This window comes from Leifsonia sp. TF02-11, assembly GCF_017565305.1.
Classification (GTDB): Bacteria; Actinomycetota; Actinomycetes; order Actinomycetales; family Microbacteriaceae; genus Leifsonia.
Genome location: NZ_JAGEKP010000025.1, coordinates 1 through 49,959 on the forward strand (window position 1 = coordinate 1; position 49,959 = coordinate 49,959).

Below are 49,959 nucleotides of genomic sequence, written 5' to 3' on the forward strand. Positions count from 1 at the left end.
TCGTGCTTCCCCGCTCCAAACGTTCTCAGTCCGCTCGACTCCGCCGAGCGATGAGACCCAGCTCCTCTAGCCTTTTCATGCCCGTGGCTCTCCCTCGGACAAAAGGTCCAGCGCAGTCCGCACCGGCAACGACTATCAGCCGTACCGTGTGGGCCGAATCACGACGACATCGGTGGGCCAACTCAACTTGACAAAGCCAGCGCGGCCCCCAGATGTCAATGTGCATGTCCTCCCAGGAGCCGTAGAGCGGCTGCCCTGACGCGACAGTGCGCCCGATGGGAACACCGGGCGCGTCGGGCACGCCGAGGCGCTGAGCCTTCTCCAGAGCGCTCTTGCGGCTGAGGTCCGCGACGTCGCGGCCGCGGCCCAGGTACGCGGCCGATCGGTCGACGCGGGTCCGCCCCTTCCGGTAGCGGGCGATCGCCACAATGATCAGCACGGCGAGGACGAGCACGATCGCCGCGACCACGGCGATGATCCACGTGCCCGACGCCGGCCACGGCACCTTGCCCATGAGGACCTCGAACGTCAGCGTGAAGGGGTCACTACTGAGAGTGATCCCCGTGTGGTCGAGCTGGTGGCCGAGCCGAACCGCGAGGTTCACCCCGACCACACCGACCATGACGATCACGATGCCGGCGGCGAGCAGAATCGACTCCGCCGACAGGCCGCCCGGGTCGCGGCGGCGGTTGTTCGGCGTGCTCACGACACCGCCTCCTCCGGCTCGACGGCGTGCAGGCGCCGGCCGACACGGGATTGCGCGTGCCACCGCTTGTTCGTGTCGTTGGTCGAGCGCTCCGTCTCGGTCAGCTTGACCGTGATCGGGATGCCGGGGCGGCCACCCACCTTGATCAAGAACTTGCCGCGGCCGGGAGGCTCCGTTTCCTTGCCGGTCGTGGCGTCCCACGACGGCGGCGCAGACCAGCCGGTGAGGAGACTCTGCTCCGCCAGCGAGAACGGCACGGCGGTGGTCAGCAGCGGCATCTCCGAGTGCGGAAGGCCGCCGACCACGACCATGCCGGCACGCTCGACGAACCCGCGCGCCTTCATCCGGTCCTCCTCCGTGGGGAGAGCGTCGAGGTCGCGCATCGTGTGGGTGATCATCGCCTGCCCGACACCGAACTGGCGGTTCAGACGGGTGAGCGAGTCGACCCGATCCACCATGCCGCTACCGGAGCGGAGCGCCTGCCACAGCTCGTCCATGATCACGAAGTAGTGGCGCTGCGGCTCTAGGCCGGCCTCAGCTAGAGCGTTCGCCACGTTCACCGTGGCGAACCCGTTCGACCAGCAGGCAAGCAGGGTCGCGGCGCGCAGGTCGACGTCGGTCTCTTTTAGCCCGGAAATGTCGTAGACCACCGGACGGTCACGGCGCATCGGATTCGTGGTCGGCCGAGAGAACGTCTCCCCGAGGCGGCCGCCGCGGGCGAGGCTGATCAGCGATGCTTCCAGCCCGCGGGTCGTGCGCTGGTACTCGGCAAAGTCGCCACGGTCGACGGCGACCTCGCGCAGCTCGGCCGGGCCTTCCTGGACAATCGCTAGCAGGTCGGCGAGCACCGGCACCTGGTCGACGAAGCGACGATCCAGGATGCGGAGCGCCTGGTCGACGATCGACTCCTCGACGTCGGACGGCGGCTGCTTGCGCAGGATCGTCAGCAGGGCAGAGACGATCGTGAGGCGTCGGCCGTGGGCATCCGCCTCAACCTCCTCCGCCTCCTTCTCATACCCGGCCTCACGCAGCCGCAGCGCGGCTTCTGTCGACTCGCCAGGGTCTAGAACGTTCAGGTGCCCGCGGCCGCGGCCCAGGCGGATCACCTGTCCGCCGAGGGCCTCGATCAGGTCAACATAGTCCGGCTTCAAGTCTCCGAGGATGAACGGGATGGAGCCGAAGCCGGCCAAGCCGGCGGCCATCCGTCGAACCGTCGTCGACTTCCCCAGGCCCGGCAAGCCGAGCACGAACACGCTCGGGTTGCTGATCAGCTTCGCGCGCTGGAACCACGAAATCGGGTCCGCGCAGACCGTCGCACCCGTGTAGAGGTGCCGCCCCAGCGGCACGCCCACGAGCGGTGCGCCCGTACCCACCGAGAACGGCCACAGCCCGCACACCTGAACGGTGGTGCCGCGGTACTCGACGGGTGCCTGCACGTATCCGGCAGTACCGCGGCCGCGACCGATCCAGCCGCGCCCACTGGGGCGCAGCGGGCGCGGCTCGGTCGTCGTCTGCGCCTTCTGAGCGGGGCTCTTGGTGCTCTTGCGCTTCTTGTTCGTCGCCATCGTCATCACACCCGCTCCCGGAGCGTGGAGGGAACCTGAACGTGCTTGGTCGGGATCAGCCCCAACGGCAGCGCCATCGCGAAAGCCGAGTCCTGCGACCCGTACACACGGCGCACGCGCAGGCGCGCGCCGGCCGACAGGTTGTCGATCGCGGCGGCCGCCTCCGGCTCCCTGGCCGGGTCGAGCACCGTCGCGGTGACCAAGATGGCGAAGTTCACCAGTCCGGCGCCGGATGCCTCCTCCTGCGCGGTCGCGGCCGCGGCGCGCACCGCGAGGGTGTCACGCGCCTGCGGCTTTCGCGTCGCGCTGGCACGGAACTGCGCGGCCGTCAGGTCGGACTCCACGAGTCCGGCCGCACGGGCCGGATCGATCGGCTTGTAGAGGATCGTCACCCGCTTGCGAGCGATATCCCGATGCGGGGCCAGCAGCCGGGCGAGAACACCCGACTGCACCGTTCCCCGCGGAGCCTGAGTCATCGCCCAGGTGACCGACGTCGCAGAATCGTGGCGGTAGTCCGACCACGACGCCTGATGCGCGGTCGGCCCGACGTCCGGCCACGACAGCTCGGGCGTCTCACCTTGGGCGTGCGCTTCGTCGATGAGCTGTGCGGCCGCCGGGTCGTAGGCGATCCGGATCGTCTCGCACAACTCCTGCGCCGCGAGGGGGCGAGCGGCACCCGCCCCGGTGGCCTGCAAGTTGCCGGTCAGGCCAGGCAGGCGTGCCGCGAGCTCGCGCGCCATCTCGTCCGGCTTGCGAGGCTGTGCACCCTTCCGCGGGATCGCGTTGAAGGTCAGGGTCACGAACGCCTTCACCGTCGACGAGCCGGCGGGGTAGGTGTCGATGACTTCCCGCAGCATCGCCTGGGCGAACTCGGGAGCGTCCGGGTCGAGATTCAGCTCGACCTCGCGGCGCAGGCGGGTGCCGGACTCCGGGGCCGTCTCGATTACGACCGAAGCGCCCTCGATACCCGGCTCGTCGGCCAGGTGGGACAGCCAGTGACCCCAGTCGGCAACCCAGGTGTCGACCTGCAACGGATCGACCAGCGACGCGCCGTCAGGCTCGGTCCCGATCACCACGGCGTAGGTCTTGCTGACGGGCGTGTAGACGAGCGCGAACGGACGCCCGTAGGAGTCCGTGTGCTCGCTGAGCCGCGTCGCTGCCGCAACGCCGGGAAGCTGGTAGGTGCCCCACTCGGTGCGGCCCAGAGGGCCGGACCGGTAGAGGTGCGTCCCGCGCGAACGGGCGGAGGCCCATCCGATCCGGTTGGAGGCGCGGGAGAGGACGCTGCGCCCATCGGCGTTCTTGAGCACCAGGAGGAGCAGCAGACCGCCCGCGATCGCCGCGGTGATCAGCGCTGCCAGGATGCCGGCAGACATGAGCGCGATCAGGATCGCGAACAGGGCCACGAACAGCAGGCCCGTACCCACCGTGCCCAGACCCAGCAGGCCCGGCGACGTCGGACGCCGCCAGTTGCCGTAGGTCCGAGGGCCTTCCTGAGTTGAATCAACGGCCACCACTGGGGCCTCCCTCCGTAGATTGTTCGCCAACGCTCTGAACGGCCTGTGCGGCCTTCTTCGCGCCGTCAGCGACCACGCCGGCCGCTGCCCCCACGCCCATTCCGATCGGCCCGGCAGCCGCACCCGCGGCCGCACCACCCGCCGCGCCACCCGCAGCAGCACCGCCTCCAGCGGCCGCGCCACCGGCCGCAGCTCCGCCACCGGCCGCAGCTCCACCACCGGAGCCCGTGGCCGCACCAGTCGACTTCGCTGCACCCGTGGACGCACCACCGCCGCCGCCGGGCTGAGACGTAGGCGCACCGCCGCCGCCGCGGCTGCCCGAGGGCGATCCGGTCGAGCCGGTCGAACTCGTGCTCCCAGTGCCCCCATCGGAGCCGCTGCTACCGCTACCCGTCCCGAGACGTCCCAGCGCCGCAGCTCCGGTCGGAAGCGCGGCCATAGCGGCCACGCCCATCGCGCCACCCGCGCCACCAGCCATCGAGCCGACCAGCGGAGTGACGAACCTCATCAGTGCCGGCATCGCGAACAGCGCGATCACCATCAGCATGAGGCCCGTGAGCACGGCCAGCAGGCCCGTCCCGTCGTCCTTGAACACGTTCGTGCCGACGAGCTGGAACGCGGCCGCGTACACCAATGCCGCCGCCGGCTTGTAGAGGATGAACGCCAGCAGCCAGCCGACGTTCTTGCGGAACCACGCCTTGCCGGTTTCGAGATTCGTGAACGACGCCGACAGCGGCAGGATGCCCGTCAGGATAACGAGCATGCCCCCGCGGGCGACCATGAGCACGATCTGAAACGCCGTCGCGAGGATCGCGATCAGCCCCAAGATGATGATCAGCAGCGAGCCCAGGCCGCCCGCGGCCGGGTTCGTCGTCAGCGCCAGCAGGTTCAGCACGTTCGTGCCGAAGCACGTGGACCCGGTCGCGGCCACATCGCAGTCCAGCGACTTGTTGATGATCCACACCGAGAACGAGTCGGACGCCGCGACGAGGAGGCCGACGACGGTCACGCCGGCACCCGCGACGATGATCAGCGTCACGAGGCTTTTCAGCGTCTCCCGTCCCGGTTCGGCGCGCTGTTCCCACGCCATCCGGGCACCGCCGATGATCACCGACAGCACGGCCAGCGCGCCCATGTACCACCAGAGCCCCGCCTGCAGAAACGCGACCGCGCCTCCGGCGCCGCTTGGCCCCGAGGCGATGATCGTCGAGACGAGCGAACTCGCCCCGCTGATCAGGACCACCGCGCCCAAGATGATGCCGGCGCGGCCGACCGCCGCAATCCCCTGCCCCGATCGCAAGCGAGAAGCCACGATCATCCCGAGGATGATCATGGCGATACCGCAGATGGCCAAGGACACCCACGTCACATAGCTGAGCACCGTCGTGATGCCCTCCGAATTCGGAGCCGACGACCCCGCGGCGATCGACGAGCTGCCACCCGATCCCGTCAGGTTCGGAGTGCCGATGTTCACCCACACCGTTCCCAGCGAGGCCACCGCCTTACCGAAAGCCTCCTGGACCGCCTTCGCCATGTTGTCGATCGCATTACCGACCGCGCTGTTCACCCAGTCCTGCACGACGCAGCCGGTGCCGAGGAATCCGCAGTCTTGTCCAGCCATTGGTCATCCCACCGCCCAGGCCGTGTACCCGGCAAGATTCGGAAGCTGATCAACCTGCGCCGGGTTCTGCGCGGACGAGTCGAGCTTCCAGTCGCCGCCAGACCAAATGAGCTTCGCGACGAACGACCCAGTGACGATCTGGCCGGAAGTCGTGGCCTGGAAGGCGACGTCGACCTGCGCGTGCTCGCCGTCGTACGACAGCACGCGGAATCCCGCGATCGACGCTCGAATGCCGGATGGGTTCGCTGCATTGAGCCCGGAGCTGAGCAGGCTGTCCCTGTTCTGGCCGGGGGCCAGTACGTACGGGAGCCACGTGCTTCGGAGCGACTGATCGAACGACATAATCGCGAAGTTTGCTGAGGCAAACAACGCTCCTTCGGGGGTGTGCTGGAAGCAGTATCGGTATCCGGACGCGGCCGTGGCACCGGGGCCGGCGGTCTGCGACGTCGGGTAGGCGAGCACATCTTGGTACTTCCATGACGTCTCGGGAGCCGCGCTGACGGTACCGGAAAGCTGGACCCCACGGAGGCCGCAAACGCTCGAGTCGCCCGACACGGGGCCGGGCGACGAGATGACGCTGGGAGACGTGCTCGTACTGGACGTGGGAGCCGCGTTAGGGCTCCCCTTGCCCACGTTGACGGCCACGAGGATGATCCCGCACACGACGATCAGCGCGACGACGATTGCGGCGGCGATGAAGCCCGGACGTGTGAACGGGCTCTGGCTCTCGTTCTGGTTCTCGTCGCTCACGACTACCTCACCCTCCTGCGATGGTGCCGATCCACGCGGCACCCGCACCGATCACGATCGCGCCGGCCATCGGCCAGAGAATCTTCGGGAGGGCGTCGTGGCCCTCGCCGCGGCGGAAGCTGACCGCGATCAGGATGCCGCCAACGATGATCGAGCCGCCGACCACCGCGTACCCGATCCACTTCAACCACGCCATGATCGTGGTGATGCCGCCCGTGCCGGGCGGCTGCTGCGGGTTCGGGTTCGGAATGTCGACCGCCGGGACATGCGCCAGGAAGTCGTTCGCCGCGGTCAGGATGGTGTGCAGCGTGCTCATCGCTGTTCCTTTCGGTAGGTGGTGCCCGTTGCACCGGGTGTGACCAGCGCGCTCAGCTCATCGACGAGTCGATGAACCTCCCGCGGAGCATCCGCAAGAGCCGGCGGCTCCCCCAGACGCCACGATTCGACCCACGGCACGTTCCACGTGCGCGGGACACCGCCGCCGACCACCTGGGCCAGGTCGCGCAGCGGGCGCGGCAGCCGGCCGGGGGCATCAGCGACGAGAACGAGGCCGAGCAGTTCCACGTGCGGAACGAGGCCGGCCGCCCATTGCGTTGCGGCCGCCTGGGCGGCACGCAGCCCATAAGCGTGGGAGCGGGCGACGAGAACGACACGCGCCGGCATCCCCGCTGGGGGACGCGGCCAACCGTGATCGGCAGCAAGCCAGTCAGGCACGAGCGCGGCCAAGCTCGACTCACCAGAACCACCGTGCGCTCCGAGCCACCACAGGGGCGCTGTCTGCGGGCGATCGTACGTCGGCAGCTGGTCGACGCGATCCGGGGCCGGAACCCCACGCTGAGGCCCGACCGGGCCTGTGGGCGGCGCAACAGACGGTGCGCTGGTCGTTGGAGATGCCGGCTCAGGGTCAGTGGGTCGGGATATCCATGGATTAATGCCGTCGCTCACCGTTCCCCCCTCGATAATTGTGTTCGACGTCGCTAACGCGACAAGAATACTCGATCGTTCTACTGGGAGCAACAGCATGCTACAGGGATACACACGCATAAACAGCGTGCAACAGAGCCACTTTTCGTTTACACTGTCTGCATGCGCTTGCGGCTTCCGGTGTTCCCCGTGACGTCAGGGCTTGATGCGCTGTTCAAGGGGCGCAAGGAGACACTGACCGTCCCAGAGGTTGCAGAGATGCTGGGCCTCACGAAGCCCGGCGTCTACAAGTGGCTCAAAGACGGAGTGATCCCCGGCTACAAGCTCGGAGCTACATGGTTCATCCTGCGGGATGAACTAAAGGAAGCTCTAGAGCAGGGGGCGAACTCACGGCGGACACAGCCGCCAGCGCGGGGTGAGGAGCACGAGGAGGGGTAATGGGGGGAAAGCGCACGCTCGGTCTAGCCGGCGTCGTCTTGGTCACGGTTGCGCTGGCCGGATGCGCCGGTAACAGCGAACAGCGACCGACCGAGAGCCCTTCCCCCACACCCTCCGGTGTCTCCATCCCGGACCTGAACACGTTCACACCGGCTCCCCCCGGCACCCAGCTCGACGACGAGTCCGGCGGCGGAACCGTCAACCCGAACCCGGCACCCGCCTGGGACGCCACGCAGCGCAGTAGCGCCGTTGCCGCGGCCGAGAAGGCGCTCACGGCGTTCGCGCGCCCGGACCTCAGTTCCACTGAGTGGTGGGCGGCCCTGTCGCCGCTCCTGACGCCGCAGGCGCAGCAGGACTACCAGTCCGTCGACCCCGCCAACATCCCGGCGCACAAGCTCACCGGCAACGGGACCATCGTCGACGACAGCAGCACCTACGCCGTCTCGGTGGACGTTCCCACCGACGCCGGCACCTACACGATCATCCTCACGCGACGCGACGGCGCGTCGCCCTGGCTCGCCAGCCGATTCACCCCTCCGGCAGGGACACACTGACGATGGATCGCAAGTCTGGGGGGCTCGTAGCGATCATCACCGTGCCCGTGCTGATCCTCGCCACGGTGTTCGGGATGCTGCTACTCACGTCGTCGGCGTCCGCGAGCTGCAACCCCACCGGGAACAGTGCTGCCGCGGTCACCATCGACCCCAAGACGGTGCCCGCCACCACGATCAGCGGCTACGGGCACGACCAGCTCGTGAACGCCGCGTACGTGATCCAGGCCGGCAAGGATCTCAACCTCAGCTCCCGCGACCAGACCATCGGCGTCATGACGGCGATGGGCGAATCCGGTCTGCGTGTGCTCAACTACGGCGACGCTGTAGGGCCGGACAGCCGCGGCCTGTTCCAGCAGCGCGCGAACGGGGCATGGGGGTCGCTCAGCGACCGCATGGACCCCTACATCAGCGCAACGAACTTCTTCAAGAAGCTGGCCACGATCACCGACCGCGACTCCCTCGCGCCCACGATCGCCGCGCACAAGGTCCAGGTCAACGCGGACCCGTACTACTACGCCAAGTACTGGGACGCCGCCGTGGCCGTCGTCGAAGGGCTCACCGGAGCCAAGCTCGGCCTGAGCACCGGCACCGGCAACCAGGTCTGCTCCGGGGTCGGCACCGGCACCGGTACCGTCAGCGCTCAGGGCTGGGCGCTTCCGGCCGCCGGCCCCATCAGCGATCCCTTCGGGATGCGCGTGAACCCGATCAGCGGCGTGTACAAGCTCCACGCCGGCGTCGATATCGCCGGTGGCTGTGACTCCCCCATCTACGCCGCCCAGACCGGCACCGTCATCGCCACCGGCTTCGGCGTCGGCTACGGCTCCAACGGCACGATCGTGATCGACCACGGCGGCGGCGTGCAGACGGTCTACCTGCACATGTACGCCTCCGGCATCCTCGTCCAGGACGGCCAGAAGGTCACCGCAGGGCAGCAGATCGCCCGTATCGGCTCCTCTGGTGACTCCACCGGCTGTCACCTCCACTTTCAAGTGATGATCAACGGCTCCCCCACCGATCCCGTGGCCTTCATGAAGACCGTGGGAATCACCATCGGCGGATGAGCGGAAGGAGAAACACCCACATGAGCACGACAACGGAAGCAGCCGCCTGGCCCCGCGCCACCGCGACCCTCAACGAGGACGGCACCGCCCAGGTATCCATCGGTGGCACCGTCACGGAGGTTGCCGCAGGCGACGTCGACGAGGCGCGCGCTCAGGTCGTCGCGATCGTCGCGGCCCGCGCCGAACAGCTAGGCCGGCCGCTGCACGTCCTCACCCGTGACCCCGCCGGGGAATGGCCGCTGATCATCCACCCGGACCAGACCGTGACCGAGGACGACAGCCGCGAAGCACGACCGCAGGCCCCTGAGCCCGCTGCGGAACCTGCCCCCCAGCAGGCGGAGGCCGACGAGACCGGCGCGGCGTCGGCCGGCCCCGGCTCATGGGTCACCGCCACGGCCGCCGCGGCGCCGAGGGCAGACCTTCCGACACGTCGAGCCATGCGCCAGTCGTTCCTGGTGCGGGAACAGATCGAGGAGCCGGCCACCACCGGGTGGCGCGGCCTGGCAACGCGCGCCGGCATCCGCATGAGCCCCAGCGAGGAGGAGCGCGCAGAGCGCGCCGACGTGCTCGCCGTCTCCCAGCACTGGCCCGGCCCGCGCACGATCGCGATCGTCAACGGCAAGGGCGGCGCTGGCAAGACCCCCAGCACGGTCCTCCTCTCAGGCGTGTTCGCCCGCTACGGCGGCGCAGGCGTGCTCGCCTGGGACAACAACCAGACCCGCGGCACGCTCGGCTGGCGGACCGAGCAGGGGCCGCACGAGTCGACGTTGCTCGAGTTGTTGCCCCAGGTCGATCGGCTCCTGAGCACCAGCGCCCAGTCCGCCGACCTCGCCCACTACGTGCACCACCAGACCCGCGACCGTTTCGACGTTCTCCGGTCCAAGCCGATGGCGCTCGCCCAAGAGCAGCGCATCGAGCCCGAGGACGTCGACGCCATCCACGCCGTCGCCAGCAAGTACTACCGGCTGATCTTCATCGACTCCGGCAACGACGAGTCCGATCCGATGTGGCGGCGGATGATCGATCACGCCGACCAGCTCGTGGTGGCCACCACCACCCGCGACGACCACGCCGAGGCCGGCGCGCTTCTCCTGGAAGCGCTGGCCGACCGCGACGAGCGATCCGCTCGGCTGGCCGACAACGCCGTGGTGATCGTCACGCAGGCCGACCCCAAGGCCACCCCGGCCGACATGCAGCGCGTCGCCGCCGGCTACCGCGACATCACTCGCGAAGCCGTCACGATCCCCTTCGACCAGGCAATGGTCGACGGCGTGCTGCACTACGGCGCTCTGCGACCCTCGACGCAACGGGCGTGGCTGGCCGCCGCGGCCGCCGTCGCCCGCGGGCTATGAGCGCCACACAGGCCCTCCGCGCATCAGAAGCCGTCGCGGACTGGCCCAAAGTCGTCGCCAGCATCCACGGCCCCAGCGACCAGCTCACAGATGCTCCACCGACGTACATCGGCAGCATCACGATCAACGGCACTGAGCGGCCCTGCGAAGCCACCAGCGTCGAGGAGCTGCGAACCGGCATGATCGCCCGATGCGTAGCGATCGCCATCCGCTTGCACCGGCCGGTGCGCCTCACCGTCAAGGACAGCAGCCAGACATGGACGCTCGGGGTTCGGCCCGAGGGCATCGTGCAGCTCCTCGATGCCGCCGGCACGATCCCGCCGGCAGACGGGCTCACCGTCCACGAGGGACGCTGCCGCATCTGCCGGCGACTCCAACCCGTCACCGAGGCCGTGTGCGTCCAGTGCAAGACGCCCGAGCCTCACCGCGTGGAAGCCGACCCCATCGACGTCAAGGCCGTCGTCCCCGACGCCGCGACCACCGTCGAGGAGCTGCCCTTCGTGCGCGCCGTGGTGGTCCCCGTCGAGGAGCTGGACCACACGGTCATGGCCAAGCCCACTCCCCCGGCCAACACGCGGCCGCGCCTGCGCCTGCGCTTCACCACCCAGGAGTCGGTCGACACCAGCGAGAGCGTCGTGCTCGGCCGCCATCCCATCGCCGTAGGCGATCGCAAGCCGATCGCCGTCGAGAGCCCCGAGCGGATGCTCTCACGCACCCACGCCCTCATCGACGTCGACGACGAGGGCCGCATCGTCGTCACCGACTACCACAGCGGCAACGGCATCGAGACGCAGACCGACCCACCCCGCCGGTTCGAGCCAGGCGTGCCCTACACGATCGAACCCGGCACCAGCCTGCGCATGGGCGACGTCGTATGCACGATCGAGGTCACGCCATCGGAGGCGAAGTGATGCAACACGCCCGCGTGGCCTACCAGAATCAGTTTCTTAACGCCCCTAGGCTCACGAACATGACAGCGCAGCGATACCGTGGCGGCCGCCACAGCAAAGGCGACCGTCAGGCCCTCATCTCGCGTGTAGCTAACCCTCTCGGAGAGGCCGTCCGCGAAGAAGCGGAGGCCCGAGGAATGAGCGTCAACGATTACATCGCGTCCTTGCTCGCGCGCGAAGTCGGCATGCCCGAATACGCGCCCGCGCTCCCCCCACGTCACGAATACGAGGAGCTGCCCATCACAGCGGCTTAACGAGCAAGCCCCCGCCTCTTGCGAGACGGGGGCCGAAGCTAAGTGCCTGATCTGGACTGTTTGGCGACGGAAACAGATCAAGCGATGTGAGGAACCGGTTTGGCGACCGGGGCCTGTTTGTGTCAACCACTACGTGAAAGACGGTGCCATCATAACCCTCGCGACGGATTATGCATATTCCGGCGCTCCTGGCGCGTCGTGGATACTCACCGCGGCCATCAGCCCTCGGCCGAGCGTGCGCGTCGCTGTCGTCGACGCCTACGGCGACGTTCAGAACCGCTACCCCTCGCACCGCCGCGTCGACGGCAAGGAGCCCACGCGCCCGTGGGCGATGTACCTGGCCGACGCCAGCGGACGCTTCCGCTTCCTTGGCTTCGACCTCGACGCCAAGACGCCCGGTGCCGCGGCCGCGGCAGCTCGTGACGCTGACGTGATCGCCGGCCTCCTCACGGACGCCGGCATTCAGCACGTAGTCTGCGAGTCCGGCCCCTCACACGGCCGCCACGTCTGGGCCGCTCTCTCCGAGAGCGTCGACGCAGGCACGATCGCCACCCTCGCGCACTTCCTGCGCAACGTGTGCCCAACACTCGACATCGTTCCCCTGACGAACCCGCAGACCGGTTGCCTGCGCCCGCCAGGTGCCCCGCACCGCCACGGCGGCCGCTCGACGGTGCTGCGCGGCGACCTCGGGATGCTCACCACCCCCACGACCACGGCCGCGCAGGTGCGTGGCCTGGTCGAGGCCCTGGCCAAGCTCAGTAACGGCGCTGAGCCCGCAGGGCGTATCGACCCCAAGCGCCCGATCCCCGTCGACGAGCACGGCCGCCTGTACCTCCCCGGCCCGCGCCGCGAGCTCACCGCACGCAGCGCCGCCGCACTGCGCGAGGACGCTGCCTCTGGCGACGCCTCCGCAGTACTCTGGCGCATCCTCGTCGGCGCCGCGGCCGCCAGATGGCGTCACGCCGACGTCGCTGCGCTCGTCGACGACGCACCGGGCCTAGAGCACGTCCGGTCCTACCGCGATCGCCTACAGCGCCGCCCTCGCGGCCGCGGCGGAGCCGCACACGTCCTCCGCCGGCAATGGGACAAGGCCGTACGGTTCGTGGCCACCACAGACCGGCAGGTCGGAGACGACCCCACCTTCGACGCCCGCGCCGACGCGATCGCCGCCCACGTCCGCCACGTCCAGGCGCGAGCGGACGCATCTGCCGGCCGCTGGGCCCACCGAGGAGGCCCAGCCGACCGCCGCGTGCTCGACGTCCTGTGCATGCTCGCCCTGAAAGCCCTCAGCGCCTCTCTAGAGGCCGATACCCGCCGCCTCGCCCTGTTTGCCGGGATCGGCCGGGAGACGGCCAGGACGGCGCTCCTACGGCTCGCCGCGGACGGGTGGGTCGCCCAGACCCGCGCTGCCGATGGTCCACATGGTGCGCACTGGACCATCGACCCTCAATCGGTTATCCCCAGCTCTGCATCTACAAGTCGGTCACAAGCGGACCCGCGCCCCGCAGGGGCAGGGTCCGCAGAACGATCCACCCTCCTGGCTACCCTGACCCAGAGAACCCGGGACGCTGCCCACGACCTCTTCACGCTGGGACCGGGGCTCGGCTTCCACGCGGGGAACATGTACGCCCGCACCACAACGGATCCTCAACCCGTCGACGCGCTCGCTCGTTCCGCAGGATGCACCGTCAACCAGGTGCGGCCGGCCCTCGATCGGCTCACCCGTGCCGGCGTCCTCGTCCTCACCCGCCACGGATGGCGACGGCGATCGGTGGATTACCGTCGAGCCGCCGCCGTGCAGCTCGACGTCGACGGCCGACTGCAGGCGCGCGCAGCCCGCTACACGGTCGAGCGCGAGCTGTGGGCGTGGTGGCAGGCCGAGGAGACGTGGATGCGCGCCCCACGCCGCACCCACCCGAGCCGCCGACCCGGACCCGGCCAGCTCGCACTCCTCCCCGACTTGGGAACAAACGCCTATGGCGCACACCCGCGGGACGCTAACGGTCGAGCCGACTTCCGGATGGCACGTGCACTGCTGAGCGGCGCGGCTACGGCATCGACGGCGAGCAAAGGCCGCCGAGCGATCGCGCCCGATCCTGTCGACACGATGCTGGGAGACGAGCGGATCGCCTGAGCGAGTCGGCCGCCGGCCGACACGAGGGCCGGCGCCCTCGCACTCCCCGCGACCCTGCGGGCCGTGAACGACGGCCGCACGCGGCCGGCTGCTTCTCGCGCCTGCGGCGCTCGTTTTCTCGCCGTGAAGCCTGCGGCATTCTACGGGCCTCGTCGTCCGCGCAAGCGGCTGCGCCGCCGGCTCCTCCGAGACTTTTCGGCCGCGTCGCTGCGCTCCTCACATCGGCCGAAAACTCTCTCCCCCACCGCCCTGCGGGTTGCACTCCCTCCTCTGCCCTGAATGGCACTTCGTGCCTTCACGGCAAGAAAACGTGGAGGGGGTCTGAGTGGCCCTAATAGTACTAATACCGTCACCGGAGGTAGCGAGATGGCCCGCAAGATCACCAGCACCAAGAGCGCCGAGGAGCGTCGTGCCGAGGCCGAGGAGCTGCAAGCGACGATCGCGACACAGGTCGAGGCGCTGCGCGAATCCGAGGCATGGGCGGCCTTCCTGAACTTCGCCCAGTCGTTCCACCGCTACAGCCTGGGAAACCTGCTGCTGATCTTCGCCCAGCGGCCCGAGGCGACCCACGTCGCCGGATACAGGACCTGGCAGAAGCTCAACCGCCAAGTGCGCAAGGGCGAGCGCGGTATCCGCATCTTTGGCGGCCGCGAGATTCGCGAGACGGTCGAGAACGAACGAACCGGCGAGGAAGAAGAACAGCGCCGCGTGCGGTTCTTCCCCGTCTCCGTGTTCGACATGGGACAGACCGACCTCATCGACGAGGAAGCCGGCGACCCGGCCGACATCGCGCGACCGCTCACCGGAGACGACGCCCGCGGCATCTTCGAGGCCACCGCCGACTACCTCACCGGCACCGGCTGGACCGTCGAGTGCGAGCCCATCGCGGGAGCTGCCAACGGCTACACCGACCCCGAGGCCCGACGCATCGTCATCGACGCGAACCTGTTTCCCGCCCAGGCAGCCAAGACGGCCCTGCACGAGGCCGCGCACGCGATCCTGCACGCTGAGGAGGATCAGGCCGAGTACATCGAGCACCGCGGCGTGAAGGAAACCGAAGCCGAGAGCGTCGCCTACGTCGTCGCCGGCATTCTCGGACTGGACACCAGCGCCTACAGCGTCGGCTACGTCGCCGGGTGGAGCAACTGCGACTCCGACACCATCAAGGCCACCGCGGCCAACGTCCTGCGCGCCGCGCACACCCTCGCGGACGCGCTCACCGAGCCCGCGGCCGAGCTCGCCACCGCCTGACCCTAATAGTACTGTTGGAGGTAACTGCAATGACCGGTGAGCCCACCCTGTTCGACCTGGCCGAATTCGAGCGCGAGGCGGTCGCCGCCACCCCCTGGGATGGCGCGCCCCTCAGCTACACGGCGGACTACTACGAACCCGCCGCCCTGGTCGCCGCGTTCGAGCGCTATTGCGCCGAGCACGGGCACTTCGGCTGCATCCCCCGCAGCCACATGTGGCACCGCGCCTACTACTTGGACGGCCCGACCGTCACCGAGGGTCACGAGCTGCACATGTTCACCGCGGACGCCTGGTGCCGTGAGGTTGACCACGACCACAGCGCCGCCCCGCTGCCCGGCGGCGGCCGGTATCAGGCCAACTGCCCGCGCTGCGCCTGGCACGTCATCACCGACAACGAGAGCGCCGCCGTCGAGGCGTGGCACGACCACGCCCTCCCCGGATGGCGCGAGCTGCCGATCCTCCCCCGCAAGCTCGCCCGGTTCGAGAACAAGCAGCGGATCGCGGCCGTCGCCGCATGGGTCACCGCCACCTATCCGGCCGCCTGGCAGCGGCCCGGCGTCCCGATCCTCACCGAGCGCGGCGAGCACGGACGCCGCCACGTCCCCGGCCGCTCTCCGCTCGGCGGCTACGACCTCGCCGCCGACTAACCCCAACACCACTATTGGAGGACTCATGACCACCGAGACGCACACCACACCCGCATGCATGTTTTGTCACCGGTCGAGCGTCGTCGAGCTCACGGCCGCGGAAGCCGCCGCGCTGCGCGCGGGCGCGCTGATTCAGGACGCCGCCCCCGCGAGGCCGGCCGCGGAACGCGAGCTGATCCGAACCGGCATTCATCCGCAATGCTGGACCGACAATTTCGGCCCCGGCTTCGACTGAACACCGTCCAGAGCGGTCGGCGCCGGACGGAGCCGGCGCCGACAACGGACGGCCGGACGGAGCCGGCCGACTGTACGGCCTTCGGCCCCTGTCTTTTGCCGGGAAGCCTGCGGCATTCTACGGTCGGCGGCCTCCGCGCAAGCTCCCTGCGGGAGCCAGCTCCGCCGAGATTTTCCGCACGCGGTCGCAAGCTCCCTTATTTCGCGCGGAAATTCTCTCCCCCGCCGCCCTGCGGGTTGCACTCCAACCGCTCTCCCTGAACGGCACTACGTGCCTTCCCGGCAAAACAACATGAGGGAGAGGGAGAGGGAGAGAAGCGATGAGCACACTCATTACCAACACCAGCGACGTCACTCGATTCGCGGCGGTGTTCTCCGCCGGAGACATGGCAGGCGACCTGGGGCCGACCCTGAGCTGCGGCGAGGTCGAGGCCCTGGCGGGGATGCTTCGAGCGATCGGGGAGCCAGCCAGCGCGGACATGTGGATCGAGGCGCACGCCGCGGGCGACGACGAAGGCGATGCCCACTACCGCTCCCCTGCGGCCGAGTACGTGGTGCCCATCGACCCGATGGAAGCCCTGCAATGTGACAGCTGCCAGTGACTTGACCCCCAACGCCGGTAATAGTACTATTAGAGGTGAACGAAGGGCCATAAGTAGCCCAGTCGACATCCACCGGCACGAACCAGCAGGAACATAAAACAGCCCCAACGACCCTAACAGTACTATTACCGTTAGATCACTCCATAGGAGAAGCCATGTCCAAGATCATCGTCACTCGACTCGCAGACCTGCGGATCGGGGACCGCATCCTCAGCCACGGCGGCCGCATCTACCGCACGCCGCTGCGCGTCACCGACGAGCTGGGGCCGATCGAGTTCGGCTCGCCCGTGCGCGGCGTCCGCGTCGAGAACCCCAACCCGGTCAGCGGCATCGAGTGGGTGCTGTACCCGCCCCAGATGGACGGCCGAGAGATGGAGGTCGAGCGCTACTAGGTCATTGCAACTCTATAAACCCCAACAGTACTGTTAGAGGCACCATCATTCTGGGAGGAATCGAAATGAGCTACATCACTCGCACTGGAAACCTGGCCGAGACGCCCACGCTCCGGGAGGGGGAGCACGGCCCGTACACCTACGCCCGCGTCATCGTCAGCGACCGCATCCGTCAGTCGGATGGCTCCTACAGCGACGGTCCGGCCACGGCCTACGACGTCGCCGTGAGCGGCAACCAGGCGCAGAACCTCGTGGACGCGGCCGAGGCAGGCGGAAACATCCGCGTTACCTTCTCCGGCGGCTACCGCATCACCGAGTACAAGGGCGAGCAGGGAACCCGGCTTCAGCACGAGGTCCGCGCCGACGAAATCGGTGTGAGCCTGCGCGGACAGAGCGTCACCGTCCAGCGCGCGACGGCCGCCGCCGACACCAACGACGACACCCCGTTCTGAGTCGAAGCAGGGCCGGGGAGCTGCCCGACAGCTCCCCGGCCCTGTCACGCCACGCGCACACAACGCAGCAGCATGACGTGACGGTAACAGTACTATTAGACCCATTGGAGGTAACCAACGTGACCGCTCGAATCTTCGCCCTCTGCAACCAGAAGGGCGGCGTCGGCAAGTCCACGACCACGTTTCACCTGGCGCGCGCCGCGGTGCGTGCAGGCCGGCGCGTGCTCGCCGTCGACAACGACCCACAAGGCAACCTGACGACGATCGCCGCGGCCGAGGATGTAGGGGAGGACCAGGCCGGCCTTGCCGACGCGCTCAGCTCGCGCGCACCTGAGACCATCCGCGACGTCATCGTTCCCGGCGTCTGGCCCGGCCTCGACGTCGTGCCCACCAGTGGCGTCACGCTCGGCTACGTGCGCGACGAACTCGTGATCGCCGGAGCCGGCCGAGAAGGCCGCCTGCGCGAGGCCCTGGCCAGCGTCGTCGACGACTACGACCTGATCCTGATCGACTGCGCACCCAGCCTCGACCAGCTCACCATCAACGGCCTGACGGCCGCCGATGCCGTTGTGGTTGTCACCGAATCCAAGCTGTTCAGCGCCAACGGGCTCGGCCAGCTCCTCGACACGATCGAGAACGTCAGGGCCTACTACAACCCCGGACTGAGCGTCGCGGGCGTCATCGTCAACAAGCACGAGGAAAAGACCGTCAGCGGCCGCACATGGCTGGACGAGCTGGGACAAGCCATCACGGCCCGAGGGCTGCGGATGCTCTCACCCGTCGTCCCCAAGCGCGTCGTCATCTCCGACGCGGCCGAGGCCGCACGCGGCCTCGACGAGTGGGGCGGCTCCGAAGCGACAGAACTCGGAGCCATCTACGCCGACCACCTGACTGCGATCGAAGGAGCCGCATCATGAACCGACCAGCACCACGCAAATCCAGCCTCGCCGGATCGAGCCCCATCACGCCGCCACCCGCGGCCGCGCCGACTGCCGTCGACGCCACCCGGTGGACGCAAGAACAGCACGAGGACGCCGACCAGGTAGAGCAGACCCGCCAGCTCCAGGCTGCCGAGCGCGCCGCGACGAAGCCCGCGCCACGCGAGCCGAAGTCACGGGCGAAGGTGTCGTTCTACCAAGACCCCGCCGACACCGACCGCGTGCGCGGCGCGATCCTCTACACGATGACCACTGAGGGCAGCCGCAACCTCTCGCAGTTCATCCACAAGGCCGTCATGGCCGAGGTCGAGCGCCTGGAAGCCAAGTACAACAACGGGCAGCCGTTCCCGCCCGTGGGAGCCCGTGAGCTGCCCCAGGGGGCCGCTGCGGCCAACCTGTAGACCGTCCTCGAGTATCGATCCGGAAGGACCACACGATGACCACCACACTGCAGGCGGTCGAGCCTGCCGAGCCCAACCCGGTAGCCGACGCGATCGCCGCACTCACCGCGGCGGCGCGTCAGACGCGCGTGCGCGGCGCCGGCACCGAGCAGGCCACCGTCGAGCCCGTCGATTTCGGAGAAATCGCCACCTACGTCCTCACGGCCGTTGCCGCCAACCTGGGCGGCGTTGAGGAGCTGTTGGCCGGCCGGCCCGGATCATGGGAAGCCGACTACGTGCGCCAGATCGTCCACAGCACCGCCGGCGACGACGACGCCGAGCTGCTGCGCTACCGCACCGAGCCGGTGCGGCTGCCGTTCGACGCGGAGGATGTGTTCTACGACTTCGGTCTGGGCGACCTGTACGACGACGAACGCGACGCGGCCGCAGAAGCCACGTTCACCGAGGGGATGACCGAGGAGCGGGCCGCGGCCGCGCAGCAGCTCGTCGAGGACGTCGAAGCGCTGTTCGCGCGCGACCTGGCCGCGTACGCCGAGGCGTACCTCACGGCAGCCCGCCAATACCTCACCGAACAAGGGATCACGTGCGGCGTCGAGCTGGTCACCACTCCGGTGGGTGAGATCCCAACCTGGGACGCACTCAGCGACCAGGTGCACGAGTACGCCCGCGCGAATGCGCCGCTGCCGATGACGGGGGAGGCCCCCGACTACAGCGACGGCACGCCGGCCGACGCCCTGCGCCGTGCCGGCCTCACGTACACCGGTCGCGCACGGACGAACGGCGGCACCGCATGACGAACTCCCGACTGGCAGAGGCCGCCCTTTCCAAGTACCGCTCTGAGCTGGCCGAGATTGAGGCCAAGCGCGCACAGGAAGCGGCCGAGCAAGAAGAACTCCGCTCCGAATGGTTGGCGCAGGAGACGAGCAAGCTCGCCCCGACGTACACCCGGCTCTTCCTGGCCAAGATGGGCTTGCCGGCGGACTCCGGATTCGCGGCCGATCTGCTCTGGTACATGCCTCCCACCGCGACTTCCGCGGGCACGTTCGAACGGCGCGGCGACGGCACAGTGGTCATGACAGGAGGAATTTCTGGTGAAGACGTCCTCCACGCCGACATCGATGCCATCACGATCCGCGCCGCGGTCAACAACCGTTCAGAGGATGAGAACCCTCTCGAAGTCACGCTCGTCGACGACTCCGGCCTTGGCAACCCGGAGGCCATCCCCTCCCTGTTCGCGCTCGGCCGGCTGATCACCGAAGCCCGGGAGCGGCTGGAACAACAGGCTACGGAGCGGTCGGCTGGCGACCGAGCCTGACAAGGGACTCCTATCGCCGCGGGGGAATCGGCGGCCGGTCCCAACCATCCTCGATCGCGCCCCGCCACACCCATGCCGTACGCACGATGCCGTTGACCGACGTCCAACGGACCTGAACGGCGCGATCCGTCCAGGCGATCGCCTCGCACTCTGGGCGGATCACCGTCTCCGGGAAACGCACCCACGCCCGCACCGGCCGCGGCTCCGCCGGCCGGTGAATCGGGTGGTGCTCGACGTCGAGCTCCGCATCGGTCAGACTCACCGGCTGGGCTCGGATCAGAATCTCCTCCACGCCGCGGCCGATCCCCATTTCGGGATATCGGCGGTTCGTGCTCATGCCCCCATTAGACCAGAGATTCGAAAGTATGTTCGAATGGATTCGTGCGAACGATTCGGGTGGGGGAGAGCGACTGGCTGGTGCTCGACGACGCGATCCAACCGCGCTTCTTAATCCACCACGGGCCGGCCGTGAACAAGATCACCCGCGAAACGCTGATGATGTACCGCGTCGACCATTGGGTCCTGAAACGTGCTGACCGGTGGCCATTGGGCTACTACGAAAGCCTCGCTGAGGCACAGGCCGCCGCCGAAGGCGAGCTAGGCACGCCGAAGTTCCTCGTCCCCATCACCGACCCGCACGGGCAGATCGTGACCCCGGAGGAACAGCGCGAGCGATGGAAGGCTGGCCTCGACCCACGCAGCGGGACGCCGAGGCCGTGAAGCTCAGCCGGCCTGGCGACCGTCTGGATCGAAGGTCGTACCCCCGTCGTTGAGTAGCCGACTCACGTCCGCGTTGAGCGCCATTACCTGTTCCGGATCGTCCACGATCGCATCCACCATGAGTTCGAGATAGGCGTACGCCTCCGGCGGAGCCGTCGACGTCCCATTTCGCGCGAAGGCGCGCACCAGCTCGCGTATCTCGTTGAGCTGCCACTGCTGCCTGGCGATCAGCAACGCATCCCGAAGGTGAGGGTTCGCTTCTGGTTCATCGCTCATGCCATCGACACTCTCATACCCAGAGCTGACGAGCCCTCCCGCATTACCGGGCGGCCTACTTCCGGGACGCGACCGGTTCCATGCGGCCGACATGGTAGCCGGCCACCCAGGCGGGTGCGTCCTGGTCGCTCAGCTCTGCCGGAGCGACCACCGGTGCACCCTGCCGGGCAGCTCGTCGCCCAGCGTGGAACGGTCGAAACGCATGCAGCCCTCCATCTGGGCGCCGACGCTCAGCGCGATCGCTCAGGACCATCCACACAACGACACCGATGCCGGCGACGATCACCACGCCGACGATGAACAGCACGGCGTTGTCCACGATGTTGGCCGCCCACTGCGGCAGGGTGGGCATGGGCCACGGGTCCGGGACCGCTGTGTACCCCCGCATCAGCGGTGACCCCACGCGGCGCGGATGCCGTCGCGCACATCGTCTGCGGCTCCCAGGGGCGCTAACGTCGCGTGCGACACCAAGGTGTCACCGTCCCGTTCAAAACGCTTGGCGATGCGTCCCACCTCGCTCTTGCTGAGCCCGGTGCTCGCGGCGACGTCGCGGACGCTGTGGCCGTCGACGAGGAGGGCGAACACCGCTTGCTCCTCCACCTGGTCGAGCACGTGGGATGCGATGGACGCCTGCCGGCGCGCGCGGTCGATTGCGCCTTTACCGTGCTCGCCACGGCCTACTGCGAACGCGGACTGAAAAGGCCCGCGGGCGATCCGCTCCTCAGTGGTGAGCGAGTCATGCCATCTGAGCCAATCGAGGTATCCGCCGTCTTGCTGTCCCATGCTTGGGACACTACACCATCGTCCCGACATTGGGACAGGGGGCAGGTTCAGAAACGATCGTTAGCGCAAGCGACCCGGCGGGCCATAGCGGTGCCCGACGACCAGGCTGGTGCCGCCCGAGATGGCACCAGCTTTGATGTTCTCGGATGCTCGTGGAGCTCTCGCGCTTGGTACTTGCGTCCCCTAGACAGGGCGTTCTAGACTCCGGCTCAGCTTCACGTTCACTGAGGATTGGGGAGATATCGTGAAAAAGCGTTCAATCATTGGGGTTGCAGGTGCTGCAGCTCTTGTCGCTGCTTCTGTCATTGGATTCAGCGCACCGGCACAGGCATCCATCACTCAGTGCGGCAGTAACCGCGCGTGCGCCTGGACTGACTCCAGCTATGCCGGAGCCTTCGGATCGTGGACCAGCAGCCAGTCGTCGCTTGCGGGGTTCCACGACGTCATCTCCTCCGTCGCCAACAACCGAACTGCCTATATCGGCTGGTTCAGCGACCCCGGTTACTCGGGTTCATTGTTCCAGCAGCCCGGAGGAGCCGCGGGCTTCTTCAATTGGCCTGACTGGCGTAACGACTCGTTCGACTCCCTCTACTTCTACTGATGGCGGGTGGGCGGCTGACAGCGACGACTTCAGCAGCAGCGCTCATCTTCGTCGTTGCATTGACCGGGTGTTCGTCCGGGCCGTCGCAAGCGCACGCCAACGTGCGCGCGCAGCTCAATCCGGCGACGGCACAGATTCTGTTGCCGCTTGAGTCATATGCGATGAGTTGGGGTGAGGTTCAGACGGTCAACCATGCGAACTCGATTGCGATCGAAAAGTGCATGGCCAACAAGGGGCTGACTTTCCCCCGCGCGTCTCAGGATTGGTCGGCGCTCGCGCCTCTACCGGATCGTCGGTATGGGTTATGGGCGCCGGCCGACGCTGAGGCCAATGGGTACGAGCTACCCGAGTCGAGTCAGTCGAAAGATGTTCAAGCCCAGGAGGATGCGCTCGGTCCCGATTGGTGGCAGGACTATCGGGCGTGCTTCAAATCAACCAAGCAGCTACCCGTGATGGGGGTAAACACGTCGCCGGATCAGTCGGTGGTAGATCGCGGGATGAATGAATCGTTCGAGGCTCTTCTTGCCAGCGACGAGTTTAAGTCGGTCCGGGAGAAGTGGCTCAGCTGCATACAGGACGGGGGCCTGGCGGCCAACAAGGATGCCCGGGTTCTGGTGCCTCAATTCCCTTCCGCTGGAGAAGAGCAGCTCGAGGTCGCTGCAATCGACGTACGGTGCAAAGAATCACTCAATTCCGTCCAGACGCTGGCGGACTGGGAAGCGACCAAGCAGGCAGGGTACATCGATGATCACGAGGGCGAATTGACGGCCTACCGCGACAAGGTCAAGAAGGTGGTCGCCCAAGCACAGAAATTGGTCACGACCGTTGGCGGGTGAGCCGCGGCGGCTGCGTCGTTTGGATCATCCCTTCCGCGCACTCGCATTTGTCTTAATCACGGTCCTTATCGCGGGTGCGGCATTCCTTCTGGGTATATGGGTGCGTTCGCCGGACTCGGCTGTGCTTGACGCTCGCGGGACGAATGTGCCCGTATACGCCCCGGTTGAATCCAGGACCGTGACCGCCGACATCCGCATCCAAGGCGAGGTCTCGGGGACACAGGAACAGCCGGTGACGGTTGGCCCACCGGCGGGCGCAGAGCGCATCGTTGTCACTTCTGTTTCGGCTAACCCCGGCCCACTTACCAACGGACAGCTTCTTGGTACTGTCTCGAACAGACCCGTGTTTCTGTACAGCGTGGATATACCGCTCTTCCGGAACCTGGTCGCTGGAGATACTGGCAGTGACGTCGCCAGCTTGCAAAAGGCGCTTGGAGTCCCGCAAACGGGGAAGGTCGATAGCGCCACCCTCAGTGCAGTGCGCTCCGCCTACTCAGCCGCAAATGTCGAGCCACCTGGTGGTCGATACTCCACGACGATCACCACCGCAGAGTTCTACACCGTTCCAACCTCGCTCGGCGCCCTCTCCTTGGTCTCTGTCGCTCCGGCCGGCACTTCCGTGGACAACGATCACCCCTTCGCTGTGCTGGGAATGGGATCCCCCTACGTCAGTGTGCGAGCCAGTGTCAGCGAGGCCGAACAAATCAAACTGAACGACAAGGTGACAATCACCGGCTCTGGCGGGAAAAAGGGCACCGGCGCCGTGGCCAAGATCAGTGACTTCCAGTCGAGCCCCACCAGCGGCGGACGGCCACCCGGCCGCGACATCCAAATCAACCTTGATGCCGGCGGAAACCTGACGGCAGGCGACGCCGTCGCAGTCCTCTTCGGCACCGAGTCAAAACCCGACATGGCAGTGCCTACAATCGCCATCCGGTCGGACTCTGGCGGTGACTACGTGATCAAGCGCAGCAAATCGGATACTCCTGCGCGCACTCCAATCGTCGTGGTACGAAATGCGGACGGGTGGACGGCCATCAAAGCTGAGGGCCTCGCAGTCGGGGACGAGATATTGGTGTCCCAATGACCGTTTCACCGCCACGGCTCACGCTCAACCATATCCAGCGCCGTTACGGAGAGTCGCAGCAGTGGTTCGCTGTCCGAGAGGCGTCCTTGGTCGTCGAACCGGGCGAATTCCTCGCGATCGTGGGGCGATCCGGATCGGGAAAGTCGACACTCCTCAACATCATCGGATTGCTCGACTCACGCTGGGAGGGGAGCTACCACCTCGGCGACATTGACGTTCGCGGTCTGAGCGCAACACAGATCGATCACCTGCGCAGCACAACCTACGGATTTATCTTCCAGTCCTCCTACGCCAACCCATACGAAAGCACCGAACGAAACGCGACGCTGGCCCTCGCAATTCAAGGAGCACCGCTCCGCGAGCAATCCGAAAAGGTCTCGCGAGCGTTAGAAGCCGTGGGCCTTGATCAAAAGGCCGCTGCACTGGCACGGTCACTCTCCGGTGGGGAACGTCAAAGACTTGCCATCGCGCGGGCCCTTACAACGAATCCTTCGATCATCGTCGCGGACGAGCCCACCGGAAACCTGGACAGCGAGACCGGCGATCAAGTGATGGAGGCCCTGCTCGAGCTCAATCGACAGGGAGCAACGGTCATCCTCGTCACCCATGATCCGAGGATTGCCGCCTACGCCGACCGAACGGTCCGGATGGCTGACGGTGTTCTAGAGATCACGGGGGCAGAAAATTCTGTTGGCTCGAAACTTGACGGACAGGAACGGCCGTCGCTGGCAGTGACTCCCTCAAAGGAGCGTCGTGGCACACGGTCACGACGGGCATCGGATCGCCTCACTCGGGCGATCAACAACGTGACGTCTCGACCGCTGCGTTCTGTCGCTCTGATTGCGGCCTTCGCTCTCGCATTCGCGGGACTCATCGGCGCGGCCGGCATCGGCGCGACTGCCTCGCAGCAGATCGCCGGACGGCTAACGGCCGCAGCTCGGGACGAGGTTCGGGTGAACGTACCGGCGGGTACATCAGACGAGGAGGCCGCCGCCTGGCTAGACCGACTCGGGGAGCTCCCACATGTCCGAGAGGTCGGGCAGGTGGCACCCCTCGACGCCAACACCGCACGGACAAGCCGGTTCGCATTCACTTCGGCCAGCGGTAACTCGCCCTTTCAAGGGAGCACCGTGGCCGTTGATAGTGGACTCTTCGGGGTGCTGGATATCGGAACGTCCCCCCAGAGCCTGAGCAGGCTCTTCTCATCGACCAAGGAACACGTGGCGCTCGTTGGTGCGGACGCGGGCGCACAGCTCGGCCTGTCCGACAGGGGCGGAATTGGAGCTGAGGTCTGGGTCAACGGCGAACCGTATACAGTCGTGGGCACTATCACTGCTGCGCCTCGGGAACCGAACCTCTTGACGAGTGTTGTCGTACCGTTACCGCCTTTTTCGGCCGGTTCTCGACAAATCGTGGTCCGAACTGATCCTGGCTTTGCCGGACCCTTAGCCAGCGCGATACCGCTCGCTCTCTCCCCGGCATCCCCCGCAGATATCTCAGTCGAGACCGCTGCCGAGCTACGGAACTTGCGGGTAGGAGTGCAGACCGACCTCAACGGGTTACTCGCCTCGTTGGCGATCGCGCTTCTGGCCCTCGCCATACTTAGCGGCGCCTCAGCGATGTTCATCTCAGTTCAAGCACGCACGCAAGAACTTGCGCTAGCCCGGGCCGTGGGACTGGGACAACGCGGCGTAGCGGCAATCTTTCTCTGGGAAGGCGTCGTTATCGGCCTCGCTGGCGCACTTGCCGGAATCGCAGGCGGATTAGCAATTTCCGTCGCAGTCGCCGCCGCGCGCGGATGGACCGCGATCGCGCCTTGGGAGACGATCGCGATCGCGCCGGTAGCCGGCGCCGTCTGTGGGGCTCTCGCGGCCTTCCTTCCCGCCGTACGCGCCGCGCGAATTGACCCCGCCGACGCCATTCGATAATCGCCCAGAGGCGTGCCACCTCGCCACCCACAGGACTACCCTCGACGCATGAGCGCGAAAGTTCTCACATCCGAGCTGAGTGAAGCCCACACCGAGCGCGGATCACACGGTGCACTGCTGTGGATGGTTGGGGCGGCTGCCGCGATCTCCGGAACGATCATTTTTCTGATTCAGGCCGATCGCGCAGGCATTGCAGAGGTCCGTGCTTCTCAATTTGACCCGGCCGCTGCTTCAGCCGCTGCAGACGCGAGGCTGTGGATGTGCGGAGGGATCCTTCTGGCTGTAGTGGGAATCTGCCTCGTTGGCGGGTATCTCGCTTCTCGAATGCGGACGTCGTGGCGGCGTCACCAATGGGCCGCCCGCCAAACCGTGCGCCACATGCCGCCGCGATTTGCTCGACAGCTCCGCCAGCTGGCCGCTCTTCACGACGAAGGAGTTCTTACTGATGCGGAGTACGAGCAGGGCAAGCGAAAGCTCCTAGAGTAGGGCAGCCTTGGCGCAGAGCCTGAATCCGACCGCGCTGACACCGAAAGCGATCGTTTCTGGGACGCTGAGGCGATCGCTCTCGTCTGTGACTTTGGTCGCTGTGTGGCGGTGTTCTGTTATCGCTGCGTGGCGGCATCGCTGGTACGTAAGCGGATCCTTCAGCGGGCGGGTACGACATCTCCGACCGTGCGGGGCAGATGCGGTCGAGGCGTGCGTGGATGGAGGGCCTGTTGGCGTGCATTCATGAGGCGTGCCATTTGCGTGGGCGTATCGCGCGGCTGAGCCAGGAGGGCGAAGCGTTGCGCATCACCTACTGATCGTGGTCGCTCCCGTCCTCTAGCACCATTCCAACAGATGTCGCGCAGGCATCGCCTTTCCAAGCCTCCAGCCCTTCACGCAGTGCGAAAACCGCGATGACGAGGCCCGCGATCGGGTCTGCCCACCACCAGCCGAAGGCGCTGTTCAGAACAAGCCCGATCAGCACCGCTGCTGACAGGTAGGTACAGATCAATGTCTGTTTGGAGTCGGCAACCGCTGTCGCAGAACCGATTTCCTTCCCAGCGCGACGCTCGGCGAGGGAAAGGAAGGGCATGATCACGACACTGACCGCGGTGAGGATGATCCCAAACGGTGAGTGTTTTACATTGACAGCTCCGACCAGGGCCAGCAGCGAGCTCACGGTTACGTAGGCCGCGAGCGTGAAGAACGCGACCGCGATGACGCGCAGCGTGCCCTTCTCCCATCGCTCCGGATCTTTCCGAGTGAATTGCCAGGCGACCGCGACAGCGGAGAGCACCTCGATGGTTGAGTCCAAGCCGAAGCCGACGAGTGCGGCTGAGGATGCGGCGCTTCCGGCGGTGATCGCGACGACGGCCTCGATGAGGTTGTACCCGATTGTGATCGATACGATCCATCGGATTCGTCGACGCAGAACGCCGCGGCGGGCGTCTGTGAGTGCGGTCGCCGTCGTCATGTGCAGTTGCACTCCTCGCCCTCGCAGCACCCGGGTTCAACGTAGAGGACCACCCGAAGCAGCTCATCCAGTGCAGGGGCGATGTGCCCATCGGCAAGTCGGTACCAGGTGCGTCGGCCATCCGGGATGGCCTCGACCAGGCCGCAGCCGCGCAGACAGGCCAGCTGATTCGACATCACCTGACGGCTCACGTCCAGGGCGTCCGCGAGGTCAGATGGATAGGCGGGTGCTTCCCGCAGGGCCAGCAGGATACCCACTCGTGTGGGGTCGGACAGCGCGTGGCCGAAGCGGGCGAGAGCGGCGGTGTGTGTGATGGTCGCCGCCGGCATGACGATGCTCATTCCACCAATGTACAGCGAATGCTGAATTAATGCATCGCTGTACTGTTGCCCTCCGGGGCTTGGACTTACAGTCCCGAGTAGGTGTGCAGGCCCTTGAAGAAGACATTGACGATACCGAAGTTGAACAGCACGGCGGCGAAGCCGATGATCGCGAGCCACGCGGAGCGAGAGCCACGCCAGCCGCGCGTGGCGCGGGCGTGGATGTAGCCGGCGTAGATCACCCAGATGATGAACGTCCAGACCTCCTTCGTGTCCCAACCCCAGTAGCGACCCCAGGCTGCGGAGGCCCAGATGGCTCCAGCGATGAGCGTGAACGTCCAGGCGATGAAGCCGACGATGTTGATCCGATAGGCGAGGTTCTCTAGCGCGACCGAGTCTGGCAGGGTAGCCAGGAACCGGAATTGCTGCGGAAGAAACTCCTTGACCTGGCCTTCACGCCGGTACTGCAGCAGTTGGAGTCCGGATAGCGCGAATCCCAGGGCGAAGAACGCGGTCCCCAGGACGGCGACGATGATGTGGATGACCAACCAGTAGGACTGGAGCGCCGGCTGCAGGGGAACGACAGGAACGTAGTACCGCAACAGTGCCACGCCTTGCAGCACAAGCACCAGGCCGACGATGAACGTGCCAAGGTACTTGATGTCCCACTTGAGGTTGGCGAGCAGGAAGACACCAACGATGACCAACGTGCCGGTCATCGAGAACTCCCACATGTTTGCCCAGGGAACTCGGGCCGCAGCGACGCCGCGCAGCACCGTCGCGATGAGATGGAAGGCGAAGCCCGCGATCGTCAGACCGAATGCCCATCGTGTGACGCCGCGGGCGGCGCGGGACGGCGCTCCTTTCGATTTGGTCGACTGCTCGCTGGATTCCTCGCCGATGACAACGGTCGTCGGTGGCTGTGTTGCCGCGATCCGTCGTGCGACCGCGCTGGGGACGGTCGTTGTCGCTTCGGCTCCGCGTCTGGCCAGGTCGATGGAGAAGACCACGAAAGCCGCCGTGTAGAAGCCCATCGCGACGTAGAGTGCCACCGTCGAGAGTGCGGAGAGGGTCCCGGTCATGCGCCGGTCACCGTGTCGTGAACGGTCGCCGCCGCGACGCCCTGCGCGCGGCGGTTTTGGACAGTTGCGGCAACTACCGCGGCCGCGATGCCGCCCACAGTGAAGACGTCGGCGAGGTTAAAGATGGCGAACCAGCTGACGGAGAGGTAGTCGACCACGGCACCGCTGAGGACGCCGTGCTCTCCTCGGAGCGCGCGGTCGACCATGTTGCCCCAGCCGCCACCGGCGGCGATCGCGAGCAGTATTGTCACCGTCGGGTTCTCCCGACGAATCACTCGTCGGATGATCCAGGCCGTGAGGACGGTCAGGACGATGAGGATTCCGGCCGCCAACAGGGGGCCGACTCGGGCGCCGAGCCCGAACGCCGCTCCAGCGTTCAGGACCAGATTGAGATCCAGGCTGGGGATCACCGTCGGCACGGGCTGGCCATACGGGAGTGAAAGGATGGCGATGCCCTTGACTGCCTGGTCTACAGCAATCGCGAGAAGGCCTGCGGACAGCGCACGCAACGCCACGCGTCGACGGTCGACGTCTCCAGTGGTCGCCGTCTCTACGGCTTGTTCGGTCAACATAGGGTGGTCAGCGCCTTCATCTGTTCGGAGAGCTTCTTGGTGAGCACGTCCGAGCTGGTGCCCGTCGACGACCCGGTGGATTCCGCTTTCAAGACGGGGATGAGTTTGTCGATGGTGTCGACCACGTTCTGCACGGCAGTCTGCTGCTTCCCCGCGGGCAGTTGATCGGCGATCGGCGCCAGGATCGTCCGGGCGGCCTTCAGCTGGTCGAGGGCCGCCGCGGGGTCGAGCACCGCGGACTTCAAGGCGGCATCGATGTCGGATGCCACCTTGTCGGTGATCGGGGTGACCAAGGGGCAGGCGGCGTTCTGCGCTTGCTTGGATACGGTGTCCCCGATCGAGCAGCCGGAGAGCAACAGGGGTGCCGCCAATGCGACCGCTGTAGCGGCGATGAGGACGGGCCGGTTAGTAGTGGACATGATTCTTCTCGATTCAGCGGGTTGGTCGATGACGCTTGATGATCCGAATGAGGGTGTCGATGTCGTCGCTGAGTGCCTCGAGCTCCACGTCAGAGTCTGCGGGCCTGCGGCGGAGGAGGACCTGGAGCTGGACGGAGGCCGCGGTCGCTGCTTCGATCAGCTCCCGGTACACGGCTGCCGGGATGGTCTCGTGTGCTTCTGGTGTCCTCCACAGCCGTTGCATCTGGCGGCGGATCCGGCGGTCGCCCAACATCATCGCCGCCACGCCTTCTCCAGCTCGGCGGCGAATTGCTCTGTGGAGGTCAGCGTGAGCTTCTCGCCGTTCAGGAAGAACGTTGGTGTACCCGCCACACCCAGCTGGACACCGTCGGTTTGATCCTTCATCACCCGGATCCGGAGTGTCGGGTCGGCGATGTCTTTGTCGTACTGGCGCATGTCCAGGCCGAGCGACTCGGCCACAGATCGCAGAACAGTCGACTGGTCATCCTGTCGTTCGGCCCACTGCGTCTGAGTTTGGAAGAGCTTCGAGTACATCTCGGTGAACTTGCCTTGACGGCCGGCTGCTTCGGCAGCCATCGCCGCGTTCATCGCGTTCTTGTGACTCGGGATGGGGAAGTAGCGAGCGATGAATGTGACACGGTCCTTGTACTGCTCACGCAGCTGCTCGACCACGGGGTAGGCGGCGCCGCAGGCTTCGCACTCGAAGTCGAGGAATTCCACCACCGTCACCTTGTCCGTCGGCGCCTTCTGCAGGATTCGGCTGTCGGCTCGCACTACGGCGGGCGCTGCGTCCTGTTTCGATGCCGATTGCGCCCGGCCGACGAGCACGATGACGATCACGACGATGAAGGCGAGCGCGATGACGATGGTGTTGGCCCAGAATCGCGCGGAAAGCCGGCGGGTCGGCTGTGGCTTCCGGCGTGGCTGTTTCGGCATGGTGGTACTCATCTCGCTCGTGCTCGGAGCCAGGAGTACGGGTCGATCGGTGTCTCGCCGTTCGCCCAGATCTCCAGGTGGAGGTGATTGCCGGTGCTGGCGCCCGTCGTGCCGACCCGTCCGATGATCTGGCCAGCCGCGATGCGGTCGCCGGCCCGGACCTGCAACGACCCGAACTGCATGTGCGCGTAGAGGCTTGCGAATCGCTCACCATTGACCCGGTGGTCGATGATCACATTCACGCCGAACCCGACATCGGACTCTTCGGCGGAACGGACCACGCCGTCAGCGATCGCGGCGATCTTGGTGCCGCCGCCGGGGGTCATGTCCAGGCCCTTGTGGTTGCTGGAGCACCCGGAGCAGGGCGCGGAGCGCGACCCATAGCCGTCGCTGATCGGGACATCGCCGGCGAACGGCCACTGGATCGGGCCAAGCGTGTTGCCCACGAGAGTGCCCGCGGGGTCCGTTCGCGCCGCAGCCTTGAGTTCGGCTTCTGAGGTCGCGCTGGGTGCGTCACGATTCACCGGAACGGCTGCGCCGCCGGTCTGCCCGATAGCCTGCGGCACACCCGCGACGATGGTGTCGGCCACCGTTTCGAGGGCGCCGTCAGGTTGTACAGCTTCGGCTGGAACCGAGGTCGCCACGCTCAAAGTCACGGCGAAGACGGCCCCCGCCAGAGGAAGTAGCAGGGAACGGCGGGCAGGCCGACCCTTGGAGCGCGGCCGGCTGCGGCGTCGCCGTCTTGGGACGCTCCGTTCAGCGGAGAGAGCCTCACGACGTGATCGAGGTTCAGCGGGGGCGGGGGTGAAGGTTGCGCGGCGAACCGGCCGCGCGCGGCGGGTGATGAGCATTTAGGGTTTCCGGACTCGGCCCTATGCGGGCACGGACAAGAACGACGAGGGCACCGTGGGTGCGCGAAAGTGTCGTCAGGTCCGGCTTATGGCCAGAGATTCCAGAGAAGGCGCGAGTGGTCGCTCGAGCTGCAATGACGCGCCCAGGCGTCGCACGACGCGCAGAAGAGTCAGGCGGACGTCTCGTCGCAGCAAACCCACGAACAGGGCTAGAGCTAAGGCGGCCGCAGCAAGTCCGAGGACGCACCCCAGGACCAGCACCTGGTCGTGTGGGACGCCGTTCTCTGATGAAGCGAGCGCGGCGGCGGCGGCTTTTGCTGCTGCCGGAGCGGCGTTGCCCTCAATGGCGGATGCCGCGGGCCCGGCGGTTTCGTTGACCGGGTGTGCCGTTTCGAACATGTGCGCCAGCAGCAGAGCGAACACGACGGTGAGCGCTGCGACGGCGAGGACGACCCAGCGTCGGATTCCTCTTGCACTCAGCGCGTTCACCTCACCTCCACGGTCACAGTTCGATAACAGCCAGCTTTTGGTGGGAAGCGTAGCAAACGGCTCCTGACTGCCGCATCCGAGTCGCGTCCGCGATCAGCCGACTCTCAGACGAGGCCCCTACGCTCCGGCAACCATACCGACCAGAAGGGTAAGAACCATGAAATGTCCCGTTGACGGCGAGACACTCCTGCTCTCCGATCGCTCCGGAATCGAGATCGACTACTGTCCCGCCTGCCGAGGCGTTTGGCTGGATCGGGGCGAGCTCGACAAGATCATCGAACGCTCACTGACCCAGAGCCCATCGACTGGATACGCCGCCCCGGCTGACCCGCAAGGATGGTCGGACCCGAATCGATCCGGACATCACAACAAGAGCGGCCACGGAAACGCCGGCCACGGTAACTCCGGCCACAACGGCTACGGCAACAAGCGCCGCGGTGGCTGGCTGGGGGATCTCTTCGGCGACTAGTCGCCGCCCGGCTGGGCGTGGCCGAGGTGCAGCAGTGCCTGGTCGAAGAACTCGACGACGTGGTCATCGAACAGCCGGTAGGTGATGGAGCGTCCGTCGCGGTCGCCGATGACGAGCTTTGCCTGGCGGAGGATGCGCAGGTGGTTCGATAGCGTCGCCTGTCCGATCTCCAGCTCCTCCGCCAAGACGGTCACGCTCGATGGACTCTGCCGAAGTCTGGCGAGCACGCGCAAGCGCGTCGGCGATGCCAGGCCATGGAAGACCTCCGCCAGCTCGCCGGCGCTCTCGATGTTCAACGTCAATTCGTCCACGACTCGCTCCTCGATTCTTCATCGTACCGAGAACGGTTCTGATTACGGTTCTCAACTACATTAACTAATTTACATATTCGCATGTATTGACGTAAAGTGGGTGATGGCGAAAGGAGGTCGCATGGATGGCCACGACCATGGCAGCACGATGGAACTCTTCGGCGAGGCCGCCAAACGCCATCGCGTTCGCCTCTCGATCGCGTTCGGCATCACTTTCGTCATCCTGATTGCCGAGGTCGTCGGCACGGTCCTCACCGGCTCCCTGGCGTTGCTCGTCGACGCCGGCCACATGCTTACCGATACTGCCGGGCTGGCGATGGCGTTGGTGGCGTCGTACCTGAGCACCAAACCGGCTACGAACAAGCGCACTTGGGGCTACCGGCGGGCTGAGGTGCTCGCCGCGACCGCGCAGGCCGCCGTCCTCCTCGGGGTCGGCGTGTTCGTCTTGATCGAGGGCATTCGGCGGCTGTTCGAGCCGCCGGAGATTCCCTCCACCGAGCTGCTGGTCTTCGGCATCATCGGCTTGGTCGGCAACATCGCCTCGCTGACCGTGCTGGCCTCCAGCCGAAGCGAGAACTTCAACCTCCGCGCCGCCTTCCTCGAGGTGATGAACGACGCGCTCGGTTCGGTTGCGGTCATCGTCGCTGCGATCCTGATCGGACTGACCGGATGGGGTGCCGCTGACGCGCTGGCCGGAATGTTCATCGGAGTACTGATCCTCCCGCGTGCGTTCAAGTTGCTGCGGGAGACGACCAGCGTGCTGCTGGAATCCACACCGCCCGGCCTCGACCTCGACTCCGTGCGCAATCACGTCCTGGAGCTGCCGGAGGTAGTCGACATCCACGACCTGCACGCCACGCAGATCGCCACCGGGCTGCCGGTCCTCACCGCACACGTCATCGTGGAACCCGATACCTTCGAGAACGGGCGTCTGCCCGAGCTCCTGGACAAGCTGCAGGACTGCGTTGCAAGTCACTTCGAGGTCAGTATCGAACACTCCACCTTCCAGTTCGAGCCCCCGCAGCACAGCCGCCACGAGCATTCCGCACACGAGTAACACAGGGACCATTGATGACTGCCCCCAGCGCCGCCGCCGAGCCCAGCCGTTTCCTGTGGAGGGTCCTTGCCCTCCTGGGAGTCGTCGCGCTCGCTCTGGTCGCCAACTGCCTGACCGCGCCCCCTGCCGAAGCACACGATGCTCTCACTGAATCCAATCCGGCCCAAGGCCAAACCGTCACCGAAAAGCTGGACCAGATCGTGCTGACCTTCAACGAGGCACCGCTGAGCGGCCTCCAGGGCGGCATCGTCATCCAGGCCGTCGGTCCGGGCGGCCACGAGGTCACCACCGGCGAACTCCGCATCCAGGACCGGACCCTGTCCCGTGCCGTTCTGATGACCGATCAAGGCGATTACACAGTGTCCTGGCGCACGGTCTCCGCCGACGGGCATCCGATCGACGGCAGCTACACCTTCAGCTACGCCGGGCCCATCCCGGCCGCTGCCACCGCGACCGTGACGCCGACGTCATCGGCAACGCCGACCCCCTCCGTTGTCGCCTCACCAACCAGCCCCCCGACGGCCGCGAACTCGTCCTCCGGGACGCCGATCGCGCTGGTGGTCGTGATCATCATCGTCGTGCTGATCCTCGCCGGCGGCGGACTCTGGCTCGCCACCGAACTCAACCGGCGACGCGCCAGCAAGGAATAGCTTGCTCAGCGGCGATTCAGCCGCAACAGCCAAGCGTTGTACGCATCGAGCTCCGCGTCGCCTTCCACATCTTTCCGGCGGTCGGCGGCCTCCGCTCGGCGGGTGTCGTCGGACGCCCACGCGAACAACAGGATCAGCACGATAATCAGCGACGGCAGCTCACCATAGGACCACGCCAACGCGCCAGCGATGCGCTGATCAGCAACAGCGTCAACGCTCCACGCCGCCGGCGGCCGGGCGAAGAAGCCCACCAGCGGTACGGTCGCCATCATCGCGATCACCCCGAAGAACGCATGAAGGGGCATCTCGATGAACATGTCCAACAGGCGACCGAGATGCGATTGGCGATGTGGCAATGGGTCAGGAGAGATCAGCGGCAGAGTGAAGAGGACGCCCGCGGCCAAGAACACCACCTCGAGTGAGAGGTGCCCGGCCACGGATCCCAGCAATGTCGACGCGATGCCGCTGAAATAGAGCCCGTAGAACACCATCAGGAACAGCGGGACCATGAACCCCGGATGCAACAGCAGACGGGCAAGCCGGGACCTCAGACCGGTGAGAGCCAATCGCCGAACGAGGCGCCAACGCCCCCTCGCCGGCGCCGCCTTCAGTAGGAGCGTGCCCGGCGCCCCCAAAATCAGCAGCGGCGGGATCGTCATCATCAGGGTGAGCTGCTGAAACATGAACACCGAAAACATCCGATAGCCGTAGCCCTCCAGCCCCGTACCGGTCAATGCGACGAGAACTCCGCAGCCGGTCACGAAGAGAGTGGTGCGCCACCACGGCCATGCAATACGCCGGCACGCTAGCAACCAAACGCCCCACCCATAGGCGAGGGCGAGAAGGACGCCTACCACTGGGAGAAGCGGCACCGGTTGCGGAGCCCAGGTTAGGAAGGCCTCCAAGCCCGGTGGCTCCTCCGGCAAGTACACAGGCCCATCCATCTCAGGCTCGCTCCGGTCTTGGAGACTCCGGCCGAGCCTCGACCACCCGCTGACCCAAAACCAGCAGCAGCACGAACACAGCAATGGCGGCGATCGCCCAGAGCAGCACGGCCGCGATGAGCTGATCGAGCGCGGGAGTCACGCCCAACGCGGGCAAGGTCACCCCGTACCACGCAGGGAGGATACCTCCGGGGACGAAAGCGACCACGACCGCGAGCAAGCCCACTGCCAGGACCACCGCCATGGCGATCCCCACCGCCTGCGCCAACAGGCGCTGTCCTTCGCCGAGCGTGCGCAACAGTGACGCAGCGAACAGCGTCGTCACCCCGAACACCAGGACTGTCGTGAGGGTCCGGCCCACCGGGTCCTGCACCGCCCAACCCAGCCACGGCGATAGAAACACGGTGCCGAGCAGCACAACCAGAGCACAAGCCGACAGCCACGGCGTCCGGAGCGGCACTGCCATCGCTCGACTTCCTAGTACCCAGCTCGTCCATTCGCGCGTACCGAGGCTGCCGTCCCCCCGAAGTCTCACGACCGTCTGAAGCAAGCGAATCGGCTGCGCTGCGACAACCAGAATTGCCGAAAGCACACCACCGAGCAGAAGCAGAGTCGTGTACGCCGCAAACGAGAACGTTGCATAAGCCCCGGGAAGCGAACAGAACGCGAACACGATGACCACGGCACACCCGATCGCGGCGACCATCCGCGATCGGGGCCAGCTGCCGCTTCGACGTGCCGCGATCGCGCCGTAGAGGTAGGACCCAAAGCCGAGGACTACAACGAGCACCGCTGCGGCGTCGAACACCCACGCGTCCATGAGCCGGGCGATGCCCGGTGCCAACGGTAACCGGTCACCAGTGAGCTGCTCAGCCTTCGTCGCCAACAGGATCTGACCACCCGGAGTCTCTGTCCGAGAGAGCGTTGCTCCTGTCCCCATCGCGACGCCCATAACCACAAGCTCCCAGAGAGCGAGGGAGCCAAAGGCGAGCCGGCGCCGCAGCGCAGGCGCATCCATGGAACCGAACCGTCGAATCACGTAGGTTCGTTGCGCCCATCCGAACGCCACCAGAAGGAGGAGGGCGACCACCTTCACGGACAGGAGCCGACCGTAGTCCGTGGTCAGGAGCTGTGCTGGATCGCTCAGACGAACGAGTGCGCCTGCCAACCCGGAAATGGTCACCGCGCACAACCCCGCCAGTGCGATCGCTGAATAGCGACGCACCAACGCAACAAATGTGCGCCCATCAACGGTCGCGACATAGACCACCGCGGCCAGACCACCAACCCACACCGCCGCTCCCGCGACGTGCAGCCACAGCGCAACCGTCGCCGTGACGTGATTTCCAGCCCCGGCGGCGTGCCCCTGGAGCGCGAGTGGAACCAGCGCAGCGAAAGCCAAGATGGCAGCCGCGGCCACGCCTGCCTGCCCACGGGCCGCGAACGCCACAACACTGATCGTCGCAGTCATCAGGATTGTGGCGAACCACCCTTGGCCGACCGCGATCTGTGTGAAGAACTGAGCAAGGCTAGGACCGAGCATGTTCGCCTCAACCGGCCCCGTCAAGCTGATCGAGGTCATGACCGCAGCAATGCAGCTGGCGACCAGCCAGCAGGCGGAACACCAGGGCGCCGCGTCCAGGAGCCGGTTCCACGACCGTAATCCGACCGGTACGCAGAAAGCTGCAACGACGAGCACACCGATCGTGGCCGCAGCCGCCAGATCGACGACCACTTTCACAGCCGGCAACCCATACGTCACCGCCGGCCCCGGATTGAAGATCGACCCATCCGGCTGGACGGTGAGCAATGCCAGCACCAGCGCAGCAGACAACGCTGTAATGGCGAGAGCGGCAAGCGCAGCGATCGCACCTCGCGTTGGGGCGGATCGCGTCGACGTTGCCCCGGTCACGACGGATCCTGCTCACCGGCCTGCGCGGAACCGGCTGCCGACACGCGTTGCGCGCGCTGCCGCTTCTCCTCGCGCGCGTACGCTTCACGTTCACGCCGATCAGCGCGAAATATTGATCGCAGCACGAACCAGAAAACGAGTCCCACCAACACCGTTGGTGTCAGAGACCACAGAGCATTGGTCCAAAAGTCGTCCATCTTCACCTTCACAAACCGTCGAACACACGGCTCGCCGAGCAGGGCGTGCGCGTGCAAAATCCCGGAACGGACGGTGATCAGATTCGAAGTATGCCCAGCAGTCCCAACAGTGAAGGCGGCGCGGGCGACTCTCGTTGCGGAATGGCCACAGCAGCCGGCGTCGGCCGCTCGGTCCTGAATCGGACTTCGACCACGACCAACGAATCATGAATCGGGGTCGCAGCGCCCGCCGTGGCGCACAACGCCGCGCAGAATTCGGAATCGCTGTGATTGGAATCCGTGTCGCCGACACTCACTGGCTGTGACCAAGACGTGCCCACGGCTGCGTGTGCTGCATCGGAAGAGTGGCCGAAGCCGACGCCGGCGATCACCGCGGCGACAAGGACGAGTAGGAAGATGTGCACCACGCGCAGCGTTCTACTCACCTCTACCTCCATTTGCTCGGCTCAGCGTACCCAGTTCAACTGTGAGAGGCCCCTCTCAGAGCCCATCGGTCGCACTTCGTCGGCGCAGCGGCTCCTCTTGCCACCGCGGACCGGCAAACGGATGATGTGAACCATGACCGGTCGGGGCTCACTGAGCCCACCCTCGCACGCGCCGACCGACGACGCACGCCGTACGTTATTGGGGCACATCGGTACCCCCGCTGCGATCTACGGCACGATCGTCTATGCGAGCGTCGTCGCTGCGACTTCGATCGGTCTCAAGGAATCAAGCTCGGCATGGCAAGTGCTCATCTTCGCCGTCGTCAGCGTCGTCGTGTTCTGGGTCGCTCACGTCTATTCGACTGCGCTCGGTTCCCACGGGCATGCCGACCATCTCCGAGACCGGATAAGAGATTCGATCAGACAAGCGCTGAAGGAATCCAGCGGCATGTTGGAGGCAGCCGTCGTCCCATCCATTCCCCTGCTGCTCGCGGCCTTCGGTGTGATGACGACCGACACCGGCATATCGATCGCACTCTGGGTCGCCGTCGTCATGCTTGCTCTGCTGGGCTACCTCGTCCTCTGGCTTCGCGCTCGACCATGGTGGGCCTGCATAACCGCAGCGCTGATCAGCGCTCTACTCGGCATTCTGGTGATCCTGCTCAAGACGGCACTCTATTGACCAGGAGCCGTGAGTGGTCCCGTCGTGGCCTTGCGTATCCGCCGGAAGTCCGCCTCTCAAGGCGCACGGTTTGATCAGCGATCGGCGGCGATGGGGGTGACGACGAACTCGTCGAGGTTGCGCAGCTCGCCGCGGACGTGTTCGGTCGCGTGCTCTGCCACGTGCGTGGCGTCGCGGAGGTTTTCGGCGTTCGTCGTGATGACTGCCGAGCCGAGGAGCCGGTGGCCGACCCAGCGCAGCTTGACGCTCCGGATACCGGTCACGCCCTTCGTGTGCGTCAAGCTGCGCTCGACGCGGTCGATCAGACCCGGGTCGACAGCATCCATCAGGCGCGCCCCGACGGACTTCGCGGTCCCCCCCAGCAGGATCAGGATCGAGATCGCAATGAGGAGGCCGATGATCGGGTCGGCGATCGGAAACCCGAGAAGGACGCCGATTGCGCCGAGCACAACCGACAGCGAGGTGATGCCATCCAGTCGCGCGTGCACACCGTCGGCGACGAGCGCCGCGGAGCCGATCTTCCGGCCAACGCGGTTCGGTAGATTGCGACAAGCTCGTTGCCGGCGAAGCCGACCAGACCGGCGGCGATCAGCCACCACGCGTTCTCCACCGGGCGCGGATGGACGAACCGGTCGATCGCCTCCCACCCGGCGACCACGGCCGACAGTGCGACGACGAAGATGATCAGCTGTCGCCAAACGACGCGGACGAGTTGCAATCGCGTGTCCGATAGGCGGTCGACCAGCGCACAGTCCTCGACTGCTGGGGCCTGCGTGTGTGAACCGCGTCATCACGCGGGAGTGCGGGCGAAGGTCAATGCCCGTTAGACCCGCCCGATGAAATGCCCGCTGATGGGACGCTAACTGCAACACTGTTCTCATGCTGATCGGATACGGCCGCGTCTCCACCGCCGAACAAGACCTCACCGCGCAACGCGACGCGCTCAGGGCGCTCGGCGTCGATGTCGAGAACATCCACGTCGACCACGGGCTGACCGGCACCAACCGAGAGCGGCCCGGGCTGCGCGCGGCACTGGCAGCGGTGCGCTCCGGTGACACCCTCGTGGTCACCAAACTCGACCGGCTCGCCCGCTCCCTACCGGACGCACGCGACATCGCAGCAGAACTCACCCGCAAAGGCGTCACGCTCAGCCTCGGCGGCAGCATCTACGACCCCACCGACCCGGTAGGCCGGCTCCTGTTCAACGTCCTCGGCATGGTCGCCGAATTCGAAGCCGACCTCATCCGCATGCGAACCCGCGAAGGAATGGCCGTTGCCCGCGCCAACGGCAGACTGAAAGGTAAGAAGCCGAAACTCTCGTCAGCCCAGCGCAAGCACTTACTCGCCCTCCACGCCGCCGGCACTCACACCCAGAGCGAGCTCGCCGAACTGCTGCGCGTCTCCCGCGCGACGATCTACCGAGAACTCCAACGCGACCGCGCCAAATAGCGCTGCCAGAAAGCCGCCATTTAGCGCCGCGACTCACAACCAAGCCGCCACCAAGAACCGCCAGAAAACCGCCACACAGCGACCAAAGTCACAGCCGAGAAATCCCGTCCCGAAACTCAGTCCCGAAACCAATTTGACCCGAAATGCCGCCTATAACGTTTTCGGGATAAGTGATAGAATGGACGGAACAGGCGAGAGGAGCCAGCATGGCCCGCAGCACCGCGACGATTCAACCGACTGTCGACGTTGATGGCGAGCTGTCGATGATTGAGAAGGCTCAGCAGCTTGCCGGTCACTTCCCGGATCACGAAGCGCTTGATCGCGCTCGTCGCATCCTCGACGGTCGTGTGACCGCTGCTGAGGCGTACGTCGAGCTGGACGCGAAGTACGCCCAAGGGTGAGTGAGGACGACAAGTACACCTACCCCGACAGCGGGGGAGTGCTCGTCAACTCGAAGGGGATACGCAACGCCGCCCGGCTCGATGCCGCGATGAACGACTATGCCTCTGTCGCAATGGCGGAGCTGCGCACCGAGCCGACGCCGGATCGGTTGGACTACGACTACCTGCGCCGCATCCATACGCGGCTGTTCGAGCGCATCGTGCCTGGCATCGCCGGTAAGCTCCGCGACGTCGACGTGCAAGCGACCGGGGTCGGGATCGCGTACTGCCGTCCCGAGTACATCGAGCCCAACCTCACTCGCCTGTTCGACCAGCTCGACCGCGAGGACTACCTGACGGGGCTGGACGCCGACACGTTCGCTGCGCGGCTCGCAGACCGTTGGGGGGACCTTTCGGCCATCCATCCCTACCGTGACGGGAACACGCGCAGCCAAAGCCTCTACGTCACCGTGCTCGCTGAGCGAGCCGGGCACCCGATCGACTGGCGGCGCGTCAACGTGGACGAGCTGCGCACCGCTCGGCTGCGCGCCGTCGTCGGCAACACCAAGCCGCTGGCCGATTATCTCGGTGCCAGGCTCATGAGCTCCGAAGCTCCACGGCAGAGCCCGTCCCTGTCGAGCACGGCGGGCGTCAGCTCGGCGCTACACGCGAGTTTTCCGCAACCCGCTACTGAAGCCACGCGGAGAACGCCGCCGGCAGGCGGCATCCAGGAGCGCGGGAGTGCCCCCCACACGTCCGGAGCTCGGTATGGCATGGATCGAGGGATGGGGCGATGAGCAACGTTGTCGGATACGCGCGGGTGTCGCGTCATGACCAGAACCCGGCAGCCCAGGAGGCCGAGCTGCGCGCGGCAGGCGCCGGGCGGGTGTTCGTCGACCACGGCGAGTCCAGCCGTGTGAAAGACCGCCCGCAGTGGCTCGCATGCCTGGACTACCTGCGCCCCGGCGACACACTGCTGGTGCGCCGGCTCGATCGCCTCGCGGGCAGCGAGAAGATGGCCATCGAGACGATCACGGACCTGCACGAGCGGGGCGTGAACATCAAGAGCCTCACCGAGCCGGACATCGACACGACAACCCCGATGGGCCGAGCCCTGTTCGGCATCGTTGCCGTGTTCGCGCAGCTCCGCGTCGACACGATCCGGGAGAACACCGTACGGGGCCTGGCTCACGCGCGCGCTGAGGGTCGCGTGGGAGGCCGACCCTCGGTGATGACAGCGGAACGGACCGCCGCGGCCGCGCGGATGCGTGAGCAGGGCGACAGCATCGCACAGATCGCGGCCGTGCTCGGCGTCGGCAAGTCATCCGTCGCGCGCGCGCTTGCGAAGCACGACCAGAGCCAGCCGTCGGCCTGAAGGAGGTATGGACGATGAGTGAACACCAGGCGAGCGCCCCATCACAGCTCATCATGGCGGGCGCGTTCATCAAGCGACCTGGCATGTTCCTGGGATTGCCGATCCGGTTCGACCGGGTAACAGCCTTCATCGCCGGATACACCCTCGCGATCGACCAGGTGCGCGGGGCTCTGTCGCCCAACGACGCCAACCGGTTCCGACCGCTCGGAATCGAGGGACAGTTCCAGGAGCAACTACGCGAACAAGGACGGTTGCGGTGGAACCGATGGGATCTGACGATCGCGGCAGAAGCCACCGGCTGGACGGACGACGACCCGCCTCTGATCGAGGAGTTCACGGAGGAACAGCACCGAGCTGCAATCGCGCATTTAGAGCCGCTTCTAGATCGCATGTTCAGCCTGCCCGAGCAATTCATCCCCTAGCCCAAAATCCCCCAAATCGGAGCTGTTCACTGCTCGTCGTTCAGCCACTCTGCGACCTCTGAGCTGAGGTATCGGACGGTGCGGGGAGTGATGCGGATGTAGGCCGGCCCGATGCCCTGATCCCGTAGGCGGCGCAGGTGCTCGACGTCGACGCCGAGCTGCGCGGCGAGGGCCTTGGGTGTGAGCATCGTGGGCCGCTTCTGGTCGTCGTTCACTGGCACGAGTCGCATCCCATCTCGTCCATCGGGTCGACGGGTACGGCGTACCCTCCGATGTTCTCGATCTGCTCGGTTTCCCTGTTCATCGTTCGGCCTTCCGGTTGTTGTGTGTCCGATTGAAAGTTGGCAGTTCGGCGCTTGCGACGAGCTGGCTGCTTTCAACGGAACACTGGCCGACTTGCACGCAGTGGAGAGGCGGTCAAGGGGAGCCCGTAGGGCTCTCCCGAAGGGACGCGTAGCGCCCTTGACGGCCTCGTAGCGGAGTGCAACCCCCGCAGCGCGGGGGCATGCGAAAGGCCCCACGCCGCAGAGCGGAACGTGGGGCCTTTCGTGAGTGCGTGGTCAACCCTGCGAGGACGTCTCCTGCGCTGGTTCGGTGGCCGCCTCGGAGACGGGTCGGTTCGCTGGCTTGCGCGTTGCGCGTCGCCGGGTGCGAGCCTTCTTGTCGGGCTCGGAGAACCCGATCTTGCGAAGCTCCTCCGCGGTCCATCCGGCGCTCACTGCGGCGGAGTAGGCGCGCACGTCGTCGCGCTCTGCGTTGGCGATCCGCTCCGCGATCCTCGCTTGCAGCTCGCTCAGCTCGCGGTCGGTCTGCTCGCGCACATCGACGAGCGCCTGGCGCGCCTCCGCGACGCTGCGAACGGCGTTGAGCCGGTCGTCCTGTAGACGTCGCGCGCGCTCGATTGCTTCCTCTGGTGTCAGTTGCGTAGCCATGCACTAATGGTACGGAGCTGAGCGCCTCTCGTCGACGCCCATCGACACACTGACAAGCAGCCGCGGCGAAGCCGCGACCACTCCCGTCTGACGATGTTAGCAAATGCGATTGGAGTCCCGGACGGAGGGACGGAGCAAGCTATACGATCCGGTAGCCGGATCGGGCTTGATCCTCGACACAAGGTCGAGGATGCGGCACACTGGACGTGTGGTCCCCGCGTTAGGCGGGGTCGCTGCGCTGGGCCGAGAGGAGGTGACGGCATGGCCGTTTCTGACACCGCGGGGGAGCAGGAGCCGCGCCGCCAGGCACGCCGCCGTCGCGTCGAGGGCGGTCGCCGGCACCGTCATGTCGTCCGCGTCACTCCGGAGGAAGAGGGGCAGCTCCTCGCGCTCGCCTTGCAGTACAAGGTGAGCGTGCCCAAGCTGCTTGTGGATTCCGCTCTCGCTGGAGGAGCTGCGGCCGCCGCGTCGAATGCGTCGGTGCGGCATGAGGTCATTGCGCAAATGTTCTCCACGCACCGGCTGCTGGCCACGATTGCGAATAACGTGAACCAGATGGCGAAGGCGACGAACGCGACTGGCGACGTGCAGGCTGAGATGGTGGCGACGCTGCGGAAGGTCCGCGAGGTGGCCGATCGGATCGACGCATTCGTCGACGAGCTGAGCGGTGCAGCGTCGTGATGCCGAACGTCGTCCGCGGCGATCGCATGTCGGGACTGATGACGTACCTCACCGGCCCGGGCCGGTCGAACGAGCACACCGAACCGCACCTGGTCGCGGGCGATCCGGCGCTGATGGCGTGGCACGACGACGCGGAGCTCGGACGCGACGCGGCGCTGTCGATCGCGCGTCACTTGGACAAGCCGCGGGCTGTGTTCGGTGTCGAGGTTCCGGGCGGTCACGTGTGGCACTGCTCGCTGTCGCTGCGCGCCGACGAAGGGCAGCTCGCGGACGAGCAGTGGGGCGCGATCGCCAACGACTTCATCACGGCGATGGAGTTCGACGACAACGAGGGGACGAAGGCGCCGTGCCGGTGGGTTGCCGTCCGTCACGGTGTGTCCTCGAACGGCAACGACCACATCCACATCGCTGTGAACCTGGTTCGCGAGGACGGCACCAAGGCATCGATCCACAACGACTTCCACCGCGCCCAGGTCGCGGCCCGAGCGCTTGAAGTGAAGTACGGATTGGAGCAGCTGGAATCGGTGCGCGCAGAGCGCTCCACACGCGGGTACGACCCGGCCGAGCGGGAGGCTCAGGCACGGTCGCGAGCACGCGCGAAGTACGAACGCACCCGCCCGCAGTTGGGCGATGACGCCCTACGCTGGGAACATCTGACCGGCCCCGATCGGCAGGCTCGGATCAGCGCCGAGCTGCGCACCGATCAGCCCCGCTACCTGCTGGCGTTGAAGGTCCGAGGGTGTGCTGGCGCTAGTCGGAGTGAAGCCGAGTTCGTGCGCCGGATGCGGCGTGAAGGGTTGCTCGTACGCCCTCGCTACGCTGACGGGCGTACTGACGTCGTGACCGGCTACTCGGTGGCCGAACGACCCACGGCCGGGGAACGTCCGATCTGGTACGGCGGCGGCCACCTTGGCCGCGACCTCACGCTGCCGCGGCTGCGCGACGGGTGGGAGGACACCCCGCAAGGCGCTACCGCGGCGGTGGCCGAATGGAACGCGGCCAAGCGTGGCCGGCGAGTTGTGGCACCTGGTCGCGAACGGCTGGAGCCGACGAACGATCAAGCACTGCGACACAGCGAGCGACTGGCGCGTACTGTCGACGAGCTGGCGCGCGTTCCGCTTGACGATCGCGAGACGTGGGCCACGGTGGCACGGCAGACCGCTGGCGCTCTCGCTGCATGGTCGAACGCCGTGGAGGAGACGCCAGGTGATATCGCTGCGGCCGCTGAGGCGTTGTCTCGATCGGCGCAGACGTATCGACGCACCCCGCCTCCGGCGAAGGCGGGAACGATCGCTATTTCCGGGGCTGCGCTGTTCCTGGCAAGCGCGGTACGCGGAGGGCAAGGCACTGTCGGTGAAGCGGCTCTTGTGCGAGAGATGCTGACACTCACCGTTGCCGTCATGAAGGTGGCGGAGGCCGCACGTCAGGACCGCTACGCGCGTACCGCTCTAGCGGATGCGCGCGACCGATTGGAGCGTGTACACGCAGCGTTGCCGACTCCGCCAGCCCGTAGCGTCGGCCAGGCTGCCGTAGTCGAGGAGCAGGGCAGCGTGGCGACAGAGGCTCCCGCGCTCGACGCTGAGACTCGTGCCATGCTCGACCGGCTGAACGCCGGCCGGAGCGGCACGCCAGGCTCGCCCGTCCCGCGGGAGCTGCGACCCGATGACTCACCAGCTCGCCGGCCGGCACCACGTCCGGGACGGGACGGGACAGAGCGATGAGTGCCACGGTCGTTTCTATCGACATCGAGCCAGGCGGAATTGACCAGCCCGTAGGCTTCATCGGCCTGGCCGAGGTTGACGCAGCCGGCGTCGGTGCAGTCCAGCTGCACCGCTTCATGCGACCAGACATTGGTTACTCGTGGGACGACTGGTGCGCCGCTCAGCGCGTCGAGGCGTGGAAGGTATGGATGGCCCGCAAGAGCGATCAGGTGGAGCCGCCGCTGCACGGCGCGTTCACTCCTGACGAGCTCGCGGAGCTCGTCGACATGAGCGAAAGCTTCATGCCGGAGCACACGAGGGCTCGACCGCCGTCGCTGCGCGAGGTCTGGTCGACGTTGGAGCCGCGGCTACGCGAGGGTTACACGGCCGCATACGGCGCGCGATTCGATCGCGCGCAACTACGCCGGCTCCTTGACCTTGCCGCTATCCAACAGCCAAATTTGCGTTGGTTGGATGGCATGGAAGCGATACGACACCTAACCCCACAAGAGTGGGGAGTGCCGGGCACCGATACCGACCTGGAGCTGTCGATCGAGGCATTCACAGCCGGGGGAAACACGCTGGATGCGCAGGTGGTGCGGTACGGGCTCGTAGACCCCACCACGGCGTCCCGCCGGTGGTCGCTCCACGTCGGGCTCGGTGTCGGTAACAAGGCAACCTCCTTCGATGCCGCCGAGGACGCGCGCCTAAACGCTGTGATCTTCTCTCGCGTGATCGCGGAGCACGGGTCGATCGAAGCAGCCATCAAGGCCTTGGGGCTGCATGTGAAGTCGCACAACAAAGTCACGTCGCAACGCGGCGGGCAGGAATAGGAAGGGGGGCCGATCATGGCCGAGGAGAGCGACGGGATCGCGGAGGCGTTCGAGGGACAGCTCCGTGTGCTGGTGACCGCTGCGGGACAGGTGGGCGAGCGCATCGCCCGAGCACGGGAGGACGCGCTGCGGCGAGCCCAGGCCGCGAGCGAGCGTGAGGCGCGCGAGCTGCGGACACGGTTCGAGGCCGAGCAGCGCACGGCACGCACCGAGTACGCCGACGTCTACCGGTCGGACTGGTGGGAGCGATCGACGCCCGAGCAGATCGGCCGCACGTACCAGACCACCCGCGCGTGGGCGCAGGACGACCCGGAGGCCGCCCGCGCCGAGGAGAGGATGCGCGAGGAGCTGCGCACCCGCTACGGCGTCGACCCGGCCGACACGGGCGCCGACGCGGCCGCGGTCCGTACTGCCGTGGAGCGCGCCGAACAGGAGCGTGCGCAGGCCGACGCGGAACGACAGCGCTCTGCGGTCGAGAACGTCGAGGCACAGCAGCTCCTCACCCAGGCGGACCAGCAGGACCGCCTGGCGGAGCAGGAGCGCGCCGCGGCCGAGTACGAGCCCGACCCGGAGGAGCGTACTCGAGCTCAGGCCGACGCGGACGAGCGCACCGTGAGCGCCGGCGCTGCCCGAGAGGACAGCGCGGCCACCTACGACAGCTCCGAACGGCGCGCGTCCACCGCGGCGGAGTTGGAGAGCAAGGGCATCGATCAGGAGGTCATCGCGACCCGGATGCGCGCAGACGTCAGCCAGGCGAAGCCGGCCACCGCCGCTGTGGCCGCTGGCGGTCCGGCCAAGGCACCGAAGGCGCGCAAGGCGCGCGGCCGCGGGGTCCAGGTGCAGCGCAACGAACAGAGCCGCTGAACCGGACACCGGACAGGGAGAAGGGCCGCGCTGAGGGAGCGCGGCCCTTCTTCGTGCCCCGTCGCTGGGGGATCGACGGTGGGTCAATTATTGGGTGACCGGCCGAGGCGGCAACACCCCTAGTCGGCGGTCGCTTCGCGGACGTCGGGGAACAGCCCTTCCGGTGGTCGCTTGTAGGGCAGCGGGTCACCCTTGCTGCATTGGTTCTCCGCGGCCATCGCGTCGGCCGGCGCGAACGGCCCCTGCGGGTCCATCAGCACCGCCATGTGCGTGTCAGCGTGGTCACGCCACCACACACTCATACCGGTCGAGGGATCGCGGCGCAGGAACTCCCAGGAGCGCCAGAGCGCTTCGAGACGGATCACCGCCTCGTCGTACTTCCACCATTCGGCCGCCCACACCCGGTTCTTGCCGTCGATCTTGCGCCGGTACACGCTGCGCAGATACTCACGCAAGAACTCGTCGACGCTGCCGTAGGTCAGGACCGACTCTGCCGCGTCCGGCACATCCGCCGCGGTGCCCTCGTCGAGCCCGGAATTTTCGAGCTGTGCGGCGATCGCCGCGGCGGCCGCCGTCTCAGCCCGAGCACGAAGCGCGTCCAGCACATCGTCGGTCAGGGCGTCCTTGACGGCATCGGCGGCGACGGCCGACACTTCCTTGCGCACCAACGACTTGACCGCGGCATCAACCAGCTCGTCGGCCAGGCCGCCCACGTCGATCCCGAACGCCCGGCCACCGGCCGGAGCTGCCGCAGTCGTCGACGAACTGCCGGCGTCCTGCGGCTCGTAGTCGTCCTCGCCCCAGTCGCTCACGATCGCGCCTCACTCCCGATGGTCGCCTCAACGGCGGCGACCTCGTGCTGCGCCTCGCTGATCGTGTGCTGCGCCTGCGGGTCGTGCGCGGCGATCGACGCCCGCACATCGGCCGCGTGCGGGCCGGTCATCCACGGCTGAGTGCGGATCAGCGTCGGCCGAGAACCCGAGGAAAGCACCACGGCGCGCCCCTTGGGCAACGCGGCCAGGTCCGCGACGTCCAGGATGCGCTCACGGTGGAGCTGCTGCGACACCGTGCGCTGCCCGCGCCCGCTCGACGTCGACGAGGAGAGCCGGTCGTAGTCACCGATCACCCGCGAGAGGTCTTCGAGGAAGCCGGCCTCCGAGACGCCACCGCCGTATACCTTCACGTTGGAGGCCGACCACAGCTTGCGCATCCCGGACTCGCCCCACACTTCCACACCCTGCGACCAGCTCTGCAAGATCGTCATCAGGACGATGCCGCGCGAACCGTAGTGCGAATAGAGGTTCGGCAGGTCGCGCCAGCGGCAGACGTTCGCCGCCTCGTCCAGGACGCCCAGAAGCGGCGTGCTGAGGCGCCCGCCAGCCGACCGAGCGGCCAGCTCCTCCGCCGCTTCCACCACGGCGACCGTGAGCGCGGTCACCAGCGGGCCGGCGGTGCCCTGGCCCTCCTTGGAGAGGCTGTAGAGCGTGCCGCCCTCGCGCACGAACGCCTCCGGGCTGAACTGCGGCCGCCGATCGCTTGCGTTCCCGCCCAACGGGGTCACCCAGCGGGCGACCTGACGGTTCGTCAGGCACGATGCCATCTGCTGGGCGGTGCCGTAGACGCCGCCGCGCTGCTTCTCCGGCGCGTCGATGACGCCGGCCACCTGGTCGGCGGTCAGCGGGAAGCCGTGCTGTCGAAGGATCTCCACCGCCGTGTCATCGGCGGGCCGGGTCAACCACGTGTACACGTCCGTGATCGGGCGGCCGTCCAGCGCTGCGGCGAGGAGAAGGCCGGCCAGGAGGTCTTTGCCGGCCGGATCGAAGTAGGAATCTGTCTTGGCGTCCGCGTCGCGGGAGCCGGAGGCGAAGTGCTGGGCCATCTTGGCGGCGCGTACCTCGTCGGTGACGTAGCTCAGCGGGTTCCACCACCAGGTGGGCTCCTCCAAAGCGATGCCCTGCGGGTCGAACACCCACACCTGCCCGGCCTTCTCCCGCACGTCGCGGGTGGCGTCTACGACGTCGCGCTTGTTCGAGGTGACGAGCACCCCGCCGGGAGCGGCCAGGATCGCCGGCACGGCGCGGCTGGTCGTCTTACCGGTGCGCGGTGTTTCTGACAGGTTGAAGTGGCCCAGGCTCGTCACCTCGATTTGGCCCAATGTGGGTCTTGTCGGTGTGGCTGTGACGGTTTGATTTGGCCAACCCCTGAGCGTGTTCTCGTTCGTATTGGACGAGGAGGGTCAGTTGGGGTCGAGAGTGGATC

At 66.7% G+C, this 49,959-nt stretch carries 67 protein-coding genes; 36 read left to right on the top strand and 31 right to left on the bottom strand.

Annotation, left to right across the window (positions count from 1 at the left end; translation table 11 throughout):
- Positions 1 to 25: 25 nt before the first annotated feature.
- Genes JNB50_RS22465 through JNB50_RS25885 form a run of 7 tightly spaced genes read right to left on the bottom strand, consistent with a single transcriptional unit; the run spans position 26 to position 7,203 of the window.
- Entirely contained in the window at positions 26 to 706 is a 681-nt protein-coding gene (locus tag JNB50_RS22465; protein WP_208042381.1) for a hypothetical protein, read from the bottom strand.
- On the bottom strand, positions 703 to 2,277 hold the full coding sequence (locus JNB50_RS22470; RefSeq protein WP_021762744.1) for an ATP/GTP-binding protein: 1,575 nt from the start codon (positions 2,275 to 2,277) through the stop codon (positions 703 to 705). Before JNB50_RS22470 ends, JNB50_RS22465 begins: the two co-directional genes overlap by 4 nt.
- A complete protein-coding gene (locus tag JNB50_RS22475) occupies positions 2,277 to 3,785 on the bottom strand; it encodes an SCO6880 family protein (protein WP_374113197.1) in 1,509 nt (502 codons plus the stop codon). The genes JNB50_RS22470 and JNB50_RS22475 overlap by 1 nt, the downstream gene beginning before the upstream one ends.
- Positions 3,775 to 5,409: a hypothetical protein gene (locus tag JNB50_RS22480; RefSeq protein WP_185279202.1), complete on the bottom strand. Its 1,635-nt coding sequence runs from the start codon at positions 5,407 to 5,409 to the stop codon at positions 3,775 to 3,777. The genes JNB50_RS22475 and JNB50_RS22480 overlap by 11 nt, the downstream gene beginning before the upstream one ends.
- Before the next feature lie 3 nt (positions 5,410 to 5,412).
- Positions 5,413 to 6,159 carry a hypothetical protein gene (locus JNB50_RS22485; RefSeq protein WP_021756267.1) on the bottom strand — a complete coding sequence of 249 codons (747 nt, stop codon included), beginning with the start codon at positions 6,157 to 6,159 and terminating at the stop codon, positions 5,413 to 5,415.
- A gap of 7 nt (positions 6,160 to 6,166) precedes the next feature.
- Positions 6,167 to 6,475 carry a hypothetical protein gene (locus JNB50_RS22490; RefSeq protein WP_021756266.1) on the bottom strand — a complete coding sequence of 103 codons (309 nt, stop codon included), beginning with the start codon at positions 6,473 to 6,475 and terminating at the stop codon, positions 6,167 to 6,169.
- Entirely contained in the window at positions 6,472 to 7,203 is a 732-nt protein-coding gene (locus JNB50_RS25885; protein ID WP_307794843.1) for a DUF6668 family protein, read from the bottom strand. The genes JNB50_RS22490 and JNB50_RS25885 overlap by 4 nt, the downstream gene beginning before the upstream one ends.
- A gap of 42 nt (positions 7,204 to 7,245) precedes the next feature.
- Here JNB50_RS25885 and JNB50_RS22500 point away from each other — a divergent pair, with 42 nt between their 5' ends.
- From JNB50_RS22500 to JNB50_RS22580, 17 genes are all read left to right on the top strand, one after another.
- Complete coding sequence (locus JNB50_RS22500) at positions 7,246 to 7,521, top strand: helix-turn-helix domain-containing protein (protein WP_021756264.1); 276 nt, start codon at positions 7,246 to 7,248, stop codon at positions 7,519 to 7,521.
- Complete coding sequence (locus JNB50_RS22505) at positions 7,521 to 8,075, top strand: hypothetical protein (protein ID WP_021756263.1); 555 nt, start codon at positions 7,521 to 7,523, stop codon at positions 8,073 to 8,075. The genes JNB50_RS22500 and JNB50_RS22505 overlap by 1 nt, the downstream gene beginning before the upstream one ends.
- 2 nt (positions 8,076 to 8,077) lie before the next feature.
- On the top strand, positions 8,078 to 9,136 hold the full coding sequence (locus tag JNB50_RS22510; protein WP_021756262.1) for a M23 family metallopeptidase: 1,059 nt from the start codon (positions 8,078 to 8,080) through the stop codon (positions 9,134 to 9,136).
- A 20-nt stretch (positions 9,137 to 9,156) separates the two neighbouring features.
- Positions 9,157 to 10,488, top strand: a complete 1,332-nt coding sequence (locus tag JNB50_RS22515; protein ID WP_021756261.1) for an AAA family ATPase — start codon at positions 9,157 to 9,159, stop codon at positions 10,486 to 10,488.
- Positions 10,485 to 11,399, top strand: a complete 915-nt coding sequence (locus JNB50_RS22520; RefSeq protein ID WP_021756260.1) for an FHA domain-containing protein — start codon at positions 10,485 to 10,487, stop codon at positions 11,397 to 11,399. Before JNB50_RS22515 ends, JNB50_RS22520 begins: the two co-directional genes overlap by 4 nt.
- A gap of 59 nt (positions 11,400 to 11,458) precedes the next feature.
- Entirely contained in the window at positions 11,459 to 11,692 is a 234-nt protein-coding gene (locus JNB50_RS22525; RefSeq protein ID WP_183428951.1) for a hypothetical protein, read from the top strand.
- A gap of 235 nt (positions 11,693 to 11,927) precedes the next feature.
- Complete coding sequence (locus tag JNB50_RS22530; RefSeq protein ID WP_021756259.1) at positions 11,928 to 13,826, top strand: hypothetical protein; 1,899 nt, start codon at positions 11,928 to 11,930, stop codon at positions 13,824 to 13,826.
- Between the two features lie 366 nt (positions 13,827 to 14,192).
- On the top strand, positions 14,193 to 15,077 hold the full coding sequence (locus JNB50_RS22535) for an ArdC-like ssDNA-binding domain-containing protein (protein WP_021756258.1): 885 nt from the start codon (positions 14,193 to 14,195) through the stop codon (positions 15,075 to 15,077).
- Between the two features lie 29 nt (positions 15,078 to 15,106).
- A complete protein-coding gene (locus JNB50_RS22540; protein WP_021756257.1) occupies positions 15,107 to 15,724 on the top strand; it encodes a DUF6349 family protein in 618 nt (205 codons plus the stop codon).
- Between the two features lie 25 nt (positions 15,725 to 15,749).
- The gene (locus JNB50_RS22545; protein WP_021756256.1) at positions 15,750 to 15,959 is read left to right on the top strand and encodes a hypothetical protein; all 210 of its coding nucleotides are present in this window, start codon (positions 15,750 to 15,752) and stop codon (positions 15,957 to 15,959) included.
- Between the two features lie 319 nt (positions 15,960 to 16,278).
- Positions 16,279 to 16,560 (top strand): hypothetical protein, encoded by a 282-nt coding sequence (locus JNB50_RS22550; RefSeq protein ID WP_021756255.1) that lies wholly within the window; start codon positions 16,279 to 16,281, stop codon positions 16,558 to 16,560.
- A 155-nt stretch (positions 16,561 to 16,715) separates the two neighbouring features.
- Positions 16,716 to 16,952: a hypothetical protein gene (locus tag JNB50_RS22555; protein WP_021756254.1), complete on the top strand. Its 237-nt coding sequence runs from the start codon at positions 16,716 to 16,718 to the stop codon at positions 16,950 to 16,952.
- Positions 16,953 to 17,017: 65 nt separating this feature from the next.
- Complete coding sequence (locus tag JNB50_RS22560) at positions 17,018 to 17,404, top strand: single-stranded DNA-binding protein (protein ID WP_021756253.1); 387 nt, start codon at positions 17,018 to 17,020, stop codon at positions 17,402 to 17,404.
- Positions 17,405 to 17,523: 119 nt separating this feature from the next.
- On the top strand, positions 17,524 to 18,321 hold the full coding sequence (locus JNB50_RS22565) for a ParA family protein (protein ID WP_039920825.1): 798 nt from the start codon (positions 17,524 to 17,526) through the stop codon (positions 18,319 to 18,321).
- Positions 18,318 to 18,743 carry a hypothetical protein gene (locus JNB50_RS22570; RefSeq protein WP_021756251.1) on the top strand — a complete coding sequence of 142 codons (426 nt, stop codon included), beginning with the start codon at positions 18,318 to 18,320 and terminating at the stop codon, positions 18,741 to 18,743. Before JNB50_RS22565 ends, JNB50_RS22570 begins: the two co-directional genes overlap by 4 nt.
- Positions 18,744 to 18,778: 35 nt before the next feature.
- Positions 18,779 to 19,537: a hypothetical protein gene (locus JNB50_RS22575; protein ID WP_021756250.1), complete on the top strand. Its 759-nt coding sequence runs from the start codon at positions 18,779 to 18,781 to the stop codon at positions 19,535 to 19,537.
- Positions 19,534 to 20,058, top strand: a complete 525-nt coding sequence (locus JNB50_RS22580; RefSeq protein ID WP_021756249.1) for a hypothetical protein — start codon at positions 19,534 to 19,536, stop codon at positions 20,056 to 20,058. The genes JNB50_RS22575 and JNB50_RS22580 overlap by 4 nt, the downstream gene beginning before the upstream one ends.
- Positions 20,059 to 20,068: 10 nt before the next feature.
- Here JNB50_RS22580 and JNB50_RS22585 read toward each other — a convergent pair whose 3' ends face one another.
- Positions 20,069 to 20,395, bottom strand: coding sequence for a hypothetical protein (locus JNB50_RS22585; protein ID WP_147295977.1), 327 nt, complete (start codon positions 20,393 to 20,395; stop codon positions 20,069 to 20,071).
- Positions 20,396 to 20,439: 44 nt separating this feature from the next.
- Between JNB50_RS22585 and JNB50_RS22590 the strand changes: the two genes are divergently transcribed.
- Positions 20,440 to 20,778 carry a hypothetical protein gene (locus tag JNB50_RS22590; RefSeq protein ID WP_208042382.1) on the top strand — a complete coding sequence of 113 codons (339 nt, stop codon included), beginning with the start codon at positions 20,440 to 20,442 and terminating at the stop codon, positions 20,776 to 20,778.
- A gap of 3 nt (positions 20,779 to 20,781) precedes the next feature.
- Here the strand turns inward: JNB50_RS22590 and JNB50_RS22595 are convergent, their stop codons facing one another.
- From JNB50_RS22595 to JNB50_RS22605, 3 genes are read right to left on the bottom strand one after another with little or no spacing between them, the layout of a single operon-like run.
- Positions 20,782 to 21,054: a hypothetical protein gene (locus JNB50_RS22595; RefSeq protein ID WP_039920823.1), complete on the bottom strand. Its 273-nt coding sequence runs from the start codon at positions 21,052 to 21,054 to the stop codon at positions 20,782 to 20,784.
- A 55-nt stretch (positions 21,055 to 21,109) separates the two neighbouring features.
- Entirely contained in the window at positions 21,110 to 21,406 is a 297-nt protein-coding gene (locus tag JNB50_RS22600; protein ID WP_039920821.1) for a hypothetical protein, read from the bottom strand.
- Positions 21,407 to 21,441: 35 nt separating this feature from the next.
- Positions 21,442 to 21,837: a hypothetical protein gene (locus JNB50_RS22605; RefSeq protein WP_021756244.1), complete on the bottom strand. Its 396-nt coding sequence runs from the start codon at positions 21,835 to 21,837 to the stop codon at positions 21,442 to 21,444.
- A gap of 244 nt (positions 21,838 to 22,081) precedes the next feature.
- Here JNB50_RS22605 and JNB50_RS25290 point away from each other — a divergent pair, with 244 nt between their 5' ends.
- From JNB50_RS25290 to JNB50_RS22630, 5 genes are all read left to right on the top strand, one after another.
- A complete protein-coding gene (locus tag JNB50_RS25290) occupies positions 22,082 to 22,438 on the top strand; it encodes a peptidase inhibitor family I36 protein (RefSeq protein WP_021756243.1) in 357 nt (118 codons plus the stop codon).
- The gene (locus tag JNB50_RS22615) at positions 22,438 to 23,274 is read left to right on the top strand and encodes a hypothetical protein (protein ID WP_147295978.1); all 837 of its coding nucleotides are present in this window, start codon (positions 22,438 to 22,440) and stop codon (positions 23,272 to 23,274) included. Before JNB50_RS25290 ends, JNB50_RS22615 begins: the two co-directional genes overlap by 1 nt.
- 178 nt (positions 23,275 to 23,452) lie before the next feature.
- Positions 23,453 to 24,361, top strand: coding sequence for a hypothetical protein (locus tag JNB50_RS22620; RefSeq protein ID WP_147295979.1), 909 nt, complete (start codon positions 23,453 to 23,455; stop codon positions 24,359 to 24,361).
- Positions 24,358 to 26,289: an ATP-binding cassette domain-containing protein gene (locus JNB50_RS22625; protein ID WP_115698370.1), complete on the top strand. Its 1,932-nt coding sequence runs from the start codon at positions 24,358 to 24,360 to the stop codon at positions 26,287 to 26,289. The genes JNB50_RS22620 and JNB50_RS22625 overlap by 4 nt, the downstream gene beginning before the upstream one ends.
- Before the next feature lie 48 nt (positions 26,290 to 26,337).
- Positions 26,338 to 26,775, top strand: a complete 438-nt coding sequence (locus JNB50_RS22630; RefSeq protein WP_081703946.1) for an SHOCT domain-containing protein — start codon at positions 26,338 to 26,340, stop codon at positions 26,773 to 26,775.
- A 310-nt stretch (positions 26,776 to 27,085) separates the two neighbouring features.
- On the opposite strand, the gene JNB50_RS22635 is transcribed toward JNB50_RS22630, so the two are convergent.
- The 9 genes from JNB50_RS22635 to JNB50_RS22675 all read right to left on the bottom strand — a co-directional run bounded on the left by JNB50_RS22635 (position 27,086) and on the right by JNB50_RS22675 (position 32,417).
- On the bottom strand, positions 27,086 to 27,748 hold the full coding sequence (locus JNB50_RS22635; protein ID WP_021762832.1) for a cation transporter: 663 nt from the start codon (positions 27,746 to 27,748) through the stop codon (positions 27,086 to 27,088).
- Positions 27,745 to 28,089, bottom strand: coding sequence for a helix-turn-helix transcriptional regulator (locus JNB50_RS22640; protein ID WP_021762831.1), 345 nt, complete (start codon positions 28,087 to 28,089; stop codon positions 27,745 to 27,747). The genes JNB50_RS22635 and JNB50_RS22640 overlap by 4 nt, the downstream gene beginning before the upstream one ends.
- Positions 28,090 to 28,154: 65 nt before the next feature.
- On the bottom strand, positions 28,155 to 29,150 hold the full coding sequence (ccsB, locus tag JNB50_RS22645) for a c-type cytochrome biogenesis protein CcsB (protein ID WP_115698371.1): 996 nt from the start codon (positions 29,148 to 29,150) through the stop codon (positions 28,155 to 28,157).
- Positions 29,147 to 29,722: a signal peptidase II gene (locus JNB50_RS22650; RefSeq protein ID WP_021762774.1), complete on the bottom strand. Its 576-nt coding sequence runs from the start codon at positions 29,720 to 29,722 to the stop codon at positions 29,147 to 29,149. The genes ccsB and JNB50_RS22650 overlap by 4 nt, the downstream gene beginning before the upstream one ends.
- Positions 29,716 to 30,141: a hypothetical protein gene (locus tag JNB50_RS22655; RefSeq protein WP_021762773.1), complete on the bottom strand. Its 426-nt coding sequence runs from the start codon at positions 30,139 to 30,141 to the stop codon at positions 29,716 to 29,718. The genes JNB50_RS22650 and JNB50_RS22655 overlap by 7 nt, the downstream gene beginning before the upstream one ends.
- Positions 30,142 to 30,154: 13 nt before the next feature.
- Entirely contained in the window at positions 30,155 to 30,397 is a 243-nt protein-coding gene (locus tag JNB50_RS22660) for a hypothetical protein (RefSeq protein ID WP_155829005.1), read from the bottom strand.
- A complete protein-coding gene (locus JNB50_RS22665; RefSeq protein WP_307794844.1) occupies positions 30,394 to 30,981 on the bottom strand; it encodes a thioredoxin domain-containing protein in 588 nt (195 codons plus the stop codon). Before JNB50_RS22665 ends, JNB50_RS22660 begins: the two co-directional genes overlap by 4 nt.
- A 104-nt stretch (positions 30,982 to 31,085) precedes the next feature.
- Complete coding sequence (locus JNB50_RS25660; RefSeq protein WP_051336951.1) at positions 31,086 to 31,667, bottom strand: M23 family metallopeptidase; 582 nt, start codon at positions 31,665 to 31,667, stop codon at positions 31,086 to 31,088.
- A 336-nt stretch (positions 31,668 to 32,003) separates the two neighbouring features.
- A complete protein-coding gene (locus JNB50_RS22675; protein WP_021762769.1) occupies positions 32,004 to 32,417 on the bottom strand; it encodes a hypothetical protein in 414 nt (137 codons plus the stop codon).
- Positions 32,418 to 32,574: 157 nt separating this feature from the next.
- On the opposite strand from JNB50_RS22675, the gene JNB50_RS22680 reads away from it, so the two are divergent.
- Entirely contained in the window at positions 32,575 to 32,886 is a 312-nt protein-coding gene (locus JNB50_RS22680) for a zf-TFIIB domain-containing protein (protein ID WP_081703940.1), read from the top strand.
- On the opposite strand, the gene JNB50_RS22685 is transcribed toward JNB50_RS22680, so the two are convergent.
- A complete protein-coding gene (locus JNB50_RS22685; protein ID WP_021762766.1) occupies positions 32,883 to 33,197 on the bottom strand; it encodes a helix-turn-helix transcriptional regulator in 315 nt (104 codons plus the stop codon). The genes JNB50_RS22680 and JNB50_RS22685 overlap by 4 nt on opposite strands.
- Before the next feature lie 121 nt (positions 33,198 to 33,318).
- On the opposite strand from JNB50_RS22685, the gene JNB50_RS22690 reads away from it, so the two are divergent.
- A complete protein-coding gene (locus JNB50_RS22690) occupies positions 33,319 to 34,254 on the top strand; it encodes a cation diffusion facilitator family transporter (RefSeq protein WP_021762765.1) in 936 nt (311 codons plus the stop codon).
- A gap of 14 nt (positions 34,255 to 34,268) precedes the next feature.
- Positions 34,269 to 34,904, top strand: a complete 636-nt coding sequence (locus JNB50_RS22695) for a copper resistance protein CopC (RefSeq protein WP_021762764.1) — start codon at positions 34,269 to 34,271, stop codon at positions 34,902 to 34,904.
- A 5-nt stretch (positions 34,905 to 34,909) separates the two neighbouring features.
- On the opposite strand, the gene JNB50_RS22700 is transcribed toward JNB50_RS22695, so the two are convergent.
- The 4 genes from JNB50_RS22700 to JNB50_RS22715 all read right to left on the bottom strand — a co-directional run bounded on the left by JNB50_RS22700 (position 34,910) and on the right by JNB50_RS22715 (position 38,382).
- Positions 34,910 to 35,848: a cytochrome c oxidase assembly protein gene (locus JNB50_RS22700; RefSeq protein WP_115698372.1), complete on the bottom strand. Its 939-nt coding sequence runs from the start codon at positions 35,846 to 35,848 to the stop codon at positions 34,910 to 34,912.
- 1 nt (position 35,849) lies between these two features.
- The gene (locus JNB50_RS22705) at positions 35,850 to 37,760 is read right to left on the bottom strand and encodes a cytochrome c oxidase assembly protein (RefSeq protein WP_081703939.1); all 1,911 of its coding nucleotides are present in this window, start codon (positions 37,758 to 37,760) and stop codon (positions 35,850 to 35,852) included.
- Entirely contained in the window at positions 37,757 to 37,957 is a 201-nt protein-coding gene (locus JNB50_RS22710; RefSeq protein ID WP_081703938.1) for a hypothetical protein, read from the bottom strand. The genes JNB50_RS22705 and JNB50_RS22710 overlap by 4 nt, the downstream gene beginning before the upstream one ends.
- Positions 37,958 to 38,034: 77 nt before the next feature.
- Positions 38,035 to 38,382: a hypothetical protein gene (locus JNB50_RS22715; protein ID WP_185279203.1), complete on the bottom strand. Its 348-nt coding sequence runs from the start codon at positions 38,380 to 38,382 to the stop codon at positions 38,035 to 38,037.
- 133 nt (positions 38,383 to 38,515) lie between these two features.
- On the opposite strand from JNB50_RS22715, the gene JNB50_RS22720 reads away from it, so the two are divergent.
- Positions 38,516 to 39,064: a hypothetical protein gene (locus tag JNB50_RS22720; RefSeq protein WP_039922000.1), complete on the top strand. Its 549-nt coding sequence runs from the start codon at positions 38,516 to 38,518 to the stop codon at positions 39,062 to 39,064.
- Positions 39,065 to 39,138: 74 nt separating this feature from the next.
- On the opposite strand, the gene JNB50_RS22725 is transcribed toward JNB50_RS22720, so the two are convergent.
- Complete coding sequence (locus JNB50_RS22725) at positions 39,139 to 39,711, bottom strand: cation transporter (RefSeq protein ID WP_307794845.1); 573 nt, start codon at positions 39,709 to 39,711, stop codon at positions 39,139 to 39,141.
- 232 nt (positions 39,712 to 39,943) lie between these two features.
- On the opposite strand from JNB50_RS22725, the gene JNB50_RS22730 reads away from it, so the two are divergent.
- From JNB50_RS22730 to JNB50_RS22750, 5 genes are all read left to right on the top strand, one after another.
- On the top strand, positions 39,944 to 40,513 hold the full coding sequence (locus tag JNB50_RS22730; RefSeq protein WP_021762757.1) for a recombinase family protein: 570 nt from the start codon (positions 39,944 to 39,946) through the stop codon (positions 40,511 to 40,513).
- 206 nt (positions 40,514 to 40,719) lie between these two features.
- Positions 40,720 to 40,914, top strand: a complete 195-nt coding sequence (locus JNB50_RS22735; RefSeq protein WP_039921998.1) for a hypothetical protein — start codon at positions 40,720 to 40,722, stop codon at positions 40,912 to 40,914.
- Positions 40,911 to 41,690, top strand: coding sequence for a Fic family protein (locus JNB50_RS22740; protein WP_021762755.1), 780 nt, complete (start codon positions 40,911 to 40,913; stop codon positions 41,688 to 41,690). Before JNB50_RS22735 ends, JNB50_RS22740 begins: the two co-directional genes overlap by 4 nt.
- A complete protein-coding gene (locus tag JNB50_RS22745; RefSeq protein WP_021762754.1) occupies positions 41,687 to 42,268 on the top strand; it encodes a recombinase family protein in 582 nt (193 codons plus the stop codon). The genes JNB50_RS22740 and JNB50_RS22745 overlap by 4 nt, the downstream gene beginning before the upstream one ends.
- Positions 42,269 to 42,282: 14 nt before the next feature.
- Complete coding sequence (locus JNB50_RS22750; protein ID WP_021762753.1) at positions 42,283 to 42,690, top strand: hypothetical protein; 408 nt, start codon at positions 42,283 to 42,285, stop codon at positions 42,688 to 42,690.
- A gap of 26 nt (positions 42,691 to 42,716) precedes the next feature.
- Here the strand turns inward: JNB50_RS22750 and JNB50_RS22755 are convergent, their stop codons facing one another.
- The 3 genes from JNB50_RS22755 to JNB50_RS22765 all read right to left on the bottom strand — a co-directional run bounded on the left by JNB50_RS22755 (position 42,717) and on the right by JNB50_RS22765 (position 43,622).
- On the bottom strand, positions 42,717 to 42,920 hold the full coding sequence (locus JNB50_RS22755; RefSeq protein ID WP_115698368.1) for an AlpA family transcriptional regulator: 204 nt from the start codon (positions 42,918 to 42,920) through the stop codon (positions 42,717 to 42,719).
- Positions 42,902 to 42,994 carry a hypothetical protein gene (locus JNB50_RS22760; RefSeq protein WP_039921996.1) on the bottom strand — a complete coding sequence of 31 codons (93 nt, stop codon included), beginning with the start codon at positions 42,992 to 42,994 and terminating at the stop codon, positions 42,902 to 42,904. Before JNB50_RS22760 ends, JNB50_RS22755 begins: the two co-directional genes overlap by 19 nt.
- A 256-nt stretch (positions 42,995 to 43,250) precedes the next feature.
- Positions 43,251 to 43,622, bottom strand: a complete 372-nt coding sequence (locus JNB50_RS22765) for a hypothetical protein (protein ID WP_021762751.1) — start codon at positions 43,620 to 43,622, stop codon at positions 43,251 to 43,253.
- A gap of 261 nt (positions 43,623 to 43,883) precedes the next feature.
- Here JNB50_RS22765 and JNB50_RS22770 point away from each other — a divergent pair, with 261 nt between their 5' ends.
- From JNB50_RS22770 to JNB50_RS22785, 4 genes are read left to right on the top strand one after another with little or no spacing between them, the layout of a single operon-like run.
- A complete protein-coding gene (locus JNB50_RS22770) occupies positions 43,884 to 44,303 on the top strand; it encodes a MobC family plasmid mobilization relaxosome protein (protein ID WP_021762750.1) in 420 nt (139 codons plus the stop codon).
- A 38-nt stretch (positions 44,304 to 44,341) separates the two neighbouring features.
- Positions 44,342 to 46,024 (top strand): relaxase/mobilization nuclease domain-containing protein, encoded by a 1,683-nt coding sequence (locus tag JNB50_RS22775; RefSeq protein ID WP_243768869.1) that lies wholly within the window; start codon positions 44,342 to 44,344, stop codon positions 46,022 to 46,024.
- On the top strand, positions 46,021 to 46,836 hold the full coding sequence (locus tag JNB50_RS22780; RefSeq protein WP_021762748.1) for a hypothetical protein: 816 nt from the start codon (positions 46,021 to 46,023) through the stop codon (positions 46,834 to 46,836). Before JNB50_RS22775 ends, JNB50_RS22780 begins: the two co-directional genes overlap by 4 nt.
- A 15-nt stretch (positions 46,837 to 46,851) precedes the next feature.
- Positions 46,852 to 47,700: a hypothetical protein gene (locus JNB50_RS22785; RefSeq protein WP_021762747.1), complete on the top strand. Its 849-nt coding sequence runs from the start codon at positions 46,852 to 46,854 to the stop codon at positions 47,698 to 47,700.
- 119 nt (positions 47,701 to 47,819) lie between these two features.
- Here JNB50_RS22785 and JNB50_RS25665 read toward each other — a convergent pair whose 3' ends face one another.
- Both JNB50_RS25665 and JNB50_RS22795 read right to left on the bottom strand, forming a co-directional pair.
- Positions 47,820 to 48,512 carry a DUF4913 domain-containing protein gene (locus JNB50_RS25665; protein WP_021762746.1) on the bottom strand — a complete coding sequence of 231 codons (693 nt, stop codon included), beginning with the start codon at positions 48,510 to 48,512 and terminating at the stop codon, positions 47,820 to 47,822.
- The gene (locus JNB50_RS22795; RefSeq protein ID WP_279555563.1) at positions 48,509 to 49,855 is read right to left on the bottom strand and encodes a type IV secretory system conjugative DNA transfer family protein; all 1,347 of its coding nucleotides are present in this window, start codon (positions 49,853 to 49,855) and stop codon (positions 48,509 to 48,511) included. The genes JNB50_RS25665 and JNB50_RS22795 overlap by 4 nt, the downstream gene beginning before the upstream one ends.
- Positions 49,856 to 49,959 lie beyond the last annotated feature (104 nt).

Coding starts and splice junctions, on each gene's coding strand:
- JNB50_RS22470 (WP_021762744.1), bottom strand. CDS start 2,277: ATGACGATGGCGACGAACAAGAAGCGCAAGAGCACCAAGAGCCCCGCT.
- JNB50_RS22480 (WP_185279202.1), bottom strand. CDS start 5,409: ATGGCTGGACAAGACTGCGGATTCCTCGGCACCGGCTGCGTCGTGCAG.
- JNB50_RS22490 (WP_021756266.1), bottom strand. CDS start 6,475: ATGAGCACGCTGCACACCATCCTGACCGCGGCGAACGACTTCCTGGCG.
- JNB50_RS25885 (WP_307794843.1), bottom strand. CDS start 7,203: ATGCGTGTGTATCCCTGTAGCATGCTGTTGCTCCCAGTAGAACGATCG.
- JNB50_RS22500 (WP_021756264.1), top strand. CDS start 7,246: ATGCGCTTGCGGCTTCCGGTGTTCCCCGTGACGTCAGGGCTTGATGCG.
- JNB50_RS22505 (WP_021756263.1), top strand. CDS start 7,521: ATGGGGGGAAAGCGCACGCTCGGTCTAGCCGGCGTCGTCTTGGTCACG.
- JNB50_RS22510 (WP_021756262.1), top strand. CDS start 8,078: ATGGATCGCAAGTCTGGGGGGCTCGTAGCGATCATCACCGTGCCCGTG.
- JNB50_RS22515 (WP_021756261.1), top strand. CDS start 9,157: ATGAGCACGACAACGGAAGCAGCCGCCTGGCCCCGCGCCACCGCGACC.
- JNB50_RS22520 (WP_021756260.1), top strand. CDS start 10,485: ATGAGCGCCACACAGGCCCTCCGCGCATCAGAAGCCGTCGCGGACTGG.
- JNB50_RS22525 (WP_183428951.1), top strand. CDS start 11,459: ATGACAGCGCAGCGATACCGTGGCGGCCGCCACAGCAAAGGCGACCGT.
- JNB50_RS22535 (WP_021756258.1), top strand. CDS start 14,193: ATGGCCCGCAAGATCACCAGCACCAAGAGCGCCGAGGAGCGTCGTGCC.
- JNB50_RS22540 (WP_021756257.1), top strand. CDS start 15,107: ATGACCGGTGAGCCCACCCTGTTCGACCTGGCCGAATTCGAGCGCGAG.
- JNB50_RS22545 (WP_021756256.1), top strand. CDS start 15,750: ATGACCACCGAGACGCACACCACACCCGCATGCATGTTTTGTCACCGG.
- JNB50_RS22550 (WP_021756255.1), top strand. CDS start 16,279: ATGAGCACACTCATTACCAACACCAGCGACGTCACTCGATTCGCGGCG.
- JNB50_RS22555 (WP_021756254.1), top strand. CDS start 16,716: ATGTCCAAGATCATCGTCACTCGACTCGCAGACCTGCGGATCGGGGAC.
- JNB50_RS22560 (WP_021756253.1), top strand. CDS start 17,018: ATGAGCTACATCACTCGCACTGGAAACCTGGCCGAGACGCCCACGCTC.
- JNB50_RS22570 (WP_021756251.1), top strand. CDS start 18,318: ATGAACCGACCAGCACCACGCAAATCCAGCCTCGCCGGATCGAGCCCC.
- JNB50_RS22575 (WP_021756250.1), top strand. CDS start 18,779: ATGACCACCACACTGCAGGCGGTCGAGCCTGCCGAGCCCAACCCGGTA.
- JNB50_RS22580 (WP_021756249.1), top strand. CDS start 19,534: ATGACGAACTCCCGACTGGCAGAGGCCGCCCTTTCCAAGTACCGCTCT.
- JNB50_RS22585 (WP_147295977.1), bottom strand. CDS start 20,395: ATGAGCACGAACCGCCGATATCCCGAAATGGGGATCGGCCGCGGCGTG.
- JNB50_RS22595 (WP_039920823.1), bottom strand. CDS start 21,054: ATGAGCGATGAACCAGAAGCGAACCCTCACCTTCGGGATGCGTTGCTG.
- JNB50_RS22600 (WP_039920821.1), bottom strand. CDS start 21,406: ATGCCCACCCTGCCGCAGTGGGCGGCCAACATCGTGGACAACGCCGTG.
- JNB50_RS22605 (WP_021756244.1), bottom strand. CDS start 21,837: ATGGGACAGCAAGACGGCGGATACCTCGATTGGCTCAGATGGCATGAC.
- JNB50_RS22615 (WP_147295978.1), top strand. CDS start 22,438: ATGGCGGGTGGGCGGCTGACAGCGACGACTTCAGCAGCAGCGCTCATC.
- JNB50_RS22625 (WP_115698370.1), top strand. CDS start 24,358: ATGACCGTTTCACCGCCACGGCTCACGCTCAACCATATCCAGCGCCGT.
- JNB50_RS22630 (WP_081703946.1), top strand. CDS start 26,338: ATGAGCGCGAAAGTTCTCACATCCGAGCTGAGTGAAGCCCACACCGAG.
- JNB50_RS22635 (WP_021762832.1), bottom strand. CDS start 27,748: ATGACGACGGCGACCGCACTCACAGACGCCCGCCGCGGCGTTCTGCGT.
- JNB50_RS22640 (WP_021762831.1), bottom strand. CDS start 28,089: ATGAGCATCGTCATGCCGGCGGCGACCATCACACACACCGCCGCTCTC.
- ccsB (WP_115698371.1), bottom strand. CDS start 29,150: ATGACCGGGACCCTCTCCGCACTCTCGACGGTGGCACTCTACGTCGCG.
- JNB50_RS22650 (WP_021762774.1), bottom strand. CDS start 29,722: ATGTTGACCGAACAAGCCGTAGAGACGGCGACCACTGGAGACGTCGAC.
- JNB50_RS22655 (WP_021762773.1), bottom strand. CDS start 30,141: ATGTCCACTACTAACCGGCCCGTCCTCATCGCCGCTACAGCGGTCGCA.
- JNB50_RS22660 (WP_155829005.1), bottom strand. CDS start 30,397: ATGATGTTGGGCGACCGCCGGATCCGCCGCCAGATGCAACGGCTGTGG.
- JNB50_RS22680 (WP_081703940.1), top strand. CDS start 32,575: ATGAAATGTCCCGTTGACGGCGAGACACTCCTGCTCTCCGATCGCTCC.
- JNB50_RS22690 (WP_021762765.1), top strand. CDS start 33,319: ATGGATGGCCACGACCATGGCAGCACGATGGAACTCTTCGGCGAGGCC.
- JNB50_RS22695 (WP_021762764.1), top strand. CDS start 34,269: ATGACTGCCCCCAGCGCCGCCGCCGAGCCCAGCCGTTTCCTGTGGAGG.
- JNB50_RS22700 (WP_115698372.1), bottom strand. CDS start 35,848: ATGGATGGGCCTGTGTACTTGCCGGAGGAGCCACCGGGCTTGGAGGCC.
- JNB50_RS22710 (WP_081703938.1), bottom strand. CDS start 37,957: ATGGACGACTTTTGGACCAATGCTCTGTGGTCTCTGACACCAACGGTG.
- JNB50_RS22720 (WP_039922000.1), top strand. CDS start 38,516: ATGACCGGTCGGGGCTCACTGAGCCCACCCTCGCACGCGCCGACCGAC.
- JNB50_RS22730 (WP_021762757.1), top strand. CDS start 39,944: ATGCTGATCGGATACGGCCGCGTCTCCACCGCCGAACAAGACCTCACC.
- JNB50_RS22735 (WP_039921998.1), top strand. CDS start 40,720: ATGGCCCGCAGCACCGCGACGATTCAACCGACTGTCGACGTTGATGGC.
- JNB50_RS22745 (WP_021762754.1), top strand. CDS start 41,687: ATGAGCAACGTTGTCGGATACGCGCGGGTGTCGCGTCATGACCAGAAC.
- JNB50_RS22750 (WP_021762753.1), top strand. CDS start 42,283: ATGAGTGAACACCAGGCGAGCGCCCCATCACAGCTCATCATGGCGGGC.
- JNB50_RS22755 (WP_115698368.1), bottom strand. CDS start 42,920: ATGCGACTCGTGCCAGTGAACGACGACCAGAAGCGGCCCACGATGCTC.
- JNB50_RS22760 (WP_039921996.1), bottom strand. CDS start 42,994: ATGAACAGGGAAACCGAGCAGATCGAGAACATCGGAGGGTACGCCGTA.
- JNB50_RS22765 (WP_021762751.1), bottom strand. CDS start 43,622: ATGGCTACGCAACTGACACCAGAGGAAGCAATCGAGCGCGCGCGACGT.
- JNB50_RS22770 (WP_021762750.1), top strand. CDS start 43,884: ATGGCCGTTTCTGACACCGCGGGGGAGCAGGAGCCGCGCCGCCAGGCA.
- JNB50_RS22775 (WP_243768869.1), top strand. CDS start 44,342: ATGACGTACCTCACCGGCCCGGGCCGGTCGAACGAGCACACCGAACCG.
- JNB50_RS22780 (WP_021762748.1), top strand. CDS start 46,021: ATGAGTGCCACGGTCGTTTCTATCGACATCGAGCCAGGCGGAATTGAC.
- JNB50_RS22785 (WP_021762747.1), top strand. CDS start 46,852: ATGGCCGAGGAGAGCGACGGGATCGCGGAGGCGTTCGAGGGACAGCTC.